Below are 56,091 nucleotides of genomic sequence, written 5' to 3'. Positions count from 1 at the left end.
TCGCAGTCGGCGGTGAGGCCGAACAGCACGTGGGCGTTCGGGGCCGCGTGGTAGAGCGGCGCCGGGACCAGGGTCGACGTGCCGCCCTCCAGTCCGAAGGCGTCGAGGATGCGCGCGCCGAGCAGCGCCGACTGCTCCGGGGTGGCCGGCTCCCGCAGGATGCCCTTGGGGGTGCCGGTGGTGCCGGAGCTATAGAGCAGCCCGAGCTGCGGCACCGACGACGCGGGTTCCTCGTCGTCCTGGGCCGCGAGCCACGTCTCGAGCTCGTGGTCGCCCCGGGCGGCGGCGCTCTCGACGGGCCCGTAGGCCCGGCGCAGCGCCGGCGTCGTCGGGACCTCCACGACGGGGGCCGCGGTCCCGGTCGCGAGGACCCGGGGGAGCAGGTCGGTGTGGGCGAAGACGAGGGCGGCCCGCGAGTCCCGCAGCAGGTAGCCGAGCTCCTGCTCCTTGAGGTGCCAGTTCACCGATACGGGCACCGCGCCGGCGTGCGCGATCCCCAGGGTGATCTCGACGTTCTCGATCTCGTTGCGCAGGACGACCGCGACGGCGTCCCCGGGACGAATCCCGAGCTCACCGACGCCTCGTGCGACGCGACGGGCACGCGCCATCACCTCGTCGCGGGTCCTGAACCGGTCCGCGCAACGGACGCCGGGAACGACGTCGGTCATCTCGGGCCCTCCCGATCAGTGGTCAACGCGGACGACGACGCCGAGGGCGGGCGGAAGGCAGGGGCGAGAGCCGGCGCGGGTTCCGCACGCCCGGACGGGCCGTGCGGCGAGAGGGCGTTCCGGACGAGGAGCTGGGCCGTCTCCACGATCTCAGACAGCGATCCGCGATCCGGGTCCCACCACTCCGGCGCCCAGTTCATCGCACCGAGCAGGAACATCCGCGCTGCGCGGGCATCGAGCCTCGGGTCGACGTGGCCGGATTCGACGGCCTCGGCGATCAGGCCCCGCCACAGGTCGCCGTACCCACGCTGCTGCCGGAGCTGCCGCTCGCGGACATCCGGAGGCAGCGATCCCAGGGTCCGCATCGCGGCGGCGGTGTACCGGGAGGCGGTCAGGACCATCTCCAGGTGGGCGCCGAACGCGGTGCAGACCCGCTCGAGCGGCCCGATACCGGGGGCGAGCTGGTCCAGCCGGGCCCGGACGTTGGACATCGCCAGCTGGACCCCGATCATGACGACCTCCTCGAGGAGGGCCTCCCGGGTGTCGAAGTAGTAGTAGACCGTCGGCACACGCACGTGGGCGAGCTCGGCGATCTCGGTGAGGCGAGCACCGTCGAACCCCCGCCGGTTGAGGACGTCCGCGGCCGCGTCGAGGATTCGCTGCCGCGTCCGATCCGACTTGCGTGTCTCCGACCTCGTCGGCGCCGCCGGGCCGGTCACGACGGCCCGCGGCCCGTGACGGGACGGCGCCGGACGTGGAAGGCGTCCAGTCCGTGATCGCGCGTCATCGCCCAGTAGTCCACCGAGCGCCAGGGCATCGCGTTGACCACGCGTCCCTTCTCGTTGCGGTACCAGGTCCCGGCGCCCTCGTGGGTCCAGATCAGCTGCTCGTGCTCGGCGTCGACGCGGGCGGCGTAGCACTCGGCCACCTCGTCGCGGACCTCGATCGAGGCCACGTCCTGCTCGATCATCGTGGTGAGGAGCCCGAGGACGTGGGCGCGGGCGCACTCCGAGGCGAAGATCGCGCTCCCGCCGTGGGCCAGCGTCGTGTGGGGTCCACCGAGGACGAAGAAGTTCGGGAAACCGGGCACCGAGATGCCCAGGTGGGCGTCCGCGTCGTCGTCACCCCACCGGTCGCGCAGGGACTCGCCGCGACGCCCGACGATGTCCATCGGGTACAGCAGCCGGTGGCTGTGGAACCCGGTCGCGTAGACCACGACGTCGGTCTCGTGGCGGGCGCCCGACGACGTGACCACCGCGTCCGGATCGACGGCGACGACAGGCTCGGTCACCAGGTCCACGTCGTCACGCCGGATGGTGTCGAACCACTCGTTGTCCATGAGGATGCGCTTGAAGTACGGCGGATAGGAGGGGATGACGCGGTCGCGGAGCCGCTCCGCGTCATCACCGAGTCGTTCCTCGATCGCGGCGGTGATGAAGGCCCGGTGCTTGTCGTTGGCCGCGCTGACGGCGCGCTCCGGGTGGGGCCAGTCCGGGTCGCGGCGCAGGGTGGCCAGCAGCTTGTCCTGGAACTGCCAGACGAGCCGGAGTCGGTAGAAGGACGCGTAGTACGGCGTGCGTTCCATCAGCAGGCGGACGCCGTCGGGGACGGTGCGCAGGTAGTTCGGGTTCGGCACCACCCACTGCGGGGTGCGCTGGAAGACCGTCACCTCGGCGGCGTCGTCGGCGACGGCGGGCACGATCTGCATCGCCGTCGCGCCGGTGCCGATCACCGTGACCCGCTGGCCGGTGACGTCGAGGCCGGCAGGCCATCGGGAAGAATGGAAGGACGGCCCCGCGAACTCGTCCCGCCCCGGGAGATCGGGGATCGCGGCCTGGTTGAGGTTGCCGACGCAGCTCACGACGACGCTGGGGGTGACGGTCCGCTCGCCGTCGGCGTCCCGCAGCGTCACCGCCCAGCGCTGAGCGGCGTCGTCCCATCGGGCCCGGGTCACCTCGGTGCCGAACGCGATGACCTCGTCGAGACCGTGCTCGGCGCTCATGTCCTCGAGGTAGGCGCGGACCTCGGGCTGCTTGGCGTAGTAGCGCGACCAGGAACGGTTCGGGGCGAACGAGAGCGAGTAGAGGTGCGCCGGCGTGTCCACACCGGCCCCCGGGTAGGTGTTCTCCTGCCACACACCACCGACGCCGTCGGACCGCTCGACCACGGAGACGGCGACGCCCAGATCGCGCAGCCCGATCGCCGTCGCGAGACCCGATGCTCCGGCACCGACGATCAGGACCTCGTGGTGGTCGGCGGACACCGGTCTGCCGTCGGCCCATGCGATCTGGGGCGGGGTCCGGAAGCCGGCCTCCTCGGCCATCGAGGGCCCGTACTCGTCAGGGATGGTCTCGCCCAGCGAGAAGCTCAGCATCGCGACGAGGTGGTCGTCGTCGGGTGGTGCCGGCACCGGCAGCCGGCCGTCGCGGACGGCACGGAGCGACTCCACCGTCGCCGTGCGGATCTCGGCCTGCACCCGCTCGGACAGACCGCCGGAGTCGTTGTCGTGCAGGGCCACCGTGCGCGTCGGCCGATAGCCCTCGCCCAGCCAGCCGTCGTCCCCGGTGAGGTGCGCGAGCACCAGCAGGAGGGTCGGGATGTTGCCGGCGGCGACGGCGGCCTCGAGGGCTTCGTCGGGCACCGTCCGGTCGACGGGCTGGGCGGGTCGACGGTCGGGCGACACAGCACCTCCACCCCACGTGGACCGAGCAGATGCTCGAAAATGCCCAGAAGATAGCACCTGACGGCGGCTTTGAACGAGTCAAAGTCGAGCACCTCGTCGAAAATTGCCGCACATGCTCGACCAGCGTCGGCAGTCGTTGCCGTCGCCTTCGAGCAGGTGCTAGAAAAACGTCCTCGGCCAAGGACGCCTGTCGCCCGCCCGGTGCGGTCGCGGCTCTGGTGGCCAGGGCCACCGACACCGATCCGGTCTGATCCCGCCGGCCACGGAGGCCTTCGCCGTCACCGCCCCTCGGGGCGATCGCCGTGCCCGTGAACTTCCGGCTCGCCGCGGAGGAGGTCGCGTTCCTCGTGACGGACAGCGGCGCCGTCGCGATCGTCGTCGACGACGAACGGCGCGACGTGGGCCGGGCCGCGTCCGGCTCGTTGTCCGGGCTTGCGGTGACGGTCCGCGTGGGGCACGACCTCGGTGATCTCGAGGACGGCGACCATTCTTACGACGCCCTGGCGGCGACCGGGTCAGGCCTATTCACACCGGTCGACTCCTCGGAGCGGGATCCCGCCCTGATCATGTACACCTCGGGAACGACCGGCCACCCCGAGGGCGCGGTTCTGTCCTACCGGAACATGGCAGTACAGACGACCACCCTGACCCGCGAGTGGCAGTTGTTCGACGACGACGACGCCCTGCTCTGCGCCACCCCGCTGTTCCAGATCGCGGCCATCGGGACGATCGCCCCCCTCCTGGCGACGGGGTGCCGCACCGTGATCATGCCGAGCGGCGCGTTCGACGCCTGCGGACTCATCGAGGAGATCGCCCGCGAGCGGATCACCCACCTCTTTCTCGTTCCGGCGCAGTGGCAGGCCGTCGTCGAGGAGCCGGACGTCGACCGGGCCTCGACCCTGCGACTGATGTGCTGGGGCGCGGCGCCGGCCAGTGTCACGTTGCTCGAGAAGATGGCCGCGGCGTTCCCCCGCGCCGCGAACGTGGCGAGCTTCGGGCAGACCGAGATGTCCCCGACGACGTGCATCCTTCGTGGTGCCGATGCCGCGCGGAAGGTCGGGTCGATCGGCCGTCCGGTCCCGGCCAACGCCGTGCGGATCGTCGACGAGGACATGAACGACGTGCCGCGCGGCGAGGTCGGGGAGATCGTCTACCGCGGAGCGAACGTGATGGTCGGGTACTGGGACCACCCGGAGGCGACACGGGAGGCCTTCGCGGGCGGCTGGTTCCACTCCGGGGACCTGGTGCGCGAGGACGAGGACGGCTTCCTCTACGTCGTGGACCGGAGAAGGACATGATCATCTCCGGGGGCGAGAACGTCTACAGCGCCGAGGTGGAGAACGCCCTCGCGGCCCACCCCGACATCGCCGAGGTCGCGATCGTCGGCGTCCCCGATCCGAGGTGGGGGGAGACGCCGGTCGCGGTGATCGTCCCCCGGGCGTCGACGGCGCCGACCGTCGAGGAGCTCCGCTCATGGGCCGACGGGCGGCTGGCGTCCTACAAGCGGCCGGCGCGGGTGGTGTGCGTGAGCGAGTTGCCCCGGAACGCCTCCGGCAAGGTCGAGAAGCACCTCATCCGTGACCGGCTCGGGCAGGGTGGCGATCAGCTGTAGTAGACCCGGAGGCGCCCGTCCTCCCAGGACAGGTCGTCGATCGCCACGTTCCGGCGCGAGGTCCATTCAGCCGCCGTCCGGAGAAGTACCGCCGCCTCGGCGCCGTCGAAGTCGGCCCTGCCCCGATCCGGGTCGTCACGGACCGCCGCCGTCGGGCGCCGTGTGTGCTCGTCACCCCGGAAGCCGTCGAGCAGCACGGTCACCATCTGGTCCATGATCGCCTGGTCGTCCACGGCATCGGAGTTGGCGTAGATCCACTCCTTGAACAGGCCCGCTCCGACCACCATGGCGAAGGCCAGGCGGACGGCGATCGGCAGGTCGAGGTGGGCCCAGCCGCGCGCCGACATCTCGCGGATCGCGACGGTCTCGATGCGGTCGAGCAGCACGGCCATGGTGCCGTCGTCCTCGAGTCCCGGCTCGTGCTGGTAGGCCGCCGTGAGCGTGAGGATGACGTCGCGCTGCTCGCGGATCACCGGGTAGAGCTCGCTGACGAACTCCCGGACCGGTTGCTCCGCGGGACGGAGCTCCTCGACGAAGGTCCAGCGGTTCGAGAAGCGGGTGATGAACGCCGAGAAGGGCTCGATCACAGCGGCGGCGAACAGGTCCGCCTTGGTGTCGAAGTGCCGGAACAGCACCGCCTCGGAGGTCCCGGCGCGTTGCGCGATGCGCCGCGTGGTGGTGTTCGCGAACCCCTGTTCGGCGAACGCGTGGCTCGCCGAGTCCAACAGGACAGCGCGGATCTCGGCGCTGGAACGTCGGGCGCGCGGGTGGGTGTTCGGGCTGGTCACGGCGTCTCTCGACTCGATCCGACGCGGTGGTCCACGCCGCTCGGCCAGCCTAACGAACGGTGTCGTCACGGGCACGAAGGTAGTAGATGCTTGCTACAAGCCGAAAGAGGCTCGTACTGTTCCGTCCCACAGAGAAGTGATCACTACTGTACGGAGGCCGCCGTGGTAGGCACTGCGCAGAAGTTCGTCGCACTCAACCCGGCGTATCCCCGCTCCTGGTGGATCGTGGCGTGGTCGTCGGACGTCGAGCCGGGGCAGGTCATCCCGGCCCGGCTGCTCGAACGCGATGTCGTGCTCTGGCGCGAGTCCGACGGGCGGCTGCACTGCATGTCGGCCGTCTGCGCGCATCTCGGCGCCAACCTCGGGGTCGGCGGCGAGGTCGTCGACAACCGGATCCAGTGCCCGTTCCATGGCTGGCGTTACGATGACGAGGGTCGTCTGACCGCTCTCGGCGGGCCGGGCAAGCCCCGCAGCGGCGTCTGCCTGCCGACCTACCAGATCATCGAGCGCCACGGCGGGGTGTTCCTGTGGAACGGCGCCGACGAACCCGACATCGCCTTCCCCGACCTGCTCGGCCAGCTCGGCGTCTCCGAGGACGACGTCCACTTCACCAAGCACCGCTGGCTGCTGCCGTATCCTGCCAAGCACTTCTGCGAGAACAACTCCGACGGCGCCCACTTCCCCCTCGTGCACGACACGGGAGGCTGGGGCGAGTCGGTGATGCACGACGAGACCCCGACCATGATCCGTGCCGAGCACAAGATCCATGACGCGCGGCCCTGGTGGTCGTTCGCCAACGTGCTGCGGCGGGTGCGCAAACGGGAGATCGGCAACATCGTCGCGCCCGTCACGGGCGACCTCGTCACCGATTCGTACGGGGCGACGCTCTACACCGTCCGCCTCAGCGGGCGACCGGGCGTGACGGGCTCCGCGCTCTACTCGTTCACGCCGGTCGAGGAGAACAGCTTCTACGTCATGGAGATGATGCTGATGCCCCGGCTGAAGATTCCGCTGGTGGACTCGGTGTTCCACTACGTGCTCGATCACGCGATGGAGTTCGGCAGCTGGACCCTGGCCCGGCAGGAAGCCGCGGTGATGATGCACCGCCACGAGCCGGAGCGTCCGCCCTACTCGTCGTACGACCGCGCGACAGTGGCCTTCCGCCGGATGTGGGACGGCCGGATCGATTCCCGGAGCGCCCTCGACGGGACGAGCGTGCGGCACAACGGCCAGGGCGCCGGCATCCGGGTGAAGAAGGTCTCGACCCCCGACGATCTCGACCGTGTGGAAGGGAGCCAGGCATGAGCTGGACGGGGAAAGGTGCAGTGATCGTCGCCGGGGCACTGGGCTTCCTGGGCTGGAAGCGGTACCGCGATGGGACTCGGTATCCCTCCAGTCTCGCGACGTACGCGAAGGCCGACGGGCTGAGTCTCCGCGCCTGCCGGAGGAAGCGCCCGGTGTACTGACCGCGCCGGGTCAGACGGCGAATCGGGGATCCGCCCGGCCGGCACCCGGGGACACATCGACGTCCCCGGGGAGGGTGGGAAGACCGTGCTCGAGGTACTCGAAGGCCTCGGCGGTCAGTACCGCGGCGTCACCGTCGAAGTCGAGGGCGGTGGTCGTGGCCGCCCGCAGGGCCGAGGACATCGCGGTGGCCAGCAGTTCGACGCGCAGGCGGGTGCCCGGGCTGCGCGGCAACCCGGCCGAGAAGAACTCCCGCAGGATGGTCTCCCATTCGTAGACGATCGAGAGATACCGGCGGAGCAGGGCGGGCTCGCTGAACCAGAGCTGCATGATGTCCACGCGCAGGTCCGACTCGACGTTCTCGAAGAACTCGGCCAGGTGCGCGGTCACCGCATCCCGGGCCAGGGCCCACCGGTCGGGGCCGTCGGTGTGGCGCAGCTGCTCGCGCAGGTGCTCGGTGATCTCGGTGGTCGAGTCGAAGAGGACGTCCTCCTTCGTCCCGAAGTACCGGTTCAGCGTGCTCCGGGAGCACATCGCCGTCGTGGCGATGTCCTCCATGCTCACCGCGTCGTACCCGCGCTCCACGAAGAGCTCCACCGCACACCGCACGATCGTTCCGCGCAGCGCCGCCTTCTTCCGCTCGCGCAGGGCGCTCATGCCCTGAGTCTAGCGACGGTGCCACTTCTGACGCACTGTCCCAGTTGACGCGCTGCGTCATTTCTGGCTAGCGTCGTCGGCATCACACCGTGCTCGGTGATCAGCGCCACACGACTGCCGGCCGGACCGGCGGATGGGAGGAACTCGTGGAGCAACGTCTCGCCCTGTCGTCGCACCGTCTGTGCCTGCTCGCCGGACCGACGATGACGGTGCTGTTCCTCGTCGGGTGGTTCGCCTGTCTGAAGTGGATCCCCGCCCCGAGCCCGATGATGACCCCCGACGCCGTCGCGGCCATGTTCGTGGAGCATCGGGTCAGCTTCCAGCTCGGGTTCGTCTGCATGATCATCGCCGCTGCCCTCATGGGGCCGTGGGCGGTCTCGATGGCCATGTGGACCCGCAAGACCGAGGCGCGGTTCCCGGTCCTGACCTACACCCAGCTCGTCGCGGTCGCGGCCTCGGTCTGCATCTTCGTGATCGTCTACATCCCGTGGGGGGTCGCGGCGTTCGACGCCGGGAGCCTCCCCGCCCCGATCATCCAGGCCCTGAACCACCTGGGGTGGTTCTTCTTCCTCTTCGACGTCGCGCCCTTCTCGGTGTGGCTCGCCGCCCTCGGCGTCGGGATCCTCTGGAACCCCGGAGAGCACCGGCTGCTGCCGCGCTGGGCCGGCTGGTACACGCTGGTCGAGTCGTTCGCCATCGCCCCCGCCATCATGATCCTGTTCTTCAAGAACGGCCCGTTCGCCTACAACGGGTTCCTCGCGCTCTGGTGGCCCTTCGGCACGTTCTTCGTCTGGGTCGTCCTCATGACCGTCCTGACCTGGAAGGCGCTCAACGCCCAGGTGCGCCTCGACGAGGCGAACGGCGTCCAGGTCTACCGGGCCCAGATCGACGAGGACGAGGTCCCGGCCGACGACGGGTCCACCGACCTCGACCACGTCCGCCCCGTCCCGGCTGCGATCTGAAGGAGGACCCGTGAGCACCGTGACCGCGTCACCCGTCCGCGAGCTCGTCAGCTCCCGCGGGCGGATCCCGGGCGAGGTCGGGATCTGGGTCTTCCTGCTGATCGACTTCCTGTTCTTCGGCGCGATCTTCGGCGTCTTCATGGTCGAGCGCGCGAGCGACCCCGTGACGTTCGCGCACTCCAGCCGTGAGCTGGCCGTCGGCTGGGGCGCCCTGAACACCCTGGTCCTGCTGACGTCGTCGATGTCGATGGCCTACGCCCTGCGGTTCATCAGGTCCGGGGCGCTCCGGGCGGCGCGACGCATGCTGCTGGTGACCGGGCTGATGGGGGCCTGGTTCGTGGTCGACAAGGCGTTCGAGTGGACGTCGGTGCTCCGGGCGGGGCACGTCCCGGTCGAGAACCAGTTCTTCTACCTGTACTTCACGGTGACCGGCGTCCACCTGATGCACGTGCTGATCGGCCTCGTCGTCCTCGGCTACCTGTACCTCGCCACGGGACGCGAGCTCGGCCGACGAGCGGCGCCGTCGCGGCTCCTCCGGCGGAACAGCGAGTCGGGCGCGGCGTACTGGCACTTCGTCGATCTGCTCTGGCTGGTCCTGTTCGCGATCCTCTACCTCGTCGTCTGAGAGGAGCCACGTCATGAATCCGCGGACCCCTTCCGCCGCCCGGTTCTCGCTGCGCGACGCACCGTTCCTGACCTGGGCGGCCCTCGTCGTCCTGACGCTGATCTCGCTGTGGCTCGGTCGCGGGCACGATGTGGGCGGGATGGGCATCCGGGTCGCTGGCGTCCTCGTGCTCGCGGTGGCCTTCGTCAAGGTCACCGCGGTGATGGGCAACTTCATGGAACTGCGCCAGGCCCGGCGAAGTCTGCGTCTCGGTGCCGGCGCGGCCCTGCTCGTCGTCGCCGCCGTGACGATCGTTCTCTTCCTGCTGGTCTGACCCACCAGCCGCCCCCGCTTCCCGACAGGAGTCCGACGACAGATGAGCGGTCAGCTCGGCACCAAACTGGCGGTCGCCGCCCAGCTCGGGCGCATCGGCGGCCACGTCCTGGGTGAGCGGATCCGGCGCCCGCGTCCCACGACGCTGGCCGAGATCCCGCCCTCGATCGAGGCGCTCACCCCTGAGTGGCTCACCGCGGCGCTCTGCCGAGACCAGCCGGGGGCGTGGGTCACCGACGTGGCGGGCACGGGCGGCAGCGACGGGTCCACCACCCGGCGCGTCCTGCGGGTCGGGTACAACGACGTCGGGACGAAGGCCGGGCTCCCCGAGTCGGTGTTCACGAAGTCGACCCCCAGATTCCTGTCCCGAGCCGTCACGGTCCCGATCGACGCGCTGACCTGCGAGGCGTTGTTCTACGACCGGATTCGCCCGGTCCTCGACGTCGAGGCCCCGGTCGGCTACTACAGTGCCGCCGACCCCCGTTCCGGGCGCTCGGTGTTCCTCATGGAGGACGTCGCCACCACCAAGGGCGTGACGTTCGGCGATCCGACCCTGAACTCTGTCGACCGCGGGCGTGCCGAGTCCATGATCACGCTGCTGGCCACGACGCACGGCGCGCTGTGGGAGAGTCCCCGCTTCCGCGGTGACCTGGCGGTCATCAAGGACGCCGAGCGCTGGCAGGCCGACGTCAACAAGGCCATCGACTTCCCGACGCGCAGCGCTGTCGGGTTCGACCGCGCCGCCGCCGTGTTCCCCGCCGAGTTCCGACGTCACCGCGACGACGTCTTCGGCACGGCGATGGCGGCTCTGGCGCTGCACGGGTCGGCCCCGGAGACGTTGCTGCACTCCGACGTGCACTCGCGGAACTGGTACCTGACACCCGACGGCGGGATGGGCCTGTTCGACTGGCAGCTCCTCTCCCGCGGGACCTGGGCGATGGACGTCGCCTACGCGATGAGCTCCAACCTCACGATCGAAGACCGGCGGGCCTGGGAGCGCGACCTGCTCGAGCTCTACCTCGATCGCCTCCACGCCCACGGCGGCCCGGACCTCACCTTCGACGAGGCGTTCCTGGCCTACCGCCAACAGGTGTTCCACGGGCTGATCTTCTGGCTGTACACCATCGGCGCGGGACGGCTCCAGCCGGCGATGCAGCCCGACGAGGTCTCTCTGGCCAACCTCGAGCGGATGAGCGCCATGGTGATCGACCTCGACTGTTTCGCAGCGGTCGAGGGCACCGCGACCAGTTGATCGCGGTGCCCCGGGCGCATCAGGGCGCCCGGCCGTGACCCCGTTCGCCCACGGGCCGGTCGCGGTCGGATCCCCCTCGCCGGTGGCGCACCGTGAGCACCACCGCGGCGACGACACCGGCGACCACGAGCACCCCGATCAGCGCGTAGAACATCACGACCGCGTCGGCCGTCACGGGGTCCACGTCAGGCCTCCGTCACCGGCGACAGGAAGGTCAGCACCGGCTTCCCGCCCAGCAGGCTCCCGATCGAGCCCATGAACGTCGCCAGCGCCTCGGAGTCCTTGTGGGCGTCGAACGCGCCCTGGTCGCGGTAGCGCTCGTAGAACACCACGGTGTCGGGGTCGGACGCGTCGGTGTGCAGCCGGTACTCGAGTGTCCCTTCCTCGCCCGCCGCACTTGCGACGGCGCCCCGACAGGCCTCGACGAGCTCGTCGCGCCGCCCCGGCGCCGCCCGGAAGCGCGCGACCAGAGCCACCTCCTGGGTCATGCCTGCTCCTCCCGGCGCCGGGCCATGGCGTCGGCGCTGACGTAGACGGACTGGTACTCGAGGTAGTTGTCGACGGCCTCGGAGCCGAGCTCGCGGCCGATGCCCGAGGACTTCATGCCGCCGAAGGGTGCCCCGAGGTCGAGCTCGTAGTAGTTCACACCGACGGTGCCGGTGCGGATCCGGCTCGCCAGTTCGATGCCGTGCTCCTCGTCCGCGGTCCACACCGACCCGGCCAGCCCGTACTCGCTGTCGTTGGCGATCCGGACGGCGTCGTCCTCGTCGGTGTAGGGCATGACGGCGAGGACCGGCCCGAAGACCTCCTCCCGGGCGAGCGTGTCCTGGTTGTCGACGTCGGCGAACACGGTCGGCTCGACGAACCAGCCGTGGTCGAGGCCAGCGGGGCGGCCACCGCCGGTGACCAGCCGCGCCCGGGACTCCCGGCCGGCCTCCACGTAGCCCAGGACGCGCTCGAGGTGGGTCTCGCTGGCCATCGGGCCGCACGCGACGGAAGGGTCGAGGGGGTTGCCCACGGTCAGCTCGGAGGCGTACGTCGCGACGGCGTCGACGACCTCCTCGTAGCGGGACCAGGGCGCGAGGATCCGCGACTGCGTGGTGCACGTCTGGGAGTTGTTCATGAAGGACGCCCCGGCGAGGCCCCGGCGGAAGACGTCGAGGTCGGCGTCCTCGCACACGATGGCCGCCGACTTGCCGCCGAGCTCGAGGGTGCAGCGGCGCACGAGGCGGCCGCACTCGGCGCCGATGATGCGCCCGGCCTCCGTCGACCCGGTGAAGGCGACCTTGTCGACGCCGGGGTGGCCGACGAGCGCGGCGCCCGCGTCCCGGCCACCGAGGACGATGTTCAGCACGCCGGGCGGCAGGCCGGCCTCGAGGGCGGCGTCGGCGAGGACGTAACTGTCGAGCGCGGTCTCCGGCGAGGGCTTGAGCACGATCGTGCACCCGGCGGCGAGGGCGGGCGCGATCTTCATCATCGCCAGGGACAGCGGGTAGTTCCACGGCGTGATCGCCCCGACGACGCCGACCGGCTCGCGGCGCACGATCGTCGCGCCGGAGTGGCTCGGGCGCACGGTCTCGAGGTCGAGGCTCGTGGCGACCTTCGCGTACTGCTTCAGCAGCAGCACCGGCGCGCCGCCGTTGACGGCCTGCGACATGCCGATCGGCATGCCGTTCTCCCGCGACACGAGCGTGCTGGTGTCCGTGGCGCGCTTCGCGAGCGCCCCGGCGAACGCGCGCATGACCTCGGCGCGCTCGGCGGGGGAGGTGTGGCCCCAGGGCCCGTGGTCCAGCGCCGTCCGGGCCGCCCCTACGGCGGCGTCGATGTCGGCGGCGTCGCCGAGCGCGGCGGTGCCGAGCAACTCGCCGGTCGCGGCCTCGACCGAGCGGTGCGTCTCGGAGCCGTGCGGGGTCGCCCAGGCCCCGTCGATGAAGAAGCGGGTGCGGTCCAGGTCGGTCGGGGTGTCCACGGTCGTGGTCACGGGGAGGGGCCTCCAGCGTCAGGGGGTGGGAGTGGAGCCGAAGAGGGTCGCGCTCACCAGCGGGGCCTGCGGGCCACCGAGCAGCAGGGAGTGGCGGGCCTGCGGGACCTGGTTCGGGGAGGTACCGCGGATCTGGCGGACCGCCTCGACGGCGAGCCCGATGCCGTGGACGAAGCCTTCGGCGATGTTCCCGCCCGCGGTGTTGATCGGCAGGGCACCGTCGGGCGCGATGAGGTTCTCGAGCGTCATGAACGCGCCGGCGTCGGGGCCGGGCGGGCACAGCCCGAGGTCGATCAACGAGGCGACCGCGGGTCCGGAGAAGTTCTCGTAGACCTGCACGACGTCGACGTCGTTCGGCTTGACCCCGGCGTCGTCCCACAGCCGGGCGACGAGCGCGGGGTGGAACCCGGCGGTGCCGTACGGGTTCTCGTTCTCGACCGACTCGGTCCAGCCCTGCGCGCCGCCCTGCACGCCGGAGAGGACGTAGGCCGGTGGGTGGCGCAGATCGCGGGCGCGCTCGGCGGTGGTGATGATGACCGCGCCGGCGGCGTCGTTCTCGCGCGAGCAGTCGAAGAGCCGCAGCGGGTCGCTGATCGGGCGGGCGTCGAGGTAGCTCTCGTGGTCCATCTCCCGGTCGCGCCCGGCCGCGTCGGGGTTGTTGCGGGCGTGGTGGTAGCCCGCGGCGACCAGGGCCTCGAGGGCCGAGGCCGGGACACCGTCCACCTCGATCATGCGCTGGGTCCGCATCGCGCAGATCTGGGCCGGCGTGAAGATCCCGTTGGCGCTGTAGAGGGAGCTGATGTGCCCCTCGCTGTAGCTCTGGCGCCCGACGTCGATCTCGGCGATCCCGCGGTAGACCGCGACGCAGGTGGCCTGGCCGGTGGCGACCGCGATCGCGGCGGCGTTGACGGCCGCGGCGAGGCCGCCGCCCCCACCGCCCCACACCATCGTCGACCAGCGGATCTCGCGGACGCCGAGGGCGGCGCCGACGGCGAGGCCCTCACTGCGGTCGTTCGCGTACGACGCGAACCCGTCGATGTCGTGCGGGTCGATGCCGGCGTCCGCGGCGGCCGCCAGGATCGCGTCGAGGGTCAGCGACATCGAGCCGCGCGAGCTCGCGCCGTGCTTGAGGAACGGGGTGTTGGCGATGCCCACGGCGGCGGTCGTGCCGCGCCACGAACAGGGTCCGGACATGCTCGGGCCTCTCCGGTCGGGTCGTTCGGGGTCGGTGGCGGTCAGGCGAGGCGCCAGCGCAGGACGGGCCAGCCCTCGCCGTCGGGCCGATCGATGACCGCCTCGACCGGGCGCCCCACGGCGATGTCGGCGCCGTCGGTGGTGTCGCCGGTGTCCAGGACACCGAGCAGACGGCGTCCACCGGCCGAGGGGATCTCGGCGAGCACCACCACGAAGGGGAGGTGGCCGGCCAGCGACGGGTGGAACGGCTGCCAGGTCCGCGTCCAGCTGTAGACGGTGCCGCGCGGCTCGACGGCGGGCCAGCGCAGGTCGTCGCCATGGCAGGACGGGCAGAGCACCCGGGGCGACCAGACGAAGGTGCCGCACGAGGCGCACTGCTGCACGCGCAGCTCCCCGGCCGCGAGCCCCTCCCAGAACGGCCGGTCCACCTCCGAGGTGTCGGGGCCCTCGGTGCCGGTCCGCGGCGGCGTCGCCGGGACGTTGCGCACGCTGTTGACGCGCCAGCCCCCGTCCGCGTGGATCCAGCGCGACCGGAGCACCGTCCGAACGCCGCTCGCCGCGGTGTAGCGGATCCAGGCGGAGAACAGTCCGTCCGGGTCCCGGACGAGGTCGAGCACCTCGCTCGAGACGAGGTCGGGCGGGAGCGAGGCCGATCCGACGAGCTGGCCGATCCGGTCGGACCGGAAATCGGCGAGGATCGCCTTCTGGTCGTTCGCGGCGACGATCCGCCCGTGACGCTCGACCGCGCCCGGCAGGTCGTCGGGGATCGTCGTGTCGGTGACGGGCTGTGCGGTCATCGGTTCTCCGTCGTCTCGTCAGGAGGCCAGGTCGTCGGCGTGACGCAGGCCGAGTGTGGCGCGCAGGTGCTCGCCGACGGCCGCGATCGAGCGGGCCGCTTCGGGCACCAGCGGCACGAGGCTCTGGAACACGTGGAGCTGCCGGTCCCAGACCTGCAGGATCGCGGGCACCCCGGCCTCGGAGAGCCGCTGCGCCATGACCTCGGAGTCCAGGTACACCGACTCGGTCGACCCCGCCACGAGCAGGGACGCAGGCAGACCCGTGAGGTCCGCGTGGAGCGGGGAGACCACCGGATCCCGGGGGTCGAGATCGCCCAGGACCCCGTGCATGAGGACCTCGAGCGCGGCCATCGCCCGCAGCGGGTCCCGGCCCGCGTTCTCGTGGCGCCACTTCGCGGCGAGATCGAAGTCGAGGCAGCCGGACAGGCTCACCACGGTGCCGGGCACCGGGTGGCCCGAGTCGCGGAGCCGCAGGGCCGTCGCGAACGCGAGGTGACCGCCGGCGGAGTCCCCGATGATCGCGATGTTCTCGGGGGCGAACCCGTAGTCGAGCAGGCCGAGGAAGGCCGTCACGCAGTCGTCCACCTCCCGGTCGAGCGTGACCTCGGGGACCATCCGGTACGCCACCGAGAGCGCGACCGCGCCCGACGCGGAGGACAGCCGCGACACCATCGAGCGGTGGGTGTGCAGGCCACCGAAGAACCACCCGCCGCCGTGGAGGTAGAGGATCGCGGTGTCGCTCGCGTGGACCCCGCGCCCGAGCACCCACTCCCCGCGGGAATCGCCGAACACGGCGGGCGTGACCCGGGTCCCGCGGGGCGGGGGCAGCCGCGCCGCCCACTCGTCGATCCGTGCGGCGCGGGCGATGAGCTCGGGCCCGAACGGCGCCGTCTGCAGCACGGCCAGCGGCCGGCGCATCAGCGGGACGAGGGCGCCGTAGAGCAACCGGGAGCGCAGGCTGGCCGGACCGCGTCGATCGATGACGAGCGGGGCGGGGTCGGTTGCCATCGTCGGCTCCTCCGGTTGTGGACACCCACTGCCTACACCATTTAGATTAAGGTGTCATCAGCGCGGTCAGGCTCGACGAGGCGGGGTGGCGACGGTGGGATCGACGGCATGGGCGGCCGGACAGCGCATGACGCCGTTCGAAGCAGCGATGTGGCGGGCCGAGGTCGATCCGGAGCTCATCATGACGACGATGATGATCGAGGAGCTCGACAGCGTCCCGGACTGGGACCGCTTCCTCGCCGCCATGAGGTGGGCCCTCGAGATCGTCCCGCGCTTCCGCCAGAAGGTGGTGGAAGCACCGTTCGGGCTCGGAGCACCGCAGTGGAGCGATGATCCGTTGTTCGACCTGCGCTACCACGTGCGACGGCAGCGGATCCCCGAGGGCGGGGGTTGGCACGAGGCGCTGGAGGCGATGGCCCAGCTGTCGATGTCGCCCCTCGACCGCAACCGGCCGCCGTGGGAGGCCGTGCTGTTCGACGGTCTCCCCGACGGGCGGGCGATCTTCTACCTGAAGATGCACCACTCGACGACCGACGGCATGGGGCTGATCCAGCTCCTCGACCGGCTGCACTCCGACCGGCGCGAGCACAACCCCGACAAGCCGCACCCGCCGGTGACCCCCCTGCACTCGCTGACGTCCTGGGACGCGCTGCGGAACATGGTGCGCGATGACGTCGCCTCCGTCCCCGGCCTCCTGCGCGGAGTGGCGAAGGGGGCGTCGGAGCTGCTCGCCGACCCGGTGGGCTCGGTGCGCTCGGCAGTGGACTACGCCGGCTCGCTCTACCGCGTGCTCGCGCCGTGCGAGGCCTCGGGTTCGCCGGTGCTGGCCCGGCGCTCCAACAGCTGGCGGTTGGCACTGCTGGACGTCCGGCTCGCCGAGCTCAAGGCTGCCGCCAAGTCGGTCGGCGGCACGCTCAACGACGCCTACCTCGCCGCGCTCTTCGGTGGGTTCCGCCGGTATCACGAGGCACTGGGCGAGGACACCGTCGACGCGATCCCGACGACGGTGCCGGTCTCGCTGCGCACCGACAAGGACCAGGGCGGCGGCAACAAGATCGCGACGATCCAGATCCCGGGCCCGGTCGCGACCGTCGACGCCGCCAAGCGCATCGGCGAGGTGGCGAAGATCGTGCGTGCGGCCCGTGACGAGCCCGCCGTCGACGTCATCGGACTCCTCTCGCCGGTCATGGCTCGGCTGCCCGCGCCGGTGATCGCGCAGCTGTCGGGATCACTGGCCAAGAGCAACGACCTCCAGGCCAGCAACGTGCCGGGGCTGCAACGCGAGTCCTACCTCGCCGGGAGCCGGATCGAGCGGACCTACGGCTTCGGGCCGCTCCCGGGGTGCGCCGCCATGATCGCCATGGTCACCTACGACGGGGTCTGCAACGTCGGCATCAACATCGATACCCGCTCGATCGCCGACCCGGACCTCTTCCTGCGATGCCTGCAGGAGGGTTTCGCGGAGGTGCTCGCCCTCGGCCCGGAGTCGTCCACACCGGTCCTGCGCAGCTGAACCCGCGCCGGGACGGTCAGCCGACGTCCGGCACGTCGACCGCCGGCCGGGCGAGGCCGTGACCGCTGCGCCGATGGGCACGTTGGGAGGCCGCCTGGGGCGACCCGAGCCCCATGGCGTGCGCGATCTCCCGCCACGTGAGTCCCGCCGCCCGGGCTCGCCGCAGGAGGTCGGCCTCCGTCCGGTCGATGTGCTCGTGCGCGGCGTCCACCGCGGCCAGTGCTGCCAGCAGTCGATCGGGGCCGGCGGACTCGTCCACGGCCACCGCGCGAACTCGATCCCATGGTGACCAGGGCGGCACGAGTTCAGACTACAAGATTTAGATAGCGTCGGGACGGGCCGACCGACGACGAATCCGCCGTCGAGAGATCGACCGCGGATCAACGGGGTCGGCGGAGAAGGATCGACGACGAAGGATTTCCCGAAGACCCGGGGCTGCTCAGCGCTTCCCTGAGGAATCCCTCAGGCGGCCGCCGTGCCCGGGGCCGGCGCAGCGACGAGCGCTGCCGCGACCGCACGCTGGACCTGCGCGGCGGTGAGCTGGGCGACGTGGCCGGACGCCACCTCGACGTTACGGGCTCCCGGGACATGGCACGCCCGCCAGGACACCGCGGCGTCGGTCGGGCTGTAGATGCTCGTCAGCGCGACCTGGGCAGGCCACGGAGCCCGCAACGCCTCGCGGAAGCCGGCGCAGCACGCCCCGACGGTGAGGCAGCCCAGGCGGTACAGCCCGGGCACTCCCATGGTGCCGGCGGCCGCGAACCCCCACAGCATCGCGGCCATGGCCGGCGTCGTGCCGCTCATGTCGAGCGGCGTCCCGATGGTGACGACGTGGGACACCGACTCCGGCGCTTCCGCGCCGACCGCGCGGGCCAGCTGTCCCCCCCGGCTGTGCCCCACGACGCGTACCGGTTCACCGGCTTCTTCCGCGAGAGCACGCACGCGCCGCACCAGGGACACCGTCGTGCGCTGCGAACAGCCCATGCCGGCGCCCAGCGTGTACGCCCTCGCGTCGTAGCCGACCCGCGTGAGCCAATTGGTCATGGGTGCCAGGCAGGGCGCCGTCTCCCCGAACCCGCCGATCAGGACCACCGGGCCCGAGCCGGGATCGTCGACGGCCTCGTCGACCCCGACCGAGCGGTGCCGCAACCCGGTCAGCCCGACCGTTGCTCGCCCGACGTGTTCCAGGCCCTGGCCGATCAGGGTGTTCCACCACATCGGGACCCCCACGACGACGACGGAAGCGCAGACGTCGATGTCTACCCGACGGTCCTCGAGCAGCAAACCGGGCCCCGCACGGGGGAGCGCTACCGGTTCAGGTAGCCCGCGTCCACCGGGAAGGTCACGCCGGTGACGTACCGGCCCTCGTCGGAGGCGAGGTAGACCATCGCGTTGCTGACGTCGACGGGGTCGATCAGCGGCACCGGCATCGGGTTCTGGTACTTCGGGCTCCCGGCGATCTCGGGGAACTCCATCGCGAACTTGCCGTACTGCTCGTTGGCCACCATCGGGGTGTTCACCCCGGTGGGGTGGACGGTGTTGACGCGGATGGAGTGCGGCGCGAGCTGGGAGGCGTAGAGCCGCATCAGCCCGACCACGCCGTGCTTGGCCGCGACGTAGGCCGCCTGGCCGGGGATGGTGTTCAGCGCCATGCTGGACAGGCCCGCCGCGGAGCTGGTGATCTGGATCGAGCCGCCCTGCCCGCGCTCCAGCATCGAGGGGAGGGCCACCTCGATGGTCTGCCAGACCCCGGTGAGCAGGGTCGCGATGCCGTCGTGCCAGGCCTGCTCCTGCTCGCCCTCGTTGATGACGGGCATGATCCCGGCGTTCGGGAGCACGACGTCGACGTGGCCGAACTCGGCGAGCCCGTCGTCGAACGCGCCCTGCAGGGCGTTGCGGTCGCGGACGTCCGCGACGCGGGTGACGATGCGCCCGCCCGCCTTCTCGACCAGGTTCGCGGTCTCGTCGAGGTCGTCCCGGGTCGCCATCGGGTAGAACACGGTCGGGATCTGGTCACAGATGTCGACGGCGATGATCGAGGCGCCCTCTTCGGCCATCCGCACCGCGTGCGAGCGTCCCTGCCCGCGCGCTGCCCCCGTGATGAAGACGACCTTGTCCTCGAGACGCCCCATGTCCGCTCCTTCCGTCCGCTGCGATCCCGCCGACGCTAGCGCTCGCTCTGACGTGCCCACAAGGGCTCCGACCTGCGGATACTAAACCTGTTAGATATTGGTACGCGTGAGCTCCTCGCGCAGGGCCCGACGGAGGATCTTCCCGGTGGGGCTCTTCGGGAGAGCGGCGCGGAACACGAACCGGCGGGGCACCTTGTAGTCGGCCAGGTGCTCGCGGCAGTGCTGCTCGGCGACCCGGGCCGCCGCCGTCGGGTCGGACGGCGGGTCGCCCACGAGGACGGCAACGAGGGCCTCGCCCCAGCGCGGGTCCGGGGTGCCGAGCACGGAGCACTCCCGGACCCAGTCGAGCCTGGTCGTCCGGGAGGGCAGAACCTCCGGGCTCCCCCGTCCCGCCCTGGACCGCGGCCAGACCGCTGGCGGCCTGGATGACGCCGTCGCAGGCCGCCCGGTCGCGGTACGGCCCGGCGCTGCCGAACCCGGGCAGCGTCGCGAACACCAGTCGGGTGTGGGCCGCGAGCAGCACCTACTAGGCCGTGAGCCCGAGGCGGTCGAGGGCCGCGGGCCGCAGGTTTGGTGACGATGACGTCCGCGGTCCCGATCAGCGAGTCCAGCGCGCGCCGGCCGTCGGGGTGCTTGAGGTCGAGCGCGATGCTGCGCTTGTCGTGGTTGGCCGCCAGGAAGATCGGGCCCATCGCGAGGTGGCGTCCCGGGCCGATGTGGCGGACGACGTCGCCGTCGGGCGATTCGACCTTGATCACGTCGGCGCCCATCCGGGCCAGCAGTATCGTCGCGTAGGGCCCCATGAACGTGCTGGTCCGACGAGTGGCTCGCCGCGCTCGGGACCGCCGGCATCCCCGCCCAGCCGGTCCTGACCGCGGACGACCTGCTCGCCGACCCGCACCTCGCCGCCGTCGGGCTCTTCGAGCCGGTGGAGCACCCGAGCGAGGGCCGCATGGTGCTGCCGCGGCTGCCGGTGATCGTCGACGGGGCCGGCGCACTCCCGGTCCGCGGCGCGCCCCGGCTCGGCGAGCACGGCGCGGAGGTGCTCGCCGAGGCCGGGTGGGACCCCGCCGACATCGCCGCGCTGGTCGCCTCCGGCGCCATGTGAACGGATGTGGTCGTCCAGGCGACCACATCCGTTCACATGGCTGGGCAGACGGCGCGGTGGGCGCAGTACGCGACGTCGCGACGCCGGCCGGGCGGCAGCACCGCGACGATCAGCGCATTGTGCGGGTTGACCAGGAGGTCGCCGCCGAATCGCGGCATCGGGTCCACGAGCACCTCCGCTCCTCCCGCGGTGAAGCAGCGGTGGAGCCGTTGACCGCAGATCCCGCAACGGGCCGCCGGTCGCGGGTGCTCGTCCCGAACGGCCGGGGACGGGCGTCGCGGAGCCCGAGATCGTGCCGGTGTGGGGCGATGATCGAACATCGCAGACCGCCTCGTCGTCGATCAAGAATCGTCGGCCGCCATGGCCGAGACGTATACCTTAAAACTCTAGGTAACGATTCGGTATACGCCGTGTGGAGTAACTACGGCGTGATCACACCCAGGCCCCGGCTCCGGCGCCGAGAGGACTAACAGATTTAGGCGCATCGCTCGGCGGCCCGCCTCGTTGGAGGGGGTCGGAGCCTCTGAGCCACTCCGGCGGTCGCTGCTCCGTCCGTCCCCTCACCGTGGAGGCCGCTCGTGACCCTGCCTCCACGCGGGCACGTGCGGCCGGTTGGCATGCCGGTGGCCGCCGTGGATCGAGGCGGTCCGAGTGACCGTTGACACGCTTTATCTAACGACTATAGTTTCGCTCACAGTGAGGGTCGGAGGGCTCACCGTGAGCTGTGGCGGGGAGCCCCGCGCTCCGCGCCACGTCCACCACGCGCGATGCGGCCGCCCCGGCGGCCCCGGCATCGGACCACGTCCACGCGAGCGGGATCGCTCTGCCGAGAGGAGTTCTCGTGTCGAAGCGGTACACGATGGCGACGACCGTCGACCAGGTCCCTGAGCACCTCGTCGTCGACTTCGACATCCACGACCAGTCGAACGCCGGCCCCGTCGACCAGGTGCCCGAGAAGGTGTCGGCGCTGCGGGCGAAGGGGCCGGTCGTCTACTCGACGGCCCACGGCGGCCACTGGATCGTCACGGGCTACGAGGAGGCCCACGCGGTGCTCCGTGACGCGCAGACCTTCTCGAGCTTCCCCAACAACCTGCTCCAGCAGGGGACCGACCGGTTCATCCCGCTCGAGATCGACCCGCCGCAGCACACCGCGTTCCGCCACGCGCTCCAGCCGCTGTTCAACCCGAAGCGGATGCGCGAGCTGGAGCCGAAGATCCGCGAGCTCACGGGGAAGCTCCTCGACGGGTTCGCCGGTCGGGGCCGCTGCGAGTTCATCTCCGAGTTCGCGCACGAGCTGCCCACCCAGATGTTCCTCGCGCTGATGGGGTGGCCGGTCGAGGACGCCCCGATGTTCACCGAGAGCGTCGACACCATCCTCGTCGGCAAGCCAGGTGCCACCGATGAGGAGTCCGATGCGGCCAAGGCTGAGGCCGGACAGCGGCTCTACGGGTACTTCGGCGAGGTGGTCGCGAAGCGGCGCGCCGAGACGCTCGACCCCGAGCAGGACGTCACCTCGGCCGTCATGAACACGCCCATCGAGATCGACTGTGAGGAACGGCTGCTCACCGACCCCGAGCTCTTCAGCATGTTCTTCCTGCTGCTCATCGCCGGTCTGCACACCGTCCAGGGGACGCTCGCCTGGAGCATGATGTACCTCGCGGAGCGTCCGGAGCAGCGGCAGCGCATCATCGACGACCCGGAGTCGATCCCGCAGGCGGTCGAGGAGCTGCTGCGCATCGAGGCGGCGATCTCGATGGGCCGCCGCGCCACGAAGGACGTCGACCTCGGCGGCGTGCACCTGAAGGAGGGCGACCAGATGGTCGTGATCCTCTCCGGCGTCAACCGCGACCCGTCACAGTTCGACGCACCGACCGAGCTGCAGCTCGACCGGTCGCCGAACCGGCACCTCTCGTTCGGCGCCGGACCGCACCGGTGCCTGGGCTCCCACCTGGCCCGGGTGGAGCTCGCCATCGCCCTCGCGGAGATCCATCAGCGGATCCCGGACTACCGCCTCGAGGCGGACAACCCGCCGATCTCGCACGCCAGTCAGGTGCGTGGGGTCGCGGTGCTGCCCCTGGAGTTCACGGCGGAGGCGCAGGCTCCCGCGGCGTGACCGGCGGTGGCCGGCCCGGCTCACGCCGGGTCGGCCACGCGCGGTTCAGTCCTTCGTGCGCTCGTCCTCCAGGCCGGGGATCGAGCTCGCGGTCCGCCGCTCGTGCCGGCGGTTCCGGAGCCCGGACACCAGCGCCGCCACCCCGAGGACGAGCAGGACGGCTCCCACGAAGATCGGCCACCCCAGGCCCTGCGAGCTGGTGGTCGAGCCCCCGGAGCCGCTGCTGACCAGGCCCACCCCGGCCACCACGAGGGCGAGCACGATGGCCGTGATGCCGGCACGGATACGGGCAGTGGCTTCCATGGAATTGCCTCTCTGGCGAGGGAGCGGAACGATTGTCGCGAGGTCGTCGAATCCGGGGGCTCCGGGTCGTGTCCCGACCTCGCACGCTCCGTTTCGAGTTCGTGATACCCGGCCCGAGATCCTCCGAACCGACCGATCTCGCCCGGCGACACTTCCGAGGTCATGCCACCGAATTTCGGCCCGTTTCAGAGGTGCTTCGCCAACAGCGTCGCGATGCGCTGCTTGACCGCTTCCGGGTAGACCGACTCGAAGGTCGACGGGATCGCCGGGGTGGCCGCGTCCTCGATCAACCCGTTGTGGAAGGTCAGCGGACCGTGGTGGGCCGCGCGCTCCTCCGGGGTGAAGATCGGCGAGAGGTTGAAGATCACGCGGCTCTTGACGACGTGGTCGCTCCCGGGACGGACACGGGTGGCGAGGGCCCACAGGACGTCGCGCAGTGCGGTGGGGTCGACGTCGTTCTCCACGACGAGGACGCGCGTCAGGATCGCGGTCGCCGCACACCGCGTCAGCATGGTCTCGGCGATGGTCCGGACGAGCTCGGCGGAGCCTCCCGCCACCTCCGAGGACCACCCCGGCCGGACGGTGACCACCGCGAAGTGGTTGGCCCCCTCGGGGTTGAGCCAGACCTGGTCCACGGGGAGCCCGGCGTCGCGCAGCGCGCGGCGCTGCAGGACGGACTGGCCGAGCTGGTTGAGGGTGTGGTCGTCGTCGACCGGCTTCCCAGCCGGGACGGCGCCGAGGAGGGGCCGCGGCACCGCCGAGATCGCGGTGACCTCCCCGACGAGCTCGTGGTCCTGCTCGCCGGGGATGAGGTAGCCGTGGAACTCGCCGAAGGGGCCCTCGGCGGCCCGGTCCTCGGGCTGGACGTACCCCTCGATCACGACCTGCGCGGTGGCCGGCACGTCCAGGTCGACCGAGTGGGCGCGCGTGACCTCCAGGGGCTCGCCGAACCAGCCGCCGAGGAACGCGGCCTCGTCGACGAAGTCGGGCGCACGCAGCCCGGACAGGACGGTCGCCGCCGGCTCGGGGGTGAGCGCGAGGGCGAACGGCATCGGCTCACCGAGCTTGCGCCACTTCGAGTAGATCATCCCGAAGTGCTGGAAGGGACGGGTCCAGATCGTCAGCCGTCGGGCGTCGAGCCGCATCACCCGGCAGACGTGCCAGTTCGTCCAGGAACCGTCGGGCGTGCGGGCGATCATCGTCCCGATCGAGTTGAGGTAGTCGCCCCCGTCGCCCTCGTGCAGCCGCGGTGAGGGGATCGCGAACAGGTCGACCTCGGGCAGCAGGACCCGGCCGCTCCGGTCGGGGACGACGACCGGCGGCACCAGATCCTTCTCGGCGTCGATCGCGGCCATGCGGTCCACGATCTCGAGGGGGTGGGTCTCCCACGGCAGTCCGAGCGCGACGGCGACCCGGGCGTAGCGGTGCCGGGGGTCGGAGGAGTAGGGCGCCAGCCCACCCATGAGGCGGTACCCCGGGTGGCCGACCAGGTTGCTGTAGACCAGCGCCGGGAGGTCGTGCTCGAAGGCGTACCGGATGCCGGCCGCGGCCTCGAGGTGGAGGTCGACGGGGTCGTCGATCTCCAGGACGTCGTCGTGCGCCGCGAGCGCCGCGAGGTACTCGTCGATCGAGCGCAGGTGGTGGAGACCGGTGCCCGACGCACGCGCAACTGTCACGTTCGCTTCCCCTCTCGCAGTGCCGCGAGCACCCGCTGTGCCCGCGGCCAGTCCTCCGCGGCGACGACCTGGTCGGTGACCAGGAACCGGGCCGGTTCCAGCGGTGCCCCCCACTCCGGCCCGACGGCCACGACGTCCGCGGAGGCCACCGCGAAGCTCACCGGCAGCCACCGGGGGTCCTCGCCGAGCGCGACGACGTCGAGCGCGAGGTCGATCGCGGCGAAGGGCGTGAGGACGACGAGCCCGGCCTGCCCGCGCTCCCGGAGGTTGGCCTGCGTGCGGGAGCCCGCGACGACCGCGTGGACCGCGTCCGGTTCGGCCTCGAGCTCGGCGCGACCGAGGAGGCACACGTGGGGATGCCCGTGCGGGCCCACCGTGACGAGGGGGAGGACCAGGTCGTGCTCGCCGACGACGGGGACGCCCGCCACCGCCTCGATCACCTCGTCGGGGACCTTCACGCCCACCGCCGGAACAGGTCGTGCTCGATGTCGAACTGGTCGAGGACCTTGCCGACGGTCTGGTCGAGCAGGTCGTCGATGGACTCGGGCCGGTGGTAGAAGGCCGGGACCGGCGGCAGCACGGTCGCCCCGGCCAGGGTCACCGTCTCCATGTTGCGGATGTGGACGAGGTTGAGCGGGGTCTCCCGCGTGACCAGGACCAGCCGGCGGCGCTCCTTGAGGCACACGTCCGCCGCCCGGGCGACCAGGTCCCCGGTGAACCCGGTGGCGACCGCCGCGAGGGTCTTCATCGAGCACGGCACCACCGTCATCCCGGCGGTGCGGAACGAGCCGGACGAGATCGGGGCCGCGAGATCACGGGGGTCGTGCACCACGTCGGCCAGGCGCTCGAAGTCGCCGACCGAGAGCCCCATCTCGTGCTTGATGGACTCGCCCGCCCCCTCGCTGACGACCAGGTGCGTCTCGACCCGCTCGAGCACGCTGGTCGCGCGGAGGAGCGCATGGGCGAGCTGGGGCGCGCTGGAGCCCGACACCCCGACGACCAGCCGGCGGGTATCGGTCCGGCTCGCTCCCGTGGTTGGCATGCGAGCTCCTCGGGCGGATGCCGTGCGCGTGTCGGCGACGGCCGATGGCGGAGTCGACCATTGACCTGTTATCTAAAGTCTGTAGATTAGGGGGTACCGGAGTGGCCGTCAACCGAGTGTGCCGACGTGTCGCCCCGCGGAGAGCGAGGAGGCTCTGTCGATGTCGCAGCCCGAGAACCCGGGGATCGAGACCGGCGCGAGGCCGAACGGTGGCGGCCTGCCCACGCTGGCCGCCGCGATCCCGCGGGGACTGCAGTTGCTCAACGACCTCCGGACCCCGCATCCCGAGGTCACCTCGGGTGCTCTCGAAGCGCGCCTGCGCCGCGAGGTCGCCCTCCTGACGCCCGGTCCGTGGGCGTCTCCCGGCGTCGAGCACCCGGGTCTGTGTGCCGTCCGCACCGCGTGCGCGTACCTGGCCACCCGCGCGTACTGGGACGCCTACCACGCGCTGGTCGCCGCGGAGGAGCGGCTCCCTCGCCGTCCCGGGCCGCCGTCGCCCGAGGCCGAGCGCGACCCCTCGGCTCGTGTCCGCACGGAGAAGGACGTCCTCGTGGCGCCCGGCGCCGGGGGCCCGCGGCCGGGGGTCGCACGCGCCGCGGAGGCGCTCGCCTGACGCGAGGCCCGGTGCGGCCCGGCCGACCTCGTGACCCGCGCATCCCGCGACCAGGCTCAGGAGGGTGGCCCGGTGTCGTCGAGGTCGATCTGCGGCACGTACTCGATCAGGGCCGCGACGTCCCGCGCCGTCGCCGGACCGAGCTCGCGCGCGACGAGGTGCAGGGCGAGGTCGAGACCGCTGGTGATCCCGCCGGCGGTGATCACGTCGCCGTCGTCGACGACGCGGCGTCCCGGGCGGACCAGGGCCCCGGTGGCGGCGAGGGCGTCGAGCGCGGCGTGGTGGGTCACCGCGGGTCGTCCCGTGGTCAGACCGGCCGCGGCGAGCAGCATCGCGCCGGTGCACACCGAGGCGATCCACCGCGTCCGCGTGGTGAGCGCGGTGAGACGCCCGGCGAGCACACCGCGGGCGATCTCGGCGCCGACGCCGGTGTCGGGGTCGCGCCACGGACCGCCGGGGACGATGACGCCGTCCGGCTCGCCGAGCCCCTCGGCCACGCTCACCACCACCCCGCGCGCGCTGGTGACCGTCGCCGGACCGTCCACACCGACCAGACGCACCTCCCAGTCCGGCCGGCCCGCGGCGGCGTGGTGCAGGACCTCGTGGGGAGCGAAGGCGTCCAGATCGTCGAACCCCTCGAACACCACGACCTCGATGCGCACCGGATCAGCGTCCCCGATCACGACGCCGATCGCGACGTCCCGCCCGATCGGCGACGGTCATGGCGACCCGACCGCGACCGCGGTGCCGTCGCTTCCGAAGGGCAGGGGCGTCGCGAGCTCCGAGAGGTTCATCGCCGCCGCCCGCCGCGCCGGCGGCAGCCCGTCCAGTCCGCGCAGGACGACGTTGCGCATCCGGGCCGGGACGCCCGACAGGGTCGCCGCGCGGGTCATGCGGTCGGTGACCGCCACGACCTGCCGCGCGACCGGCCGGCGATCCCGCTCGTAGCCGTCCAGGAGAGCCGGGTCCTCGCCGTCGTGCACCGCGGCGAGCCGGGCACCGAGGTCGACGGCGTCCTGGATGCCGGTGTTCATCCCCTGCCCGCCGGCCGGGCTGTGCACGTGGGCCGCGTCCCCGGCCAGCAGGACCGGGCCCCGCCGGTAGTGCCGGGCGAGACGGTGGTGCACCCGGAACCGCGAGCTCCACACCAGCTCGCGCACCCGGACGCCGGAGCGAGGGCCGCGGTCGGCGAGCAGCGAGGCGATCTCCTCCGGCCCGGGGTGTTCCGGCGCGGTGTCCACGGTGGCCACGATCCGTCGGCGGCCGAGCGGCAGCGGCGCGACGACGACCAGGCCGTGCGGGGAGAAGAACAGCTGGACCTCGTCGGTCGGCAGGTCGGCCTCGAGCACGACGTCGGCGAGGACGAACGACTGGGCGTAGGCGGCTCCGGTGAAGTCGATGCCGGCCAGCGCCCGGACGTGGGAGTGCATCCCGTCGGCGCCGACGAGGTGGTCGGCCCGCACCGTGAGGCGACCGTCCGGGCCGTCGACCCGGGCGACGACCCGGCCGTCCCCGTCGACGTCGTACCCGGTCAGCGTGTGGCCGTGGCGCACCGCGCCGCCCCGTGCCTCGAGGGTCTCGGTGAGGACCTGCTCGGTGACGTCCTGGGGGACCATCAGGGTGTACGGGTAGCGGGTCGGGAGTCCGGTGAAGTCGACCCGCAGCAGGGTCCGGTCGCGGTCGCGGACCGCGAAGTGCGGCACCACCACACCCCGTGCCACCAGCGCATCCGCGACGTCGAGGGCGTCGAGGACCTCGAGCGTGCGGGCGTGGACGACGGCGGCGCGCGAGGTCGTCGCAGGCGCCGCCGCCCGCTCGATCACCAGGTGCGGGACACCGGCCGCGGCCAGGCGCACCGCCAGTGCCAGGCCCACCGGCCCGGCCCCCGCGACCAGCACCGACGTCGTCGTCGTGTCGTCCATCGTCTGCCACCCATCGTTTGCCAACGCTTGTTGGCAACAACGCTAGACGGCGCGGCACGGTTTGCCAACGCTTGTTGGTAGATTGCCGCGGTGGCGTTCACGACGAGGTCCCGCGCGGCGCGCGAGGCGGTGCTCGCCGCCGCCCGACGGGCCTTCGCGGCCCACGGGTACGAGCGGACCACCGTGCGGGCGGTCGCCGCGGACGCCGGGGTCGATCCGTCGATGGTGATCCGCTACTACGGCAGCAAGGACGACCTCTTCCGGGCCGCCACCGCCGTGGACCTGGCGCTCCCGGACCTCTCGCAGGTCCCGCAGGCCGAGCGGGGAACCGCGCTCGCGCGGCGCTTCGTGGCGCTGTGGGACGACCCGGAGACCGGCGAGGTGCTCACCGTCCTGCTGCGGTCGGCGTCCACCAGCTCGGAGGCGGCGGCCCGGGTCCGCGAGACGTTCGCCGACCAGGTGCTGGTGATGGTGCGCCACCTCGCCGACGCGGAGGATCCGGGCGTCGAGGCGCGGGCCGCGGCCTTGGGCTCGTTCATGCTGGGCACCGCCCTCGCGCGCTACGTCCTCGAGCTGCCGCCGCTCGCCACGGCACCGGCCGCGGAGGTGGTGGCCACCATGGCGCCGGTCGTCGACGCCATCCTCGCGAGCTGAGCTGTCACGTTCCCAGCGGCTGCGTCGTCCGAGGAGGGTGTGACCGCGGACGAGCCGGGGCCACGGGGGAGGGAGACCCTGATGCGCGTGCTGGTGGCCGGAGCGACCGGCGTGATCGGACGGGCCGTGGTGCCGTTGCTGACGGCCGTCGGGCACGACGTGACGGCGCTGTCGCGGCGCGGCGACCCGCGGGGAGTGCTCGCCGGCACCGGGGCGAGGGTGGTGGCGGCCGACGCGCTGGACCGCGTGGCGCTCCGGAGCGCGGTGCTCGCGGCGGGACCCGATGCCGTGGTCAACCTGATGACCGCGATCCCGGGCGAGCTCCGGCCGCGACGATTCGCCCGGGACTTCGCGACGACGAACCGGCTGCGTCGCGAGGGCACGCGGCATCTGCTGGGGGCCGCCCAGGACGTCGGCGCGCGGCGGGTCGTCGCCGAGGGCCTCGCCTTCGCCTACGACCCCGACGGCACCGGACCCGCCGTCGAGGACGATCCCTTCTGGGCGGACCCGCCGCGCTCCTTCCGGCCGGCGCTGGAGGCGCTCGAGGAGCTCGAGCAGCGGACCCGGGCGATGAACGGCACGGTGCTGCGGTTCGGGCACCTCTACGGGCCAGGCACCCCATACGCGGCCGACGGATCGACGGTGGCCGCGGTGCGGGCCGGGAAGATGCCGCTCGTCCGGGATGGCCGCGCGGTCTTCTCGTTCACCCACGTCGACGACGCCGCGAGCGCCGTCGTCGCCACGCTCGACCGTCGCCGGCCGCCGGGCGTCCTGAACATCGTCGACGACGACCCGGCACCGGTCTCGGAGTGGGTCCCCGAGCTCGCCCGGCTGCTCGACGCGCCGGCGCCGTCGGTGGTGCCGTCCTGGCTGGTCTCGCTCGCGGCCGGGGCCATGGGCCGGGCGTTCATGACGCAGCTGCGCGGCGCGGACAACGCCCGCGCCCGGCTGGACCTGGATTGGCGACCCCGCTTCCCCTCCTGGCGCGAGGGGTTCGCCGCCGAGCTCGCCGGCCGCCGGTCCGTCGCGTGACCGCGCCCAGGGAGGAGCGGCTCGATCCGACGGCGGAGTTCCAGTCCCACCGGCCGGCGCTGCTGGGGTTGGCCTACCGCCTGCTCGGCAGCATGTGGGACGCCGAGGACGTGGTGGCGGACGCCTACGAGAAGTGGATGCGGGCCGACCACGCAGCGGTCCGCTCCCCGCGGGCCTTCCTCGTCACCGCGGTGTCCCGGCTCGCGATCGACGCCCTCACCTCTGCCCGCGCCCGTCGCGAGGCGTACCCGGGCCCGTGGCTGCCCGAGCCCGTGGCGACCGGCGAGCTGGGGCCCGCGGAGACCGCCGAGCTCGACGACACCGTGGCCTACGCGACCCTGCACCTGATGGAGCGGCTCTCCCCGCCCGAGCGGGCCGTCATGGTGCTGCGCGAGGCCTTCGCGATGCCCTACGACCGGATCGGCGAGATCCTCGGGGCGAGCGCGGCGGCCTGCCGCCAGATGCAGCACCGGGCGCAGGCCCGGCTCGCCGCCGACCGCGGCGGCGGTGCGCCGCCGAGCCCCGCGGAGCACCGCCGGCTGCTCGAGCGCTTCCTCGAGGCCGCGCGGACCGGGGATCTCGAGGGGCTAACCGGGATGCTCAGCGCCGACGTCGTCGCCTACAACGACGGCGGCGGAAAGGTCCGCGCCGCGTTGCGCCCGGTGACCGGGCGCCGGAACGTGACGGCGTTCCTGTCCGGACTCGTCCGGCGCTTCCCGGTCGGGCCGACGTCGTTCGTGCCGGTCAACGGGCGGACGGGCCTCGAGATCACCCTCGGCGCGGACACCTCGCTGGTCACCCTCGACGCGCGCGACGGCGCCATCACCGCCATCTACACGGTGCGCAACCCGGACAAGCTCGCACACCTGGCGGGCAGGTCGTGAGCGGTGCTTCGCCGACGACCACCGCGGGTGTCCGGGCTCAGACGGCCAGCAGGGTCTTGCCGATCGTCGCTCGCCCCTCGATGGCCCGGTGGGCGTCGGCGGCGCGGGCGAGCGGCCAGGTCCGGCCGAGCTCCGGCCGGACGCCCCCGCCCGCGGCGTCGGCGAGGGCCTCGGCGACCAGCCGGGCCTCACGCGCGGCGTCGAGGGTGCCCAGGCCGATCGTCCGCAGGTCAGGTCGCCCGAGGTCGGACGGGGCCGCGCCCGGGCGACCGCCGGCGGCGCCGAAGCGGGCCACGATGCCGTCCTGCCGGACCAGCGCGACGGCGGCGTCCCCGATCCCGCCGCCGACGCCGTCGAGGAGGACGTCGACCTGACCGACCTGCGAGTGGAGCGTGGTCGGCCATCCCTCGTCGCGGTAGTCGACGCCCAGGGCGGCGCCACGCGCGCGGGCCACGTCGAGCTTGACCGGTCCGCCGGCGGCGGCGACGACCCGGGCGCCGTCGCGCGCGAGCAGACTCACGAGCAGGCTCCCGACTCCGCCGGCCGCGGGCGCGACGAGCACCGTCCGGCCCGGGAGCGGGACCACGGCGCGGAGGGTCTCGAGCAGCGCCCGGGCGGTGCGCCCGTCGGCGAGCAGGGCGGTAGCCACGTCGAGCCCGAGCGCGTCGGGCACCGCGACGAGCCCGGACGCGTCGACGACCGCTCGTTCCGCGTAGCCGCCGCGACCGGGCAGGGCCGCCACCACCCGACGTCCCCGCAGCGTCGGGTCGGTGCCCGCGCCGAGCGCGCCCACCACACCCCCGACGCCGGTCCCGGGCACCATCGGCAGCTTCGGCGTCATGGCGGCCCGCGGTGGCCGCCCGGCCCGGAGCTGGGTGTCGAGGAACGTGACGCTCGCGAACCCGACGTCGACGACGGCCTGACCCGCGGCCGGGACCGGGTCGGGCAGGCGAACCTCCTCGAGCACCTCGGGTCCGCCGAACTCCTCGACGCGGATGGCGCGCATCCTCGCTCCTTCCCGACGGCGGGTGGGGTCCTCCGAGAGGCAGGACGACGTACGGGCCCGCGGTGTGACCAAGCGTCTCCCGAGCACCTCGCCCGTGGTCGCCCCGTCCAGGCGGACCAGCGAGGCGACGGCGGGATGACGGAGCCGCTGCGCTTCCGGCACGACGCTGCACGGCTCGTTCCGGCTCCGCGCCGTCCCTCGTAGCGTCCGCGCGATGGGCCCATCGGTGCAGCAGACGGTCGTCAGGATGGCGCAGGGTTACCAGCTGTCGCAGGCGCTGTACGTCGCCGCCGAGCTCGGGGTCGCCGACGCCCTGGCGGCGGGCCCGCTCGACGCGCACGCCCTCGCCGGCGCGGTCGGTGCCCGCGCCGACGAACTGGCACGTGTCGTGCGCGCACTGGTCACCAGCGGAGTCTTCACGGAGACCGACGACGGCGCCTTCGCGCTGAACGACGCGGCGGCCTGCCTGCGTCGGGACGCGCCGGGTGACACCCGCGCGATCGTCGTCGACTTCGGGACGGAGATGTACCACGCCTTCGGCGAACTGCTGCACACGGTGCGCACCGGCCAGCCCGGGTTCGAGGCGCTGTACGGACAGCCGCTCTTCGACCACTACACGGCCCATCCCGACGCCGAGGCCCGCGGCTCGGCCCGCATGCGCGCTCGATCCCTGCTCGTCGCCCAGGACCTGGCCGCGGCACCGTTGTTCGACGAGGCCGGCATCGTCGTCGACGTCGGTGGCGGGATCGGCACGGTCCTGACGGCGGTGCTGCAGGCCCATCCCGCACTCTCCGGCGTGCTGTACGAACGGACCCCCGTGGCCCGCCTCGCCGGGCCGTACCTGGCCGAGCACGGTCTCGACGACCGGTGCCGGATCGTCGAGGGCGACTTCTTCGCGCAGGTACCCGACGGCGGCGACGTCTACCTGCTCAAGAGCGTGCTGCACGACTGGGACGACGACCGCTGCCGCACGGTCCTCGCGCGGTGCCGAGCGGCGATGAGCCCGCACGCCCGGCTGGTCATCGTCGAGATCGTCCTGCCCGACCACACGACCGACGACCCCGATCTCGTCCCGGGCGCGCTGCTCGACCTGATCATGCTCGTCTACGCGGGCGGCCGGGAGCGCACGAGGAGCGAGTTCGCCGGCCTGCTCGACGCCACGGGCTTCCGGCTGCACGGCACCACGCCGCTGCCCTCCGGACCCCACCTCATCGAGGCGCACGCCCGCTGACGACATCGATCGGTAGCGCGGTCGCAGGGCCGGCAGCAGGTGACGCTCCAGGTCCGGCACGACCGACCCGGGCGCTGTCCGGGACGATGGCCCGGTGAACCGCGTCGCCGTGCACCAGTCGGTCCTGTCCTCGAGCGACCCGGTCGCCGGCGTCGCCGCCGCGCGGGCGGCCGGGCTGGACTCGATCGGCTTCCACGTCGCGTCGATCGCCTCGGTCGAGTCGCTGTGGGACAAGGGCGCCGGTTCGCCGGTGCTCGCCACGCTGGTCGACGCCCTCCTGGCCTCGCGGGTCACCGCGCTGGACGTCGGCCGGGTGGATCTGGCGCTGCGCGACGGCCCCACCGACGTCGCCGGCCCGCAGTACCGCGTGCTGGACCTCGGCTCACGTCTCGGGTGCCAGTTCGTCACGGCGCGCGCGGCCGAGGGCGGCGTCGAGGAGAACCGTGCCCGCTTCGCGGCGCTGGACGAGGCCGCGGCGCGACGCGGGGTGCGGCCGTTGCTCGTGCCGATGCCCGGCACGGCAGCGGGTGACGCCCGGGAGGCCGCCGAGATCGTCCGGGGGACCCGCGGCGGCGTGGTGGTCGACGTGTGGCCCCGTGTCGCGGACCCGGACGAGGTGGCCGACCTGATCGCCGAGCTCGGCGACGCGCTCGGCTACGTCCGCGTGGCGGCCGGCGAGCTCGACGTCGACATGGGGCCGGCCACCAGCCTGCTCGCCACGCTGCCACCCCAGGTCCCGCTCGTCATCGGGTCACCTGCCACCGGGTCCGGTGACGCGCCGGCCCCCGTCGACGACGTCGAGTTCCTCACCCGGTGCCGGGCCGGGCTCGACCGCCTCCTCATCCACCCGCGGGCCCTGGCGGCCGAGCGCGAGCTCCCGAGGTGAGGTAGGCGACGACCAGGTCACCGACCATCGCGCGGTAGTGCCCGCGCAGGGCCGGGTCGGCGAGGTCGCGGCCGAACAGCGCGCCGAAGGTGTGGCGGTTGGCGATCCGGAAGATGCAGAAGGAACTGATCAGCATGTGGACGTCGAGGGCGTCGGCATCGCCGGTGAACACGCCCGACGCGCGCCCCGCGTCGAGGATCTGACCGATCACGTCGAGGGCCGGGGCGGCGAGGTTCGACAGGGTCGGCGAGCGGGCGATGTGCACGGCGTCGTGGGTGTTCTCGATGCTCACCAGGCGGACGAACGACGGGTGCGCCTCGTGGTGGTCGAAGGTCAGCTCGGCCAGCTGGCGGATCGCCGCGACGGGATCCATGTGCGTGACGTCGACGGCCTGCTCGGCGGCCCGGATCTCCCCGTAGGCCTTCTCCAGGACCGCGGTGTAGAGCTGCTCCTTGCCCCCGTAGTAGTAGTAGATCATCCGCTTGGTGGTCCGGGTGCGGGCGGCGATCTCGTCGACGCGAGCTCCGCTGAGCCCGCGGCGGGCGAACTCCTCGGTGGCGACGGCGAGCAGCTCGGACTTGGTGCGCTCGGCGTCGCGCCGTCGTTCGTCGCCCTCGACCGCCTCGGACGCTGACATCGGACTCCTCGCCTGGCCGGCCTCGACGGTCCCGATCGTAGACACCGCCGACCTCGCCGGGGCCGACCTCTTGTGATCTCTACCGCACTCCCTGTATGAACGTACCAGTTCGTACATAAGCGCCCTGGAGATGAATATGAGCGACGACGTGGTCGACCCGCCCCGCGACGGCGAGCCCTCCGGCACGAGAACCCCGCGCAAGGCGGCCTTCGCCGGATGGATCGGCAGCGTCGTGGAGTACTACGACTTCTTCATCTACGGCACCGCCGCGGCGCTCGTGTTCGGCAAGATCTTCTTCCCGTCCGGGAACCCGACCCTCGCCAGCCTCGCGGCGCTGGCCACCTTCGGCGTCGGGTACATCGCGCGGCCGATCGGCGCCGCGGTCCTCGGGCACTACGGCGACCGGTTCGGACGCCAGCGGGTCATGATGATGAGCCTGGTGCTCATGGGCACCGCGACGTTCCTGGTCGGATGCCTGCCGACCTACGACCGGGTCGGGATCGTCGCCCCGATCGCGCTGGTCGTCCTGCGCCTGCTCCAGGGCTTCTCGGCCGGCGGCGAGCAGAGCGGGGCGAACTCGATGACCCTCGAGCACGCCCCGGCGGGCCGGCGCGCCTTCTTCACCAGCTTCACCCTCAGCGGCACGCAGGCCGGCCTCATCGTCGCCACGCTGATCTTCATCCCGCTGGCCGACCTGCCGGCGCAGGCCCTGATGACCTGGGGCTGGCGCATTCCGTTCCTGCTGAGCGCCGTCGTCGTCGGGGTCGGCATCTGGGTCCGCCGCGCCATGCCCGAGACGCCCGCCTTCGCCGAGGCGGCCGAGACCCGGGAGGTCGCGAAGCTCCCGATCGCGGCCCTGTTCCGGGAGAACGGCCTCGACGTCGCCCGCGTCGTGGGCTGCGCCCTGGTCGCGGTCGTCAGCACCATCACCAGCGTCTACGCGCTCTCGTACGCCACGGGGCCGGTCGGGCTGGACAAGGCGACGGTGCTCGCCGTCGGGGTCGTCGCGAACGTCGTCGCGCTGGCCGCGATCCCGCTGTGGGCCGCGCTCGCCGACAGGGTCGGCCGCAAGCCGGTGTTCATCGGTGGCGCGCTGGGTTCCGGCGCCCTGACCTTCGCCTACCTCGGCGCGATCTCGAGCGGCAACTACACCCTCATCTTCGTCGTCGGCATCGCCCTGGTCGGCGTGGTCTACAGCGCCGCCAACGGGGTGTGGCCCTCGCTCTACGGCGAGATGTTCTCCACCCGGGTCCGCTGCTCGGGCATGGCCATCGGCACCCAGATCGGTTTCGCCCTGGCCGGGTTCGCCCCCACCATCGCGACCGCGCTCGCCGGGCCCGGTGCCGGTGGCTGGGTCCCGGTCGCGGTGTTCACCGCCGTCTGCACGATCGTCGCCGCCGGGTGCGCCCTGCTCGGCCGGGAGACCTACCGCGTCCCGATGCACGAGCTCGGCACGAAGCCCGCCCACGCCGCCGTGCTGGCCGCCGCGTGACGGCCCGCGAGCGCCACGTCGCCGGCCTCGTCGGCGCCGGGATCGGGCCGTCGCTGAGCCCCGCCCTGCACGAGCGCGAGGGCGCAGCCCACGGGCTGCAGTACTCCTACCGGCGGTTCGACATCACCCGGCTCGGCGTGGCGCCCGGCGACGTCGGCGCGATCGTGGCGCAGGCCCGCCGCGAGGGCTTCTCCGGGCTGAACGTGACCCACCCGTGCAAGCAGCTGGTCATCCCCCACCTCGACGCGCTGTCGGCGGACGCCGAGGCGCTCGGGGCGGTGAACACCGTCGTCTTCGACGGCGCGCGCGCGATCGGGCACAACACCGACAAGTCGGGCTTCGCGGCGGGCTTCCGCCTCGGTCTGCCGACCGTGCCCCGGGACCACGTCGTCCAGCTCGGCGCCGGCGGAGCCGGGATCGCGGTGGCCCACGCCCTGCTCGAGCTCGGGGTCGGCAGGCTCACCGTCCTCGACGTCGACCCCGGGCGCGCGGCCGCGGCCGCTCAGGCCCTCGGGCCCGACCGGGCGGTGGCCGCCGATCTGGAGCGGCTCCCGGAGCTGGTGGACGCCGCCGACGGGCTCGTCCACGCGACCCCGATCGGGATGGCGGCGCACCCGGGCCTCCCGCTGCCGGCCGAGCTGCTCCACCCGCACCTCTGGGTCGCCGAGGTCGTCTACCGGCCGCTGGAGACCGCCCTGCTCCGGGAGGCCCGGCGACGCGGGTGCCGCACCCTCGACGGCGGGGCCATGGCGGTGTTCCAGGCCGCCCACGCGTTCACCCTGTTCACCGGCCGGCAGCCCGACACCGACCGCATGCTGGCCCACCTCGCCGAGCTGGTCGACGGTGCACCTACCGAGCGGATCGCATGAGCGGGGCGGACGCCGACGGAGGGGCGCTCCGGCGGTCCATCGCGACGGTCTGCCTGTCCGGCACCCTGACCGACAAGCTCTCGGCCGCCTCCGGGGCGGGTTTCGACGGCGTGGAGATCTTCGAGAACGACCTCGTCGCCGCGCCCTTCCCGCCCGCCGAGCTCCGCGTCCGGTGCGCCGACCTCGGCCTGGCCGTCGAGCTCTACCAGCCCTTCCGGGACGCCGAGGCCCTCCCGCCGGAGGCGTTCGCGCGCGTCCTGCGCCGGGCGGAGCGCAGGTTCGACGTCATGGAGAGTCTGGGCGCCGACACGATGCTGATGTGCTCGTCCACGTCCCCGGACGCGATCGACGACGACGACCTCGCCGCCGAGCAGCTCCACACCCTGGCCGAGCGGGCCGGGAACCGGGGCCTGCGGATCGCCTACGAGGCGCTCGCCTGGGGCCGGCACGTGTCGACCTGGGACCACTCGTGGGCGATCGTGAGCCGGGCCGGTCATCCGTCCCTCGGCCTCTGCCTCGACAGCTTCCACGTCCTGTCCCGCGGCTCGGACCCGTCGAAGTTCGCCGCCGTCCCCGCCGACCGCCTGTTCTTCCTGCAGCTCGCCGACGCCCCGCACCTCGCGATGAACGTCCTGGAGTGGAGCCGCCACCACCGCCTCTTCCCCGGCCAGGGAGCCTTCGACCTCGCGGGCTTCCTGGGGCAGGTGCTCGCCGCCGGCTATCGGGGGCCGTTGTCGTTGGAGGTCTTCAACGACGTCTACCGGCAGTCCGACCCGGCCCGGACGGCCGTCGACGCGATGCGTTCGGTGATCCACCTCGAGGAGGAGCTCGGGAGGACACCCACGGCCGCCGCGCCCGACGGCGTCACGCTCACCGTCCCGACGCGGGCCCCGGCCCTGACCGGGCACGCCTTCGCCGAGATCGGCGTCGATGCCGTCTCGGGTCCGGTGCTCGGCCACGCCCTGACGACCCTGGGCTTCACCCACACCGGCCAGCACCGCTCCAAGCCCGTCCAGCGTTGGCAGCAGGGCGACGCCACCGTGCTGCTCAACGCGGCCACCCTGCTCACCGGCGGACCCGGGCAGGCCGTCGTCGGGGCGTTCGCGGTCTCCTCCGAGGACCCGGACGCATCGGTGGCACGGGCCGAGGCGCTGCGGGCGCCGGTGCTTCCCCGGGTCTGGGGTCCGGCCGAGACGGACATGGCGGCGGTCGCCGCCCCGGACGGCACGTCGGTCTTCTTCGCCCGGACCGGGGGCGAGTGGATGAGCGACTTCCTCCCCACCGGGGTCGACCCGGGGGCCACGACGGGCATCACCCGGGTCGACCACGTCGGGCTCAGTCAACCGTTCGACCATGCCGACGAGGCTTTCCTCTTCTACCGCGCGGTCCTCGGGCTGGCGGAGGAGACGAGCAACGAGTTCGCCGCCCCGTTCGGGCTGATGCGCAGTCGCACCGTCGTCGATCCGTCCCGCCGCGTGCGCCTCGCGCTGTCGGTGGCGGTGCTGCGCCGCGGGGAGTGGGCCCCGGGTGTGCCCGACCCACAATGGATCGCGTTCGCCACCGACGACATCGTCACCACCGGTCGGGCGCTACGCGCCGCCGGGGCACCCCTGGTGACGATCCCGGACAACTACTACGACGACCTCGACGCCCGGCTCGACCTCGACCCGGCCCTGCTCGCGGGACTCCGCGAGGTCGGCGCGCTCCACGACCGCGACGCCCACGGCGAGTACTTCCATCTCGCGACCGCGGTCCTGGGTTCACGGGTGTTCTTCGAGGTCGTCCAGCGCACCGGCGAGTACCCGGGGCACGGCTCGGTGGATGCCCCGATCCGGATGGCCGCCCAGCGCCAGCACCGGCTGGGGATGCCCTGACGCCGGCCGTCGAGAGTCTCACGCCGTCGGACGGGCATGCGGGCGGCCCCCGCGGCGTCGGACAGGTCGCCCGGAGCAGCTCGCGGCGCTGCTCGTAGGGCCGCCCGGCGGGGCACCCCACCCCGGCGCGCCGGGCCTGCCCCCGGCTCCACCAGGCGGACCGCGACCAGGGGCCTTGCGGTGGGCGCGTCAGAAGGGCCGTCTCCCAGACCTGGGGGTCAGAGCAGCGCGACGGCGAGGGACGTGATCAGCGAGTGGAAGGACGGCCTTCGGCGACCAGGCGCTTCGCCCTGGACCAGGGCACCGAACTCAGGAGAGGGGACCCGGTGAGCGCGAGGGCCGGGAGTGCGGTGGTGGTCGGGGCCGGACCCCTGTTGGTCTGACAGAGTGAAGTGCCTGGGTTGGGCGGCGACTCAGAGCGAGACTCGACGTCGGGGACGCCTCCGTCCGAGTGGAGGCGCAGCGTGGACACAGGGGAACCGCCATGGCCCGCTTGCTCATCGAACACCGCGTAGCGGACTACGAGCGTTGGCTGCAGGCCTTCGACAGCGACCTCAACGCGGACGGCACCGACGGGGACGAGTTCCGGCGAAAGCTCGGTGTTCGGCGCTACCACGTCATGCGCGGCGCGGACGATCCCAACCTCGTCCTGATCGACATGGAGTACGACAGTCCCCAGCAGGCCGAAGCCCACCTCGACACGATGCGGGGCATCTGGGGTCAGGTCGAAGGGAAGGTCATCTTCGGGCCGCAAGGACGGGTCGTGGAGACCACCCGGGAGCGCGAACTCTGAGACCGGCCAGGGTCCGTTCCGAGTGACTGCGGTGGGCGTAGTCAGCGAGTCTCTGTGGGGCTTGCGGCACGGGACGCGGAACCACCACGGAACAGATCGGCGCCCGCAACTCGTTCTGCTCGATCTCGAGAAATCTGCGCGCCGGACGCCTCGTTGTCGGCCCTCGCATTCTCACCATGCAGCCTGTACTCATTGTCGCCAAGAAACAAGTGTATCCCCTCGCGTCAGACAGGAGGAATCATGGCAGGCTCGGACGGTGAGGTCGGCACCGGGACGCAGCGGCAGGGTGGCGACGACGATCACGAGTCTGATTCGAGGTACAGATGGAGTCTTGTCGCCCTCGGTAGCGGATTGGGCGCTGTCATACTCGCGTTTCTCATCGTTGCTCTATTCTGGCGCGGCCCGGACGGCGCGTCCGCTCTGGGGATCGTGGCGAGTCCGATCGCAGCAATGGTGGGCGCCTACTTCGGCATCCAGGTTTCGGCCTCGTCGGCGAAGACAGCTCAGGACGAGGCCAGGGCTGCTCGTGGGCAGTTGGTACAAGCACTGGCGGATCGAGTACACGCAATCGCCGACGCGAAGCTCGCCTACGGAACCTTGGCGGCCAAGGACGCGGAGGCGGCCGACAAGCTTCGGCAGCACCTCACTACCGTTGAATGACCTCGACCGTCCATCGGGCCGACCACCGACGCCGAGAGACGACCAGCCGGTCGGATCGCCGACACCGAGGGTGTCCCGGCGAAATGCTGCTCGCCGGGGTGGAGGACTACAGCATCGACGCCGTGCTGATCCCCGTCCACGACGGCGATCTGGTCGAGGAACCGATGTGCACCGGGGACCTCGGTCCGATCACGGCAGCGCGCGCCGCGCGGCTGAGCGACTGACCGGGGCATGACGCGTCCATGCATCGAAACGCCGGTGCTGTCGGTCGGAGCCGCAGCGCCCACGACCGGTAACCGCTTCGGCGGCGCGCGTGACCGGACCGGTCGCGGCGGTGCAGGCACGTGCTGATGGCCCGTAGACAAGGCCGGACACGCCGCTCCACGCTGTGACGGGGGTCACGAGGAGAGCGAGGGCTCGATGGCAGGGGTGCTGGCGGCGCGGGCTCGCTGGACGCCGCCGGAGGTGACGGCGAGCCGACCGGAAGTCCGACTGGAAGGTCGGCCGAGGTGTTCGATGCCTGGGCCGCCCCACGGTCGGCGCCGACGAGGAGGAGGTCGGCACAGGCGTCTGTTGCTCGATGTCTTTCGTACCGCCGACGGGCGTCTGAAGGGCACCGTGGTCACCGAGTCCGGCCGGCACGAGCATTTCTCCTCCACACTCGACCTACTCCGCATCCTGGAAGATCTCGAACCTGGTCCGGGTCCGGCCCCCGTCGGCGCGGGCGGGTCGGCGCCGTGAGAACCTCGGCGCGGGTGGCCGCGGTGATGGGCGTTGTCTTCTCCGGCCTGTTCGTCGCCGCCCTCGTGCTGATCGACAGAGGGCCGCACCTGGGTGCCCCGGACGCGGTGTACTCGGCGTTCTACGCGAGCAACGGCGACTCGCTGATCGTCGCCGTTGGGCTCTACCTCGTGCCGCTCGCCGGTATCGCTTTCCTCTGGTTCGCGACCGCGGTCCGGTCTGTCCTCGACGCGATCGGTCACGTGCCGTCGGCCATGGCGAACGGCCTGAACCTGCTCTCCGTCGCCCTGTTCGTCAGCATGCTGTTCGCGGGGACCGCCGCTGTCGCGGCGCCCGCGTTCGGGAGCGTCATCGCGAACGCGCCGGTCGTCTCCCCGGACACCGCCCGCGCCCTCGCTGCCCTCGGTTACGGGCTGGTCTTCGTGTTCTCCGTCCGCGGGGCCGGGATGTTCGCGCTGACCACGACCACGTTGCTCCGCGGCGCGGGCGTGCTGGGGAAGGTCCCCTCGGTGATCGCGTACCTCTGCGGGGCCTATCTGCTGCTCACCGCGACCTACCACCCGGCGAGCCTGCTCGTCCTGCCCGCATGGGTGCTGCTCATCTCGGTGGCCCTCGTGCTCCATGAGCGCCGCGAGCAGGCCGCGGACCCTGCCACCCCTGCCGTCGACACGGGCGCGTCGACGGACCCGCGGTCCCTCCGCGATGCCACCAGCGAGACCACGAGGAGCACACCGTGATCACGACCGACCGTCCCGTTCACCCGCTCTCCGAGATCCCGGGTCCGAAGCCGCTGCCGGTGGTCGGCAACGCCCGTGACATCGACACGAAGCGGTTGGTCCAGAGCGTGATGGAGCTGGCGGACCAGTACGGCCGGATCTTCCAGGTCCACAGCCCCGCCGGGGCGATGTACGTCGTCTCCGGACTCGAGATGGTCCAGGACCTGTGCGACGACACCCGCTTCGACAAGCTCGTCGGCACCGGACAGCGCGAGATGCGCCAGACCCACACCAGCGCGGGCCTCTTCACTGCCGACACCGCCGATCCGCTGTGGAAGTCCGCCCACGACATCCTGCTGCCGAGCTTCAGCACCTGGGCGATGAAGGGCTACCTCGACCCGATGGTCGACATCGCCCAGCAGCTCCTGCTCAAGTGGGAGCGCCTCAACCACGACGAGCCGATCGACGTCGCCGCGGACATGACGCGGCTGACCCTCGACACCATCGCGCTCTGCGGGTTCGGGTACCGGTTCAACTCGTTCTACCGCGACTCCCAGCACCCGTTCGTCGAGGCGATGATGGCGACGCTCACCGAGAGCCTCAAGCGCCAGCAGATGCTCCCGGTCCAGATCAAGCTCCGCCGGGGGGCCCAGCGCCGCTTCCTGGCCAACGCGAAGTACATGGACGACACGATCGACGCGATCGTCAAGGAACGGCGGGCGTCCGGCGACCCCGGCACCGACCTGCTCGGCCACATGCTCGTCGGCACCGACAAGCAGGGGAACACGCTGCCCGACCACAACATCGTGGCGCAGTGCGGCACGTTCCTCATCGCCGGGCACGAGACGACGAGCGGGCTCCTGTCGTTCGCCGTCTACTACCTGCTGAAGCACCCCGAGGTCGTCGCCCGCGCCCACGAGGAGGTCGACCGGGTGCTGGGCACCGACCCGGGCGTGGCGCCGACCGTTGCCCAGATCGGTCAGCTCGGCTACGTCCGCCAGATCCTCGACGAGACCCTGCGGCTCTGGCCGACCGCGCCGGCGTTCACCCGGCAGCCGAGGACGGCGGGCGAGACCGTCGGCGGGTACGGCCCGTTCGACCCGGGCACCGGGATCGTGGCGCTCACCCCGATGCTGCATCGGCTCCCGGAGGTCTGGGGCGAGGACGCGCGGGAGTTCAACCCGGATCACGTGGCCTCCGAGCGCCTCGACGCTCTGCCCCCCAACGCCTACCGGCCGTTCGGCTCGGGGCAGCGGGCGTGCATCGGCCGGCAGTTCGCCCTGCAGGAGGCGACCCTCGTGCTCGGCATGCTCCTGCAGCGCTTCGAGCTCGTCGACCACGCGGACTACCAGCTGAAGATCAAGGAGACGCTCACCATCAAGCCGGACGGCCTCACGATCACCATCCGGCCCCGCGAGGGCCGCACGTGGGGATCGGCGCCGCGGCCGGCGGCCGCCGTCGCCGCCGAGCCCCGCGCGCCCGCACTGGCCGTCGCCCCCGCCGACCGGCACGGCACCCCGCTGCTCGTGCTCTTCGGCTCCAACCTGGGCGCCGCCGAGGATCTCGCCGCGCGGATCGCCCGCGACGCCGGTGACCGCGGTTACACCGCGCGCACCGCGGCGCTCGACGAGGCGGTGGGGGAGCTCCCGACCGAGGGCGCCGTGGTCGTCGTGACCTCGTCCTACAACGGGGAGCCGCCGGACAACGCCGGGAAGTTCTGCACCTGGCTCGACGGGAAGTCGGCGTCGGCGGCCGGGGTCAAGTACACGGTCTTCGGCTGCGGCAACCGCGATTGGGCCGCGACCTACCAGGCCGTACCGACGCGAGTGGACGCCGGACTGGAGGCCAAGGGCGGTACGCGGGTCTACCCGCGCGGGGAGGGTGACCAGCGCGGCGACTTCGACGCGCAGTTCGCGGACTGGTACGGCGGGCTGTGGGACGCCCTGGGCGCGGCACTGGGGCTGGACGCGTCGGCGACCGCGACCGAAGGGGCCGGGCCGCGACTCGCCGTGCAGCTCGAGCAGCGGCGAACGGCGAGCCCGGTGCTGCAGTCCTATCGGGGGCAGCCGGCGACCCTGCGTGTGAACCGCGAGCTCACCGCCCACGCGGGCTCGCCGGGGGGCCGCTCGGTGCGCCACCTCGAGATCACGCTGCCGGCCGGGACGACCTACGCGACCGGCGACCACCTCGGTGTGCTGCCCCGCAACCCGATCGGCACGGTCAACCGGGTGATCGCGCGGTTCGGCCTCGACGGCGGCCAGTTCGCCACGATCACCGCCAAGGGCAGCGCGCCGACCCACCTGCTCTGCGGCGAGCCCTACCCTCTGCTCGGGATCCTCGCCGGCAGCGTCGAGCTGCAGGACGTCGCGAGCCGCGCCGGACTGGCGGCCATGGCCGCGTCGATGCCCGAAGGGCCGCAGCGCGACGAGCTCGCGGGGCTCGCCGGCGTCGACGACGAGTCGAAGGCCCGTTACCGCGAGGAGATCGCCAAGCCCCGGCGCACACTGCTGGAGCTGCTCGAGGCGCATCCGGACTGCAACTTGTCGTTCGCGGAGTTCCTCGACCTGCTTCCGCCACTGCGGCCCCGGTTCTACTCGATCTCCTCGTCGCCGCAGGTGTCGGCGGACGTCGCGCTGACCGTCGGGGTGCTCGAGGGCCCCGCCCGCGCCGGCGACGGCTCGATCTATCGCGGTGTCTGCTCGGGACACCTCGAGGAGGTGCCCGAGGGCGGCACGGTGTTCACCTTCGTGCGCAGCCCGGCCGTCACGTTCCGGCCGCCGGCGAACCCGCACGTGCCGATGATCATGGTGGGGGCGGGGACGGGCATGGCGCCCTTCCGCGGGTTCCTGCAGGAGCGCGAGTCGCTGCGTGCCCAAGGCGTGCCGATCGCCCGCTCGCTGATGTTCTTCGGCTGCCGCGACCCCGAGGACGACCTGCTCTACGCCGACGAGCTCGCCGCGTTCGACAAGGCCGGCGTCGCCACGCTGTACCCGGCGTACTCGCGGGTGCCGGGGTACCGCTACCGCTACGTCCAGCACGCGCTCGAGGGCGCGGCCGACGAGGTCTGGGAGGCCATGCAGCAGGATGCGGTCGTCTACGTCTGCGGCAACGCCTCGACGATGGCGCCCGGCGTCCGCGCGGCCCTCGTCGCGGTGTTCCGCGCGAAGACCGGCGCGGGCGAGGCCGACGGCAACGCCTGGCTCGCTGGCCTCCGCGCGTCGAACCGCTACCTCGAGGACATCTGGGGCGAGACCGCGGTGGTGTGAGGCCGCCGAAGGACAACCGGTTCGCCCCGCAGTCCCTGATCGCCCGCTGGGACTCCTGCGAGCTGGCCGGCAGCGTCGCGACCTGGGCCGGCGTGGCCTGTGCGTGCTTCATCGTCGACGCGTCCTCCACTGCCGGCGTGCTTCGAGCGTCTTCAGGTCGGACGGCGCAGGCCGTGGATCAGCCGCCTGAGCACCGACGGCCCGCCCGCGGACGCGGTCGGGTCTGGTCCCACGGTCGCCGCTGCGGTCGGCCCAGGAGCCGTGGGGCTCGAGAGCGGGGGCCTCAGGGCGACGCCGGGCGTCGGGCGCGGGCGCTCGAAGTGGGGATGGTCGAGGGGTTCCGCCTCGGCCGCCTCGTCGAGGTCGGGTCCGGCGTCGGGTTCACCCTCGACCGGGCGCCGATCGGAGGCGAGCGGGGGTGCGACGATGATCGGTGCGGGCATCGGGGCCGGCTCTTCGCCGGTGCCGTCGGCCGAGATCGGAGAAGGCGGCGGCGGCACGGTGACGACCGGAGCGAACGAACTCCGCTGGTTCGGGCCGGGCACCGCCGGCTCGAGCTGACCCTCCGGCGACCTCCGTGCGACGGGCAGGGCCAGATGCGGGGCCAGCAGCTCGACGGTGGTCGTGTTCTCGACGATCGCCTCGGCCGTCCTCGGTCCCTCGGCGTCCGACTCCGTTGTGCTCGCTCGGCCGGTCACGGTCTGGGAGGTGGTCGTCGCCACGGTCGCCGCGGTCGGGGTGCTCGTGTCGGTCCTCGCGCTTGCCCGAGCTCCGGGGGCAGGCGCCGCCTGCCGGGCGGGCGGCACGGAGATCGCGGTCAGCGAGACGTGGCTCTTCGAGGCGACCGGGACCGGAGCCGGGACAACCGTCGGTGGCATCGTCGGGACCACCGGGGTCGGCGGTGCGGGCGGCGGAGGTACGACCGCCGCAGCGTGCGGGGCCGGCGCGGCATCCCGCCGGAGTGGGCCAGGGGGCGCGTCGTGAGCTGTACCGGGGTGAGCACGGTGCACCTCGTCGGCCGGTGGGGGCGGTTGGCTCGGGGAGGGTTCGGTCGTTCTGCTCAGGCCGGTCAGTGCCCCTCGAGACCATGTCAGGTTTCCCTGCGCGCGATTGATCCGCACCGACACCCAGACCGACTCCGGATGTCCGGGACCGGCCAGGACCAGGCGCGAGAGGTGGAATGCGGAAGTGGTGGTCGACACGATGTCCTCGAGCTCGCGGCGACCCTGGTGGGACGTGTCCGCGGCCCGGCGGGCCCGAGCGAGCACCGCACCCGCCGACCCCGGCGGTCCGCCCCACTCGCCCAGGACCCGTTCACCTGCAACGTCCACCACCGCGACGTGTTCCGCTCCGGGGAGAGCGGCGAGCGCCTCGACGTACCGTTCGGCCGGGCTCGGCTCGCCTCTGGGCACGTCGCTGTCCGCGGCAGATGTCGTGTGAACGACCACGCCACCCCTCACTGCTGTCATGGTTGCCGATCATCAGCACACGAGGACCGTCGTCGGTGCGAGGTACCGGTCCCGTCGGGTCTATCGCCCGTAGCGTCCTCGTCGTGACAAGCACAGCGCCAGGGACTCGTGCCGCGCTATCGGTAGCGGCCCCCGCAGACCTCCGACGGGCGCCACCAGGTGCTCACGCTGATCGAGCAATCAGCCGTCGTGGTGGGCCGTGAACACCCGCTCGGAGGTGACGCCTGATCTGCAGCCGCGGGTTCAGCATCCCGACGTGTGGCGGGGGTGCTCGTGAGATCAGCAGGGAACCCTGCGCCATGAGTGAGGACACAGGTCAGTCCGGCCACCTGGAAACACGGATCGTCAACGCGATCGAACTCGCGCGAGCTGAACAAGAACGCTGGCAGGGACAACTCGACGCAGCAACCAGCGAGACCGAGCAGCTCGAGGCGACCGTGCATCTCGCCGCGAGCAACGCTGTGATCGGAGTGCTCGAAGAGATACTCGAACCGGGCACGCGGTCCCAGGGGCAGGAACCGTCGGGCTGACGTACCGCGAGGCGCGTGCCGTGCGATGGTCTGGGCACGTGCTTGCCGTAGCTGGTCGCGGCGGTCGAGGACGCCGTGTGCCGAAGCTCGACCTCGGAACCGGCCGTTCACACGACCAGTGAGGTCTGCACCGTGTACTGCGATGCGCGGTAGACGTGGCGGCCGAGCTCGACCAGCCGGCCGGTGTCGTCGTAGACCAGGCGTTCCATCGTGACCGCCGCGGCGGGCACGTCCTCGCCGAGCAGCGCGGCCTCCTCGGGTTCCAGCAGCCGCGCCCCGATGGTCTGGTGGGCGATCGCGAACGCCACGCCCTGGGCGCGCAGCGTCGCGTAGAGCCCGCGCTCGACCAGGTCGGCGTCGGTGACGGTGAACCGGTCGGGCAGGTAGTTCGTCATGATCGCCAGCGGGTCGCCGTCCGCGCGGCGCAGCCGGCGCAGCCGCACCAGGCCCTCGGCGGCGTCGAGGGCGTCGTCGACGCCGAGCTCGGCCGCGGTGCCGGTGGTGCGCTCGAGCAGCTCGGTGGAGGGCGCGCGGCCGGAGAGCGCCAAGTCGTCGTGGAGACTCGAGAACTTCATGTCGCGGCGGACCGGGGCGCCGACGACCTGGGTGCCGACACCGCGCTTGCGCACCAGCAGGCCCTTGCGCACCAGCTCCTGGATGGCCTGGCGGGCGGTGGGGCGGGCCAGGCCGAGCCGGCCGGTGAGGGCCAGCTCGTTCTCGAGCCGGTCGCCCGGGCGCAGCCGCCCGTCCTGGATGGCGGCCTCGAGGGCCACGGCGAGCTGGTGGTAGAGGGGCACCGGGCTCGAGCGGTCGAGCTGCACGTCGAGCTCGACGGCGTCGGAGGCGGTGGTCATGGCCGCCAGCGTAGCGGTGCGGCTGTCCGTATGACAGTTCGTCTGTATGTCAGGACAAAGTATTGACGTGTCGCCGGACACCCTCTTAACGTCCTCGACATCGCCGCGACATCCCCGGCGACCAGCCCCCACCTCCCGCCGGAGCACCCATGACCACGACCGCACCGCAGGCCCCCGAGGTCCTGACGTTCGGTCGCAGCGGAGTCGACATCTACCCGCTGCAGACCGGGGTCGGGCTCGAGGACGTCGAGTCGTTCGGCAAGTTCCTCGGCGGCACCACGGCCAACGTCGCCGTCGCCGCCTCCCGCCTGGGGCGGCGCGCCGCGATCATCACCGGCGTCGGCGACGACCCCTTCGGTCGCTACGTCCGCCGCGAGCTGCGCCGCCTCGGCGTCGACGACGTCCACGTCGTCGTCGACCCGCACCACCTCACGCCCGTGACGTTCTGCGAGATCTTCCCGCCGGACGACTTCCCGCTGTGGTTCTACCGGCGGCCGACCGCCCCCGACCTGCAGGTCCACACCGCCGACGTCGACCTCGACGCCGTCCGCGGCGCCGACCTGCTCTGGCTCTCGGTGACCGGGCTCTCCGAGGAGCCGAGCCGCCAGACCCACCACGACGTGCTGGAGGCGCGGCAGCGGCGGGGTCACGTCGTCCTCGACCTCGACTACCGCCCGATGTTCTGGCCCGACGCGGCCGCCGCGACGAGCGAGGTGCAGAAGGTCCTCGGCCAGGTCACCGTCGCGGTCGGCAACCGCGAGGAGTGCGAGGTCGCCGTCGGCGAGACCGACCCCGAGCGCGCGGCCGACGCCCTGATCGAGGCCGGGGTCGAGGTCGCGATCGTCAAGCAGGGCCCGCGCGGCGTCCTCGGCAAGACCCGTGCCGGCGAGCGGGTGGAGTCCCCGCCCATCCCCGTCACCCCGCTCAACGGCCTCGGCGCCGGCGACAGCTTCGGCGGCTCGCTGGCCCACGGCCTGCTCGCCGGCTGGGACCTCGCGACGGTGCTGCACCGCGCCAACGCCGCCGGCGCGATCGTCGCCTCCCGCCTCGAGTGCTCCACCGCCATGCCGACCCCCGCCGAGATCGACCACCTCCTCGAGAAGGGCACCCTGCCGTGAGCTTCGCCGCCGGCCACGACGAGGTCCGCGAGATCCGCGCGACGGACCCGGGCCGCGTCACCAAGCTGCTCGCCGCCCGCGCGCGGCGCCCGTTCGTCCCGGCGGACGGCCGGCTGATGATCGTCGCCGCCGACCACCCTGCCCGCGGCGCGCTCTCCGCCGGCGGCCGCGCCGACGCGATGGCCAGCCGCCCCGAGCTGCTCGACCGCCTCGTCGCCGCCCTCGCGCGGCCGGGGGTGGACGGCGTGCTCGCCACCGCCGACATCCTCGAGGACCTCCTGTTGCTCGGCGCCCTCGAGGACAAGGTCGTCATCTCCTCCATGAACCGGGGCGGCCTCGCCGGCGCCGCGTTCGAGATGGACGACCGCATGACCGGCTACGACGTGCGCGGCACCGTCGACGCCGGGTTCGACGGCGCCAAGATGCTCACCCGCATCGACTACGACGATCCGGCCACCGTCGCGACCCTCGAGGCCTGCGCGGAGGCGGTCACCGAGCTCAACCGGGCCCAGCTGGTCGCGATGGTCGAGCCCTTCATCTCGCGCCGCGTGGACGGCAAGGTGGTCAACGACCTCTCGCCCGAGGCCGTGATCCGCTCGGTGCACATCGCCCAGGGCCTCGGGGCCGGCAGCGCCTACACCTGGATGAAGCTGCCCGTCGTCGAGGACATGGCGCGCGTGATGGCGGCGACGACGCTGCCGACGCTGCTGCTCGGCGGCGACCCCGCCACGGCGCCGGAGGAGACCTACGCGTCCTGGCGCGCGGCGCTCGCCCTCCCCGGCGTGCGCGGTCTCATCGTCGGGCGCACGCTGCTCTACCCCGCCGACGACGACGTCGCGGGTGCGGTCGACACCGCGGTGTCGATGGTCCGTCCGGAGGTGGTGCCGGCATGACCGCCTCGCTCCGGCAGGACCTGCACCTGCCCGCCGGCGCCGCGGCGCGCGGCCCGTACGACCTGGAGATCACGCCGGCGACGGCGGGCTGGGCGTGGTCGAGCCTGCGCACGCTGACCCTGCCCGCCGGCGGCGAGCACACGCTCGACACCGGCGACGAGGAGATGATCGTCGTCCCGCTGTCCGGCGGCGCGCACGTCGAGGTCGGGGGAGCGGTGTCCACGCTGGCGGGCCGGCCCGACGTCTTCGCCGGTCCCACCGACGTCGCCTACCTGCCGGTGGGGTCGCGCGCGACGCTCCGGGCCACCGAGGGGACGGCCCGGCTCGCGCTCACCGGGGCGCGCACCGAGCGCGTCCTGCCGTTCCGCTCCGTGGCCGCGGCCGACGTCCCCGTCGAGATCCGCGGCGCCGGACAGGCCACCCGCCAGGTCCGCAACTTCGGGGCGGCCGACGTGTGCGAGGCCGGCAACCTCATCGCCGTCGAGGTGATCACCCCGGGCGGCAACTGGTCGAGCTACCCGGCCCACAAGCACGACGAGGCCTCGGCCCACGAGTCGGAGCTCGAGGAGATCTACTACTACGAGATCACCCCGGGCCCGCACGGCGAGCCCGGCCTCGGGTTCCACCGGACCAGCGCCTCGCCCGCGGGGGAGGTCGACGTGCTCGTCGAGGTCCGCGACCGCGACACCGTCCTCGTCCCCTCGGGCTGGCACGGACCGTGCACCGCCGCCCCCGGCCACGACATGTACTACCTCAACGTCATGGCCGGCCCGGGCGAGCGCGCCTGGAAGATCACCGACCACCCCGACCAGGCCTGGATCCGCGGCACGTGGGCGGACCAGCCGGTGGACCCCCGATTGGGGCGCTCGTCATGACCGACACGATCAGGCTCACCGTCGCCCAGGCGCTCGTCCGCTTCCTCGGCGCGCAGTACTCCGAGCGCGACGGCGTCTCCCGGAAGCTCTTCGCCGGCTGCTTCGGCATCTTCGGCCACGGCAACGTCGCCGGTATCGGGCAGGCGCTGCTCGAGGCCGAGCTCACCGACCCCGACCTGCTGCCCTACGTCCTCGGGCGCAACGAGCAGGCCATGGTGCACTCCGCCGCGGCCTACACCCGGATGCGGGACCGCCTGCAGACCTGGGCGGTCTCGACGAGCGTCGGCCCGGGCGCGACCAACATGGTCACCGGCGCCGCGCTCGCCACGATCAACCGGCTCCCGGTCCTGCTGCTGCCCGCGGACACCTTCGCGGACCGGTCGGCGTCGCCGCTGCTGCAGGAGCTCGAGCTGCCCGGCTCCGGCGACGTCACCGTCAACGACTGCTTCCGCCCGGTCTCGCGGTACTTCGACCGCGTCTGGCGTCCCGAGCAGCTGCCGGCGGCGATGCTCGCCGCGATGCGGGTGCTCACCGACCCGGCCGAGACGGGGGCGGTCACCGTCTGCTTCCCACAGGACGTGCAGGCCCAGGCCCACGACTGGCCGCTCGAGCTGTTCGCGGACCGGGTCTGGCACGTGGCCCGCCCGCTGCCCGAGCGCGCCCGCCTCGCCGAGGCCGCCGCGGTGATCCGCTCCGCCCGCCGACCGGTGGTGGTCGCCGGGGGAGGGGTGCACTACTCCGGGGCCACGGCGGCGCTGGCCGCGTTCTGCGAGGCCACCGGCATCCCGGTCGGGCAGAGCCAGGCCGGCAAGGGCACGCTGCCCTTCGACCACCCGCAGTGTCTCGGCGCGATCGGCTCCACCGGCACCACGGCGGCCAACGCGATCGCCCGCGACGCCGACGTCGTCATCGGGATCGGCACCCGCTACTCCGACTTCACGACGGCGAGCCGCACCGCCTTCCAGGGCGACGGCGTCCGGTTCGTCAACGTCAACGTCGCCGGGCTCGACGTGGTCAAGCACTCCGGGGTCCCGGTCGTCGCCGACGCGCGGGAGACCCTCGAGGGCCTGCGCGCCGCGCTCGCCGGGTGGCGGGCCGACCCGGACTACATCGAGGAGTACCGCCGCCTCGACGCCGAGTGGGCCGCGACGGTGGACGCCGCGTACCACCCGGCGGTCCCGGCCGCGGGCGCCGGCGGCCTGCTCACCCAGGGCGAGGTCATCGGGATGGTCAACGAGCTGACCGATCCCCGCGACGTCGTCGTGTGCGCGGCCGGCTCGATGCCCGGTGACCTGCACAAGCTGTGGCAGACCCGCGACCCCAAGGGCTACCACGTCGAGTACGGCTACTCCTGCATGGGCTACGAGGTCGCCGGCGGCGTCGGGGTGGCCATGGCCTGCCCGGACCGGGACGTCGTCGTCATGGTCGGCGACGGCTCCTACCTGATGATGGCCACCGAGCTGGTCACCGCGGTCCAGGAGCACGTCAAGGTGATCACCGTCCTCGTCCAGAACCACGGCTACGCCTCCATCGGGGCGTTGTCGGAGGAGCTCGGCTCCCAACGGTTCGGCACCCGCTACCGCTACCGCGGCGAGGACGGCCGGCTCGACGGCGAGCGCCTGCCCGTCGACCTCGCCGCCAACGCGGCGTCCCTCGGCGTGCGGGTGCTGCCCGCCCGCACCCCCGACGAGTTCGCGGCCGCTCTGCGCGAGGCGAAGGCGGCCGAGGAGAGCGTCGTCGTCCACGTCGAGACCGACCCGCTCGTCCCCGCCCCGGACTCCCGCTCGTGGTGGGACGTCCCGGTCGCCGAGGTCGCCTCGCTCGAGAGCACCCAGCGCGCCCGCAAGACCTACGACCAGAACAAGGCCACCCAGCGCCCCTTCCTGCAGCCCAGCGACCGTCCCACCGAGGTGACCGAATGAGCAGCATCCGCATCGGGTCCGCCCCCGACTCCTGGGGCGTCTGGTTTCCCGACGACCCCGAGCAGACCACCCCCGAGCGCTTCCTCGCCGAGGTCGCGTCCGCCGGCTACGACGTGATCGAGCTCGGCCCCTACGGCTTCCTGCCCACCGACCCGCAGCGGCTCGCCGACGCGCTGCGCGAGCACGGCCTGCGGGTCTCGGCCGGCACCGTGTTCGAGCACCTGCACCAGCCGGAGTCCTGGGAGCACGTGTGGTCGCAGGTCACCGACGTGGCCGCCCTGACCCGCGCGGTCGGCGGCGAGCACCTCGTCGTCATCCCCGAGCCGTGGCGCGACCACAAGACCGGCGCCCCCAAGGAGGACCGCCGCCTCGACACCGCCGGCTGGGAGCGCCTGACGATCGGGATGGACCGGCTCGGTCGCCGGGTCCTCGAGGAGTACGGCCTGCAGGTCCAGTTCCACTCGCACGCCGACTCCCACGTCGGGTACCAGCAGGAGATCGAGCGCTTCGTCGAGGCCACCGACCCGCGGTACGTGAACCTGTGCCTGGACACCGGCCACGTCTCGTACTACGGCGGCGACAACGTCGCGATCATCCGGAAGTACCCGGAGCGGATCGGCTACCTGCACCTCAAGCAGGTCGACCCGGCGATCGTCGCCCGCGTGGAGGCCGAGGACATCCCGTTCCCCGACGCCGTCCGCCTCGGCGCGATGGTCGAGCCGCCGCACGGGGTGCCCTCGATGCCCGAGGTGCTCGGCGCCGTCGACGAGGCGGGTCTCGACGTCTACGCCATCGTCGAGCAGGACATGTACCCCTGCCCGCCCGACCACCCGCTGCCGATCGCGCAGCGCACCCACACCTACCTGGCCTCGTGCGGCGGCGCGTCCGTCCGCATCGGCCAGCCGGCCTGAGAGGGGCACCCCGTGACCGACGAACTGCGCGTGGCCGTCCTCGGCGTCGGCAAGATGGGCTCGTTCCACGTCGAGAGCCTGTCCCGGCGCACCCGCGGCGCCCGCGTCACCGTGGTCAGCGACTTCGCGGACGAGCAGGCCCACCGCGTCGGCGACCCGGTCGGCGCGCGTGTGGTGGCCGACCCGGCCGCGGCGATCGCGGCCGACGACGTCGACGCCGTCGTCCTCGCGAGCCCCGGGGCGGCCCACGAGGCGCAGGTGCTGGCCTGCCTCGAGGCCGGCAAGCCGGTGCTGTGCGAGAAGCCGCTGACGACCGAGGCCTCGACGGCCGCCGCCGTGTACCGCCGGGAGACGGCGCTGGGCCGCCGGCTCGTCCAGGTCGGCTTCATGCGCCGTTTCGACCACGAGTACGCCGCGCTGCAGCGGATGATCGCCTCCGGTGAGTTGGGCGCGCCGCTGATGCTGCACTGCACCCACCGCAACCCTGCGGTGCCGGACTTCTTCGACTCCGAGTTCATGATCCGCGACTCGGTGGTCCACGAGGCCGACACCGCGCGCTTCCTGCTCGGCGAGGAGATCGCCGCGGTCAGCGTGGTCAAGGGCCGGCCCACCGCCGAGGCACCCGCCGGCGTCTCCGACCCCATGCTCGTGCTGTTCGAGGCCGAGTCCGGCGCCCTGGTAACCGTCGAGATCTTCGTGCGGACCGGGATCGCCTACGAGGTGCGCACCGAGGTCGTCGCCGAGCGCGGCTCGGCCACGATCGGGCTGGACCAGCACCTCGTCACCAAGCGGGTCAGCCCCGACCGCGGAGGCGTGGGCACGTGGGGCGGGACGATCACCCCCGACTTCGTCGCCCGCTTCGGGCAGGCCTACGACGACCAGATGCAGCGCTGGGCCGACGCGGCCCGCCGGGGGATCGCCACCGGCGGCGACGCCGTCGACGGGCCCGGCAGCTGGGACGGCTACGCCGCCGCGGCGGTCTGCGAGGCCGGCGTGGCCGCCGTCGTCAAGGGCGAGCGGATCGAGACCGGAATGGAGGTCCGGGCATGAAGCTCGCCCTGGACGCCCAGATGTTCCACCGCACCCACGCGGTGACCGACCTGCCGGACGCCGTCGCCCGCGCCGGCTACCAGTGGATGGAGCTCTCCCCGAAGGAGGACTTCGTCCCGTTCTTCGCCCACCCGCGCGTCGACTCCGCGACCGTGGCGACGCTGCGCCGCCGCGCGGCCGACGCCGGGGTCGGCATCTCCTCGGTGCTCCCGGTGCTGCGCTGGTCGGGGCCCTCCGAGGACGCCCGGCAGGCCGCCGTCCGCGCGTGGCGGCGGGCCATCCAGATCGCCGTCGACCTCGGCGTGGACACCATGAACACCGAGTTCAACGGTCGGCCCGAGGCCGCCGAGTACGCCGAGGCGATGTTCCTGCGCTCGTTCGACGAGCTCGCGCCGGACTTCGAGCGCGAGGGCATCCGTCTCGTCCTCGAGCCCCACCCCGACGACTTCGTCGAGGACGGCCACGCGGCCGTCGACCTCGTCGCGGGGCTCGACCGGGACTGGGTGTCGTTCCTCTACTGCACCCCGCACACGTTCCACCAGGGCAACGACGCGGCCGGGATCATCGCCCACGCCGGTCCCCGCCTGACCAACGTGCACCTGGCCGACACCCTCGACCACACCGCCTCCGGCGGCCTGCGCTACATCGTCAACCCGCCCGGCTCCACGGTCCGCGTGCACCAGCACGCCCCGATGGGCGCCGGCGAGGTCGACTTCGACGCCGTGTTCGCCGCCCTCGCGGCCACCGGTTTCGACGGCACCCTCACCCACTGCGTCTTCGGGTGGGAGGAGCGCGCCACCGAGATCGTCACCACCGACCGCGATTCGATCACCGCCCTCGTCGCCAAGCACTTCGGCTCGGACACCGTCCTCGAGCCCGCACCCGGAAGGACCCCCCGATGATGGAGACCCTGCAGCACTGGGCCGGCGGCGCCGTGCTGAAGTCGACCGGCGAGCGGCTCGGCGACGTCACCGACCCGGCCACCGGTGAGGTGCGGCGCCAGGTGGCGTTCGCGACCGAGGCCGACGTCGAGGCGGTCGTCGGCGCCGCCCGCGACGCGTTCCCGCGCTGGCGGGACACCTCGCTGACCCGGCGCACGCAGATCGTGTTCCGGTTCCGGGAACTGCTCAACGCCCGGGCCTCCGAGCTCGCGGAGATCCTCACCGCGGAGCACGGCAAGGTCCTCTCCGACGCCGCGGGGGAGGTCGCGCGGGGGCAGGAGGTGGTGGAGTTCGCGTGCGGGATGCCGCACCTGCTCAAGGGCTCGGCCACCGAGAACGCCTCCACCGGGATCGACGTCTCG

Annotated in this window: 57 protein-coding genes and 3 pseudogenes (1 of these 60 only partly in view); 33 read left to right on the top strand and 27 right to left on the bottom strand. The window is 72.5% G+C overall.

All coding sequences use genetic code 11. The annotated features are described in order from the left end of the window. The 3 genes in view from HH311_RS31900 to HH311_RS17555 are tightly spaced (each overlapping or abutting the next) and all read right to left on the bottom strand, a layout consistent with a single transcriptional unit that may run on beyond the window. Window positions 1-668 carry the 5' portion of an AMP-binding protein gene (locus HH311_RS31900; RefSeq protein WP_169184982.1) on the bottom strand. 550 nt of this gene lie to the left of the window's left edge, so the window shows 668 of its 1,218 coding nt (coding positions 1-668); it begins with the start codon at window positions 666-668; its stop codon lies off the left edge, out of view. Further along, the gene (locus HH311_RS17560) at window positions 665-1,387 is read right to left on the bottom strand and encodes a TetR family transcriptional regulator (protein ID WP_169184981.1); all 723 of its coding nucleotides are present in this window, start codon (window positions 1,385-1,387) and stop codon (window positions 665-667) included. Before HH311_RS17560 ends, HH311_RS31900 begins: the two co-directional genes overlap by 4 nt. Then, on the bottom strand, window positions 1,384-3,351 hold the full coding sequence (locus HH311_RS17555) for an NAD(P)/FAD-dependent oxidoreductase (RefSeq protein ID WP_211190419.1): 1,968 nt from the start codon (window positions 3,349-3,351) through the stop codon (window positions 1,384-1,386). The genes HH311_RS17560 and HH311_RS17555 overlap by 4 nt, the downstream gene beginning before the upstream one ends. Before the next feature lie 296 nt (window positions 3,352-3,647). Here HH311_RS17555 and HH311_RS17550 point away from each other — a divergent pair, with 296 nt between their 5' ends. Both HH311_RS17550 and HH311_RS17545 read left to right on the top strand, forming a co-directional pair. After that, window positions 3,648-4,649, top strand: a complete 1,002-nt coding sequence (locus tag HH311_RS17550) for an AMP-binding protein (RefSeq protein ID WP_312030227.1) — start codon at window positions 3,648-3,650, stop codon at window positions 4,647-4,649. After that, window positions 4,646-4,963 (top strand): AMP-binding enzyme, encoded by a 318-nt coding sequence (locus HH311_RS17545; RefSeq protein ID WP_169184979.1) that lies wholly within the window; start codon window positions 4,646-4,648, stop codon window positions 4,961-4,963. Before HH311_RS17550 ends, HH311_RS17545 begins: the two co-directional genes overlap by 4 nt. On the opposite strand, the gene HH311_RS17540 is transcribed toward HH311_RS17545, so the two are convergent. After that, window positions 4,954-5,751 carry a TetR/AcrR family transcriptional regulator gene (locus tag HH311_RS17540; RefSeq protein WP_169184978.1) on the bottom strand — a complete coding sequence of 266 codons (798 nt, stop codon included), beginning with the start codon at window positions 5,749-5,751 and terminating at the stop codon, window positions 4,954-4,956. The two genes, HH311_RS17545 and HH311_RS17540, sit on opposite strands and share 10 nt — an antisense overlap. A gap of 90 nt (window positions 5,752-5,841) precedes the next feature. On the opposite strand from HH311_RS17540, the gene HH311_RS17535 reads away from it, so the two are divergent. Beyond that, window positions 5,842-7,056: a Rieske 2Fe-2S domain-containing protein gene (locus HH311_RS17535; protein ID WP_169184977.1), complete on the top strand. Its 1,215-nt coding sequence runs from the start codon at window positions 5,842-5,844 to the stop codon at window positions 7,054-7,056. Between the two features lie 171 nt (window positions 7,057-7,227). On the opposite strand, the gene HH311_RS17530 is transcribed toward HH311_RS17535, so the two are convergent. Then, complete coding sequence (locus tag HH311_RS17530) at window positions 7,228-7,872, bottom strand: TetR/AcrR family transcriptional regulator (RefSeq protein ID WP_169184976.1); 645 nt, start codon at window positions 7,870-7,872, stop codon at window positions 7,228-7,230. Window positions 7,873-8,018: 146 nt separating this feature from the next. Between HH311_RS17530 and HH311_RS17525 the strand changes: the two genes are divergently transcribed. Genes HH311_RS17525 through HH311_RS17510 form a run of 4 tightly spaced genes read left to right on the top strand, consistent with a single transcriptional unit; the run spans window position 8,019 to window position 11,023 of the window. Next, the gene (locus tag HH311_RS17525; RefSeq protein WP_169184975.1) at window positions 8,019-8,834 is read left to right on the top strand and encodes a hypothetical protein; all 816 of its coding nucleotides are present in this window, start codon (window positions 8,019-8,021) and stop codon (window positions 8,832-8,834) included. Window positions 8,835-8,844: 10 nt separating this feature from the next. Beyond that, window positions 8,845-9,459, top strand: coding sequence for a cytochrome c oxidase subunit 3 (locus tag HH311_RS17520; protein ID WP_169184974.1), 615 nt, complete (start codon window positions 8,845-8,847; stop codon window positions 9,457-9,459). Window positions 9,460-9,472: 13 nt separating this feature from the next. Beyond that, a complete protein-coding gene (locus HH311_RS17515; RefSeq protein WP_169184973.1) occupies window positions 9,473-9,772 on the top strand; it encodes a cytochrome C oxidase subunit IV family protein in 300 nt (99 codons plus the stop codon). Window positions 9,773-9,814: 42 nt separating this feature from the next. Continuing rightward, entirely contained in the window at window positions 9,815-11,023 is a 1,209-nt protein-coding gene (locus HH311_RS17510) for an aminoglycoside phosphotransferase family protein (protein WP_169184972.1), read from the top strand. A 19-nt stretch (window positions 11,024-11,042) separates the two neighbouring features. Here the strand turns inward: HH311_RS17510 and HH311_RS17505 are convergent, their stop codons facing one another. From HH311_RS17505 to HH311_RS17480, 6 genes are read right to left on the bottom strand one after another with little or no spacing between them, the layout of a single operon-like run. Continuing rightward, a complete protein-coding gene (locus HH311_RS17505) occupies window positions 11,043-11,207 on the bottom strand; it encodes a hypothetical protein (RefSeq protein WP_169184971.1) in 165 nt (54 codons plus the stop codon). 1 nt (window position 11,208) lies between these two features. Continuing rightward, complete coding sequence (locus HH311_RS17500) at window positions 11,209-11,511, bottom strand: putative quinol monooxygenase (protein WP_169184970.1); 303 nt, start codon at window positions 11,509-11,511, stop codon at window positions 11,209-11,211. Further along, window positions 11,508-13,004: an aldehyde dehydrogenase gene (locus HH311_RS17495; RefSeq protein WP_169184969.1), complete on the bottom strand. Its 1,497-nt coding sequence runs from the start codon at window positions 13,002-13,004 to the stop codon at window positions 11,508-11,510. The genes HH311_RS17500 and HH311_RS17495 overlap by 4 nt, the downstream gene beginning before the upstream one ends. 18 nt (window positions 13,005-13,022) lie before the next feature. Then, window positions 13,023-14,198: a thiolase C-terminal domain-containing protein gene (locus tag HH311_RS17490; RefSeq protein ID WP_169184968.1), complete on the bottom strand. Its 1,176-nt coding sequence runs from the start codon at window positions 14,196-14,198 to the stop codon at window positions 13,023-13,025. A 41-nt stretch (window positions 14,199-14,239) separates the two neighbouring features. Beyond that, on the bottom strand, window positions 14,240-14,995 hold the full coding sequence (locus HH311_RS17485; RefSeq protein ID WP_169184967.1) for a Zn-ribbon domain-containing OB-fold protein: 756 nt from the start codon (window positions 14,993-14,995) through the stop codon (window positions 14,240-14,242). A gap of 18 nt (window positions 14,996-15,013) precedes the next feature. Further along, window positions 15,014-16,003 (bottom strand): alpha/beta hydrolase, encoded by a 990-nt coding sequence (locus HH311_RS17480; protein WP_169184966.1) that lies wholly within the window; start codon window positions 16,001-16,003, stop codon window positions 15,014-15,016. 127 nt (window positions 16,004-16,130) lie between these two features. Here HH311_RS17480 and HH311_RS17475 point away from each other — a divergent pair, with 127 nt between their 5' ends. After that, window positions 16,131-17,516, top strand: a complete 1,386-nt coding sequence (locus tag HH311_RS17475; protein WP_169184965.1) for a wax ester/triacylglycerol synthase family O-acyltransferase — start codon at window positions 16,131-16,133, stop codon at window positions 17,514-17,516. 16 nt (window positions 17,517-17,532) lie between these two features. Here HH311_RS17475 and HH311_RS17470 read toward each other — a convergent pair whose 3' ends face one another. The 6 genes and pseudogenes from HH311_RS17470 to HH311_RS33745 form a co-directional block, all read right to left on the bottom strand. Then, window positions 17,533-17,781 carry a hypothetical protein gene (locus HH311_RS17470; protein WP_169184964.1) on the bottom strand — a complete coding sequence of 83 codons (249 nt, stop codon included), beginning with the start codon at window positions 17,779-17,781 and terminating at the stop codon, window positions 17,533-17,535. A gap of 197 nt (window positions 17,782-17,978) precedes the next feature. Then, a complete protein-coding gene (locus tag HH311_RS17465; RefSeq protein WP_169184963.1) occupies window positions 17,979-18,746 on the bottom strand; it encodes a triacylglycerol lipase in 768 nt (255 codons plus the stop codon). A 77-nt stretch (window positions 18,747-18,823) separates the two neighbouring features. Continuing rightward, window positions 18,824-19,648 (bottom strand): mycofactocin-coupled SDR family oxidoreductase, encoded by an 825-nt coding sequence (locus HH311_RS17460; protein ID WP_169184962.1) that lies wholly within the window; start codon window positions 19,646-19,648, stop codon window positions 18,824-18,826. Window positions 19,649-19,738: 90 nt separating this feature from the next. Continuing rightward, window positions 19,739-20,017: an AMP-binding enzyme gene (locus HH311_RS33755; RefSeq protein WP_396027451.1), complete on the bottom strand. Its 279-nt coding sequence runs from the start codon at window positions 20,015-20,017 to the stop codon at window positions 19,739-19,741. Between the two features lie 19 nt (window positions 20,018-20,036). Next, a pseudogene (locus tag HH311_RS33750) lies at window positions 20,037-20,171 on the bottom strand (CoA transferase); the annotation flags it as partial. 61 nt (window positions 20,172-20,232) lie between these two features. Next, window positions 20,233-20,451, bottom strand: a pseudogene (locus HH311_RS33745) (CoA transferase); the annotation flags it as partial. 26 nt (window positions 20,452-20,477) lie between these two features. Between HH311_RS33745 and HH311_RS17440 the strand changes: the two are divergent. Further along, window positions 20,478-20,756: pseudogene (locus tag HH311_RS17440) on the top strand (CoA transferase); the annotation flags it as partial. 32 nt (window positions 20,757-20,788) lie between these two features. On the opposite strand, the gene HH311_RS17435 reads toward HH311_RS17440, so the two are convergent. Then, window positions 20,789-20,929: a hypothetical protein gene (locus HH311_RS17435; protein ID WP_169184960.1), complete on the bottom strand. Its 141-nt coding sequence runs from the start codon at window positions 20,927-20,929 to the stop codon at window positions 20,789-20,791. Window positions 20,930-21,597: 668 nt separating this feature from the next. Between HH311_RS17435 and HH311_RS17430 the strand changes: the two genes are divergently transcribed. Beyond that, window positions 21,598-22,869, top strand: coding sequence for a cytochrome P450 (locus tag HH311_RS17430; RefSeq protein WP_312030213.1), 1,272 nt, complete (start codon window positions 21,598-21,600; stop codon window positions 22,867-22,869). Between the two features lie 45 nt (window positions 22,870-22,914). Here HH311_RS17430 and HH311_RS17425 read toward each other — a convergent pair whose 3' ends face one another. The 4 genes from HH311_RS17425 to HH311_RS17410 all read right to left on the bottom strand — a co-directional run bounded on the left by HH311_RS17425 (window position 22,915) and on the right by HH311_RS17410 (window position 25,890). Next, entirely contained in the window at window positions 22,915-23,172 is a 258-nt protein-coding gene (locus tag HH311_RS17425) for a hypothetical protein (protein WP_169184959.1), read from the bottom strand. A 185-nt stretch (window positions 23,173-23,357) separates the two neighbouring features. Continuing rightward, window positions 23,358-24,848 (bottom strand): UbiD family decarboxylase, encoded by a 1,491-nt coding sequence (locus HH311_RS17420; protein ID WP_169184958.1) that lies wholly within the window; start codon window positions 24,846-24,848, stop codon window positions 23,358-23,360. Next, window positions 24,845-25,306 carry a hypothetical protein gene (locus tag HH311_RS17415; protein ID WP_169184957.1) on the bottom strand — a complete coding sequence of 154 codons (462 nt, stop codon included), beginning with the start codon at window positions 25,304-25,306 and terminating at the stop codon, window positions 24,845-24,847. The genes HH311_RS17420 and HH311_RS17415 overlap by 4 nt, the downstream gene beginning before the upstream one ends. Further along, window positions 25,303-25,890 carry a UbiX family flavin prenyltransferase gene (locus HH311_RS17410; RefSeq protein WP_169184956.1) on the bottom strand — a complete coding sequence of 196 codons (588 nt, stop codon included), beginning with the start codon at window positions 25,888-25,890 and terminating at the stop codon, window positions 25,303-25,305. The genes HH311_RS17415 and HH311_RS17410 overlap by 4 nt, the downstream gene beginning before the upstream one ends. Before the next feature lie 160 nt (window positions 25,891-26,050). Here HH311_RS17410 and HH311_RS17405 point away from each other — a divergent pair, with 160 nt between their 5' ends. Then, complete coding sequence (locus HH311_RS17405; protein ID WP_169184955.1) at window positions 26,051-26,503, top strand: hypothetical protein; 453 nt, start codon at window positions 26,051-26,053, stop codon at window positions 26,501-26,503. A gap of 56 nt (window positions 26,504-26,559) precedes the next feature. On the opposite strand, the gene HH311_RS17400 is transcribed toward HH311_RS17405, so the two are convergent. Next, window positions 26,560-27,165 carry a DJ-1/PfpI family protein gene (locus HH311_RS17400; protein WP_169184954.1) on the bottom strand — a complete coding sequence of 202 codons (606 nt, stop codon included), beginning with the start codon at window positions 27,163-27,165 and terminating at the stop codon, window positions 26,560-26,562. Window positions 27,166-27,222: 57 nt separating this feature from the next. Beyond that, window positions 27,223-28,425, bottom strand: a complete 1,203-nt coding sequence (locus tag HH311_RS17395; RefSeq protein ID WP_169184953.1) for an FAD-dependent monooxygenase — start codon at window positions 28,423-28,425, stop codon at window positions 27,223-27,225. Window positions 28,426-28,515: 90 nt separating this feature from the next. Here HH311_RS17395 and HH311_RS17390 point away from each other — a divergent pair, with 90 nt between their 5' ends. The 3 genes from HH311_RS17390 to sigJ all read left to right on the top strand — a co-directional run bounded on the left by HH311_RS17390 (window position 28,516) and on the right by sigJ (window position 30,995). Beyond that, the gene (locus tag HH311_RS17390) at window positions 28,516-29,079 is read left to right on the top strand and encodes a TetR family transcriptional regulator (RefSeq protein ID WP_169184952.1); all 564 of its coding nucleotides are present in this window, start codon (window positions 28,516-28,518) and stop codon (window positions 29,077-29,079) included. An 81-nt stretch (window positions 29,080-29,160) separates the two neighbouring features. Next, window positions 29,161-30,111 (top strand): NAD(P)-dependent oxidoreductase, encoded by a 951-nt coding sequence (locus HH311_RS17385; RefSeq protein ID WP_169184951.1) that lies wholly within the window; start codon window positions 29,161-29,163, stop codon window positions 30,109-30,111. Then, entirely contained in the window at window positions 30,108-30,995 is an 888-nt protein-coding gene (sigJ, locus tag HH311_RS17380; protein ID WP_169184950.1) for an RNA polymerase sigma factor SigJ, read from the top strand. The genes HH311_RS17385 and sigJ overlap by 4 nt, the downstream gene beginning before the upstream one ends. Window positions 30,996-31,032: 37 nt before the next feature. Here the strand turns inward: sigJ and HH311_RS17375 are convergent, their stop codons facing one another. Further along, a complete protein-coding gene (locus HH311_RS17375) occupies window positions 31,033-32,001 on the bottom strand; it encodes a zinc-binding dehydrogenase (protein ID WP_169184949.1) in 969 nt (322 codons plus the stop codon). Window positions 32,002-32,248: 247 nt separating this feature from the next. On the opposite strand from HH311_RS17375, the gene HH311_RS17370 reads away from it, so the two are divergent. Beyond that, window positions 32,249-33,232, top strand: coding sequence for a methyltransferase (locus tag HH311_RS17370; protein WP_169184948.1), 984 nt, complete (start codon window positions 32,249-32,251; stop codon window positions 33,230-33,232). Between the two features lie 94 nt (window positions 33,233-33,326). Beyond that, a complete protein-coding gene (locus HH311_RS17365) occupies window positions 33,327-34,118 on the top strand; it encodes a hypothetical protein (RefSeq protein WP_169184947.1) in 792 nt (263 codons plus the stop codon). Here HH311_RS17365 and HH311_RS17360 read toward each other — a convergent pair. After that, a complete protein-coding gene (locus HH311_RS17360; RefSeq protein WP_169184946.1) occupies window positions 34,072-34,755 on the bottom strand; it encodes a TetR family transcriptional regulator in 684 nt (227 codons plus the stop codon). The genes HH311_RS17365 and HH311_RS17360 overlap by 47 nt on opposite strands. Window positions 34,756-34,891: 136 nt before the next feature. On the opposite strand from HH311_RS17360, the gene HH311_RS17355 reads away from it, so the two are divergent. The 9 genes from HH311_RS17355 to HH311_RS17315 all read left to right on the top strand — a co-directional run bounded on the left by HH311_RS17355 (window position 34,892) and on the right by HH311_RS17315 (window position 47,165). Beyond that, the gene (locus HH311_RS17355; protein ID WP_169184945.1) at window positions 34,892-36,247 is read left to right on the top strand and encodes an MFS transporter; all 1,356 of its coding nucleotides are present in this window, start codon (window positions 34,892-34,894) and stop codon (window positions 36,245-36,247) included. After that, window positions 36,244-37,116, top strand: coding sequence for a shikimate dehydrogenase (locus tag HH311_RS17350; protein ID WP_169184944.1), 873 nt, complete (start codon window positions 36,244-36,246; stop codon window positions 37,114-37,116). Before HH311_RS17355 ends, HH311_RS17350 begins: the two co-directional genes overlap by 4 nt. Next, complete coding sequence (locus HH311_RS17345) at window positions 37,113-38,990, top strand: sugar phosphate isomerase/epimerase and 4-hydroxyphenylpyruvate domain-containing protein (RefSeq protein ID WP_169184943.1); 1,878 nt, start codon at window positions 37,113-37,115, stop codon at window positions 38,988-38,990. The genes HH311_RS17350 and HH311_RS17345 overlap by 4 nt, the downstream gene beginning before the upstream one ends. Window positions 38,991-39,474: 484 nt before the next feature. Beyond that, entirely contained in the window at window positions 39,475-39,783 is a 309-nt protein-coding gene (locus HH311_RS17340; RefSeq protein ID WP_169184942.1) for a hypothetical protein, read from the top strand. Window positions 39,784-40,023: 240 nt separating this feature from the next. Continuing rightward, window positions 40,024-40,443: a hypothetical protein gene (locus HH311_RS17335; RefSeq protein ID WP_169184941.1), complete on the top strand. Its 420-nt coding sequence runs from the start codon at window positions 40,024-40,026 to the stop codon at window positions 40,441-40,443. Between the two features lie 83 nt (window positions 40,444-40,526). Then, the gene (locus HH311_RS17330; protein ID WP_169184940.1) at window positions 40,527-40,667 is read left to right on the top strand and encodes a hypothetical protein; all 141 of its coding nucleotides are present in this window, start codon (window positions 40,527-40,529) and stop codon (window positions 40,665-40,667) included. Window positions 40,668-41,180: 513 nt separating this feature from the next. Beyond that, window positions 41,181-41,921: a hypothetical protein gene (locus HH311_RS17325; protein ID WP_211190418.1), complete on the top strand. Its 741-nt coding sequence runs from the start codon at window positions 41,181-41,183 to the stop codon at window positions 41,919-41,921. After that, entirely contained in the window at window positions 41,918-45,166 is a 3,249-nt protein-coding gene (locus HH311_RS17320; protein ID WP_312030212.1) for a cytochrome P450, read from the top strand. Before HH311_RS17325 ends, HH311_RS17320 begins: the two co-directional genes overlap by 4 nt. 1,768 nt (window positions 45,167-46,934) lie before the next feature. Beyond that, window positions 46,935-47,165, top strand: a complete 231-nt coding sequence (locus HH311_RS17315) for a hypothetical protein (RefSeq protein ID WP_169184939.1) — start codon at window positions 46,935-46,937, stop codon at window positions 47,163-47,165. 107 nt (window positions 47,166-47,272) lie between these two features. Here the strand turns inward: HH311_RS17315 and HH311_RS17310 are convergent, their stop codons facing one another. Further along, the gene (locus HH311_RS17310) at window positions 47,273-48,019 is read right to left on the bottom strand and encodes a GntR family transcriptional regulator (RefSeq protein WP_169184938.1); all 747 of its coding nucleotides are present in this window, start codon (window positions 48,017-48,019) and stop codon (window positions 47,273-47,275) included. 149 nt (window positions 48,020-48,168) lie between these two features. On the opposite strand from HH311_RS17310, the gene iolC reads away from it, so the two are divergent. The 8 genes from iolC to HH311_RS17270 form a co-directional block, all read left to right on the top strand. Continuing rightward, a complete protein-coding gene (gene iolC / locus HH311_RS17305; protein WP_169184937.1) occupies window positions 48,169-49,137 on the top strand; it encodes a 5-dehydro-2-deoxygluconokinase in 969 nt (322 codons plus the stop codon). Further along, the gene (locus tag HH311_RS17300) at window positions 49,134-50,030 is read left to right on the top strand and encodes a class I fructose-bisphosphate aldolase (protein ID WP_169184936.1); all 897 of its coding nucleotides are present in this window, start codon (window positions 49,134-49,136) and stop codon (window positions 50,028-50,030) included. The genes iolC and HH311_RS17300 overlap by 4 nt, the downstream gene beginning before the upstream one ends. After that, window positions 50,027-50,905 (top strand): 5-deoxy-glucuronate isomerase, encoded by an 879-nt coding sequence (iolB, locus tag HH311_RS17295; protein ID WP_169184935.1) that lies wholly within the window; start codon window positions 50,027-50,029, stop codon window positions 50,903-50,905. Before HH311_RS17300 ends, iolB begins: the two co-directional genes overlap by 4 nt. After that, complete coding sequence (gene iolD / locus HH311_RS17290) at window positions 50,902-52,827, top strand: 3D-(3,5/4)-trihydroxycyclohexane-1,2-dione acylhydrolase (decyclizing) (RefSeq protein ID WP_169184934.1); 1,926 nt, start codon at window positions 50,902-50,904, stop codon at window positions 52,825-52,827. The genes iolB and iolD overlap by 4 nt, the downstream gene beginning before the upstream one ends. Next, on the top strand, window positions 52,824-53,738 hold the full coding sequence (locus HH311_RS17285) for a sugar phosphate isomerase/epimerase (protein WP_169184933.1): 915 nt from the start codon (window positions 52,824-52,826) through the stop codon (window positions 53,736-53,738). The genes iolD and HH311_RS17285 overlap by 4 nt, the downstream gene beginning before the upstream one ends. 12 nt (window positions 53,739-53,750) lie before the next feature. After that, window positions 53,751-54,788 carry a Gfo/Idh/MocA family protein gene (locus HH311_RS17280; protein ID WP_169184932.1) on the top strand — a complete coding sequence of 346 codons (1,038 nt, stop codon included), beginning with the start codon at window positions 53,751-53,753 and terminating at the stop codon, window positions 54,786-54,788. Then, the gene (locus tag HH311_RS17275; RefSeq protein ID WP_169184931.1) at window positions 54,785-55,690 is read left to right on the top strand and encodes a sugar phosphate isomerase/epimerase; all 906 of its coding nucleotides are present in this window, start codon (window positions 54,785-54,787) and stop codon (window positions 55,688-55,690) included. The genes HH311_RS17280 and HH311_RS17275 overlap by 4 nt, the downstream gene beginning before the upstream one ends. After that, window positions 55,687-56,091 (top strand): aldehyde dehydrogenase family protein (locus tag HH311_RS17270; RefSeq protein WP_169184930.1); only part of this gene is annotated, 405 nt, incomplete at its 3' end. The genes HH311_RS17275 and HH311_RS17270, both read left to right, overlap by 4 nt.

Origin of the sequence: Actinomycetospora sp. TBRC 11914, assembly GCF_012933465.1 — a bacterium.
Classification (GTDB): Bacteria; Actinomycetota; Actinomycetes; order Mycobacteriales; family Pseudonocardiaceae; genus Actinomycetospora.
This window is presented reverse-complemented; position numbering and strand designations above follow the sequence as displayed.

Excerpts from the sequence above, each read along its gene's own strand:
- HH311_RS17545 (WP_169184979.1), top strand. The coding sequence starts at position 4,646 with ATGATCATCTCCGGGGGCGAGAACGTCTACAGCGCCGAGGTGGAGAAC.
- HH311_RS17530 (WP_169184976.1), bottom strand. The coding sequence starts at position 7,872 with ATGAGCGCCCTGCGCGAGCGGAAGAAGGCGGCGCTGCGCGGAACGATC.
- HH311_RS17515 (WP_169184973.1), top strand. The coding sequence starts at position 9,473 with ATGAATCCGCGGACCCCTTCCGCCGCCCGGTTCTCGCTGCGCGACGCA.
- HH311_RS17510 (WP_169184972.1), top strand. The coding sequence starts at position 9,815 with ATGAGCGGTCAGCTCGGCACCAAACTGGCGGTCGCCGCCCAGCTCGGG.
- HH311_RS17500 (WP_169184970.1), bottom strand. The coding sequence starts at position 11,511 with ATGACCCAGGAGGTGGCTCTGGTCGCGCGCTTCCGGGCGGCGCCGGGG.
- HH311_RS17490 (WP_169184968.1), bottom strand. The coding sequence starts at position 14,198 with ATGTCCGGACCCTGTTCGTGGCGCGGCACGACCGCCGCCGTGGGCATC.
- HH311_RS17485 (WP_169184967.1), bottom strand. The coding sequence starts at position 14,995 with ATGACCGCACAGCCCGTCACCGACACGACGATCCCCGACGACCTGCCG.
- HH311_RS17480 (WP_169184966.1), bottom strand. The coding sequence starts at position 16,003 with ATGGCAACCGACCCCGCCCCGCTCGTCATCGATCGACGCGGTCCGGCC.
- HH311_RS17475 (WP_169184965.1), top strand. The coding sequence starts at position 16,131 with ATGACGCCGTTCGAAGCAGCGATGTGGCGGGCCGAGGTCGATCCGGAG.
- HH311_RS17460 (WP_169184962.1), bottom strand. The coding sequence starts at position 19,648 with ATGGGGCGTCTCGAGGACAAGGTCGTCTTCATCACGGGGGCAGCGCGC.
- HH311_RS17425 (WP_169184959.1), bottom strand. The coding sequence starts at position 23,172 with ATGGAAGCCACTGCCCGTATCCGTGCCGGCATCACGGCCATCGTGCTC.
- HH311_RS17410 (WP_169184956.1), bottom strand. The coding sequence starts at position 25,890 with ATGCCAACCACGGGAGCGAGCCGGACCGATACCCGCCGGCTGGTCGTC.
- HH311_RS17405 (WP_169184955.1), top strand. The coding sequence starts at position 26,051 with ATGTCGCAGCCCGAGAACCCGGGGATCGAGACCGGCGCGAGGCCGAAC.
- HH311_RS17395 (WP_169184953.1), bottom strand. The coding sequence starts at position 28,425 with ATGGACGACACGACGACGACGTCGGTGCTGGTCGCGGGGGCCGGGCCG.
- HH311_RS17385 (WP_169184951.1), top strand. The coding sequence starts at position 29,161 with ATGCGCGTGCTGGTGGCCGGAGCGACCGGCGTGATCGGACGGGCCGTG.
- HH311_RS17375 (WP_169184949.1), bottom strand. The coding sequence starts at position 32,001 with ATGCGCGCCATCCGCGTCGAGGAGTTCGGCGGACCCGAGGTGCTCGAG.
- HH311_RS17370 (WP_169184948.1), top strand. The coding sequence starts at position 32,249 with ATGGCGCAGGGTTACCAGCTGTCGCAGGCGCTGTACGTCGCCGCCGAG.
- HH311_RS17360 (WP_169184946.1), bottom strand. The coding sequence starts at position 34,755 with ATGTCAGCGTCCGAGGCGGTCGAGGGCGACGAACGACGGCGCGACGCC.
- HH311_RS17355 (WP_169184945.1), top strand. The coding sequence starts at position 34,892 with ATGAGCGACGACGTGGTCGACCCGCCCCGCGACGGCGAGCCCTCCGGC.
- HH311_RS17345 (WP_169184943.1), top strand. The coding sequence starts at position 37,113 with ATGAGCGGGGCGGACGCCGACGGAGGGGCGCTCCGGCGGTCCATCGCG.
- HH311_RS17340 (WP_169184942.1), top strand. The coding sequence starts at position 39,475 with ATGGCCCGCTTGCTCATCGAACACCGCGTAGCGGACTACGAGCGTTGG.
- HH311_RS17335 (WP_169184941.1), top strand. The coding sequence starts at position 40,024 with ATGGCAGGCTCGGACGGTGAGGTCGGCACCGGGACGCAGCGGCAGGGT.
- HH311_RS17330 (WP_169184940.1), top strand. The coding sequence starts at position 40,527 with ATGCTGCTCGCCGGGGTGGAGGACTACAGCATCGACGCCGTGCTGATC.
- HH311_RS17315 (WP_169184939.1), top strand. The coding sequence starts at position 46,935 with ATGAGTGAGGACACAGGTCAGTCCGGCCACCTGGAAACACGGATCGTC.
- HH311_RS17310 (WP_169184938.1), bottom strand. The coding sequence starts at position 48,019 with ATGACCACCGCCTCCGACGCCGTCGAGCTCGACGTGCAGCTCGACCGC.
- iolC (WP_169184937.1), top strand. The coding sequence starts at position 48,169 with ATGACCACGACCGCACCGCAGGCCCCCGAGGTCCTGACGTTCGGTCGC.
- iolB (WP_169184935.1), top strand. The coding sequence starts at position 50,027 with ATGACCGCCTCGCTCCGGCAGGACCTGCACCTGCCCGCCGGCGCCGCG.
- iolD (WP_169184934.1), top strand. The coding sequence starts at position 50,902 with ATGACCGACACGATCAGGCTCACCGTCGCCCAGGCGCTCGTCCGCTTC.
- HH311_RS17285 (WP_169184933.1), top strand. The coding sequence starts at position 52,824 with ATGAGCAGCATCCGCATCGGGTCCGCCCCCGACTCCTGGGGCGTCTGG.
- HH311_RS17275 (WP_169184931.1), top strand. The coding sequence starts at position 54,785 with ATGAAGCTCGCCCTGGACGCCCAGATGTTCCACCGCACCCACGCGGTG.